This window comes from Bacillus sp. Medicinal_06, assembly GCF_056711665.1.
Genome location: NZ_JBWYHD010000013.1, coordinates 1 through 57,671 on the forward strand (window position 1 = coordinate 1; position 57,671 = coordinate 57,671).

General features: G+C 36.1%; 56 protein-coding genes, 5 tRNA genes and 1 pseudogene. 14 read left to right on the plus strand and 48 right to left on the minus strand.

Features of this window, described 5'->3' with window-relative positions; translation table 11 throughout:
- Positions 1-45: 45 nt before the first annotated feature.
- The 6 genes from AC1M36_RS23120 to AC1M36_RS23145 form a co-directional block, all read right to left on the minus strand.
- Positions 46-122: transfer RNA gene (locus AC1M36_RS23120), tRNA-Met, on the minus strand.
- Positions 123-144: 22 nt separating this feature from the next.
- A tRNA-Val gene (locus tag AC1M36_RS23125) sits at positions 145-220 on the minus strand.
- A gap of 5 nt (positions 221-225) precedes the next feature.
- Positions 226-300, minus strand: a tRNA-Glu gene (locus tag AC1M36_RS23130).
- Positions 301-308: 8 nt separating this feature from the next.
- Positions 309-399, minus strand: a tRNA-Ser gene (locus AC1M36_RS23135).
- Positions 400-402: 3 nt separating this feature from the next.
- Positions 403-477 (minus strand) — tRNA-Asn (locus AC1M36_RS23140).
- A gap of 105 nt (positions 478-582) precedes the next feature.
- Positions 583-1,047, minus strand: coding sequence for a SprT family protein (locus tag AC1M36_RS23145; protein ID WP_336453722.1), 465 nt, complete (start codon positions 1,045-1,047; stop codon positions 583-585).
- 256 nt (positions 1,048-1,303) lie between these two features.
- Between AC1M36_RS23145 and cmpA the strand changes: the two genes are divergently transcribed.
- Positions 1,304-1,420 carry a cortex morphogenetic protein CmpA gene (gene cmpA / locus AC1M36_RS23150; protein WP_174103523.1) on the plus strand — a complete coding sequence of 39 codons (117 nt, stop codon included), beginning with the start codon at positions 1,304-1,306 and terminating at the stop codon, positions 1,418-1,420.
- 109 nt (positions 1,421-1,529) lie between these two features.
- Here cmpA and AC1M36_RS23155 read toward each other — a convergent pair whose 3' ends face one another.
- The 6 genes from AC1M36_RS23155 to acpS form a co-directional block, all read right to left on the minus strand.
- Positions 1,530-3,698: a Tex family protein gene (locus tag AC1M36_RS23155; RefSeq protein WP_336453723.1), complete on the minus strand. Its 2,169-nt coding sequence runs from the start codon at positions 3,696-3,698 to the stop codon at positions 1,530-1,532.
- A gap of 64 nt (positions 3,699-3,762) precedes the next feature.
- Positions 3,763-4,113: a type II toxin-antitoxin system endoribonuclease NdoA gene (gene ndoA / locus AC1M36_RS23160; protein ID WP_000635965.1), complete on the minus strand. Its 351-nt coding sequence runs from the start codon at positions 4,111-4,113 to the stop codon at positions 3,763-3,765.
- A 4-nt stretch (positions 4,114-4,117) separates the two neighbouring features.
- Positions 4,118-4,405, minus strand: coding sequence for an antitoxin EndoAI (locus AC1M36_RS23165; RefSeq protein ID WP_000004571.1), 288 nt, complete (start codon positions 4,403-4,405; stop codon positions 4,118-4,120).
- Positions 4,406-4,656: 251 nt separating this feature from the next.
- Positions 4,657-5,826 carry an alanine racemase gene (gene alr / locus AC1M36_RS23170; RefSeq protein WP_336453724.1) on the minus strand — a complete coding sequence of 390 codons (1,170 nt, stop codon included), beginning with the start codon at positions 5,824-5,826 and terminating at the stop codon, positions 4,657-4,659.
- A 119-nt stretch (positions 5,827-5,945) separates the two neighbouring features.
- Positions 5,946-6,896 (minus strand): LolA family protein, encoded by a 951-nt coding sequence (locus AC1M36_RS23175; RefSeq protein WP_174103525.1) that lies wholly within the window; start codon positions 6,894-6,896, stop codon positions 5,946-5,948.
- A gap of 156 nt (positions 6,897-7,052) precedes the next feature.
- The gene (acpS, locus tag AC1M36_RS23180; protein WP_336453725.1) at positions 7,053-7,412 is read right to left on the minus strand and encodes a holo-ACP synthase; all 360 of its coding nucleotides are present in this window, start codon (positions 7,410-7,412) and stop codon (positions 7,053-7,055) included.
- Between the two features lie 92 nt (positions 7,413-7,504).
- Here acpS and AC1M36_RS23185 point away from each other — a divergent pair, with 92 nt between their 5' ends.
- A complete protein-coding gene (locus AC1M36_RS23185) occupies positions 7,505-8,065 on the plus strand; it encodes a rhomboid family intramembrane serine protease (protein WP_479846230.1) in 561 nt (186 codons plus the stop codon).
- A 3-nt stretch (positions 8,066-8,068) separates the two neighbouring features.
- On the opposite strand, the gene uvsE is transcribed toward AC1M36_RS23185, so the two are convergent.
- The 13 genes from uvsE to AC1M36_RS23250 form a co-directional block, all read right to left on the minus strand.
- A complete protein-coding gene (gene uvsE / locus AC1M36_RS23190) occupies positions 8,069-9,031 on the minus strand; it encodes a UV DNA damage repair endonuclease UvsE (RefSeq protein WP_479846231.1) in 963 nt (320 codons plus the stop codon).
- A gap of 93 nt (positions 9,032-9,124) precedes the next feature.
- Positions 9,125-10,675 (minus strand): degradosome RNA helicase CshA, encoded by a 1,551-nt coding sequence (cshA, locus tag AC1M36_RS23195; protein ID WP_336453728.1) that lies wholly within the window; start codon positions 10,673-10,675, stop codon positions 9,125-9,127.
- A 305-nt stretch (positions 10,676-10,980) separates the two neighbouring features.
- The gene (locus tag AC1M36_RS23200) at positions 10,981-12,357 is read right to left on the minus strand and encodes a UDP-N-acetylmuramoyl-tripeptide--D-alanyl-D-alanine ligase (protein WP_336453729.1); all 1,377 of its coding nucleotides are present in this window, start codon (positions 12,355-12,357) and stop codon (positions 10,981-10,983) included.
- Positions 12,358-12,418: 61 nt separating this feature from the next.
- On the minus strand, positions 12,419-13,507 hold the full coding sequence (locus tag AC1M36_RS23205; RefSeq protein WP_336453730.1) for a D-alanine--D-alanine ligase: 1,089 nt from the start codon (positions 13,505-13,507) through the stop codon (positions 12,419-12,421).
- A gap of 486 nt (positions 13,508-13,993) precedes the next feature.
- Positions 13,994-15,268, minus strand: coding sequence for an MDR family MFS transporter (locus AC1M36_RS23210; RefSeq protein WP_336453731.1), 1,275 nt, complete (start codon positions 15,266-15,268; stop codon positions 13,994-13,996).
- A 109-nt stretch (positions 15,269-15,377) separates the two neighbouring features.
- Positions 15,378-16,793, minus strand: a complete 1,416-nt coding sequence (bcaP, locus tag AC1M36_RS23215) for a branched-chain amino acid transporter BcaP (RefSeq protein ID WP_336453732.1) — start codon at positions 16,791-16,793, stop codon at positions 15,378-15,380.
- A gap of 335 nt (positions 16,794-17,128) precedes the next feature.
- Positions 17,129-18,301, minus strand: coding sequence for a homogentisate 1,2-dioxygenase (locus AC1M36_RS23220; RefSeq protein ID WP_336453733.1), 1,173 nt, complete (start codon positions 18,299-18,301; stop codon positions 17,129-17,131).
- A complete protein-coding gene (locus AC1M36_RS23225) occupies positions 18,267-19,223 on the minus strand; it encodes a fumarylacetoacetate hydrolase family protein (RefSeq protein WP_336453734.1) in 957 nt (318 codons plus the stop codon). Before AC1M36_RS23225 ends, AC1M36_RS23220 begins: the two co-directional genes overlap by 35 nt.
- Positions 19,224-19,305: 82 nt before the next feature.
- Positions 19,306-20,424, minus strand: coding sequence for a 4-hydroxyphenylpyruvate dioxygenase (gene hppD / locus AC1M36_RS23230; protein ID WP_017154241.1), 1,119 nt, complete (start codon positions 20,422-20,424; stop codon positions 19,306-19,308).
- A gap of 366 nt (positions 20,425-20,790) precedes the next feature.
- Entirely contained in the window at positions 20,791-20,904 is a 114-nt protein-coding gene (locus tag AC1M36_RS23235) for a DUF3948 family protein (RefSeq protein ID WP_336453735.1), read from the minus strand.
- A 58-nt stretch (positions 20,905-20,962) separates the two neighbouring features.
- Positions 20,963-21,076 (minus strand): DUF3948 family protein, encoded by a 114-nt coding sequence (locus AC1M36_RS23240; protein ID WP_336453736.1) that lies wholly within the window; start codon positions 21,074-21,076, stop codon positions 20,963-20,965.
- 60 nt (positions 21,077-21,136) lie between these two features.
- Positions 21,137-21,247 (minus strand): DUF3948 family protein, encoded by a 111-nt coding sequence (locus AC1M36_RS23245; protein ID WP_336453737.1) that lies wholly within the window; start codon positions 21,245-21,247, stop codon positions 21,137-21,139.
- 77 nt (positions 21,248-21,324) lie between these two features.
- Positions 21,325-21,435 (minus strand): DUF3948 family protein, encoded by a 111-nt coding sequence (locus tag AC1M36_RS23250; protein ID WP_018782013.1) that lies wholly within the window; start codon positions 21,433-21,435, stop codon positions 21,325-21,327.
- A gap of 768 nt (positions 21,436-22,203) precedes the next feature.
- Here AC1M36_RS23250 and AC1M36_RS23255 point away from each other — a divergent pair.
- Positions 22,204-23,073 carry a Cof-type HAD-IIB family hydrolase gene (locus AC1M36_RS23255; RefSeq protein ID WP_420792374.1) on the plus strand — a complete coding sequence of 290 codons (870 nt, stop codon included), beginning with the start codon at positions 22,204-22,206 and terminating at the stop codon, positions 23,071-23,073.
- 235 nt (positions 23,074-23,308) lie between these two features.
- On the opposite strand, the gene AC1M36_RS23260 is transcribed toward AC1M36_RS23255, so the two are convergent.
- From AC1M36_RS23260 to AC1M36_RS23285, 6 genes are all read right to left on the minus strand, one after another.
- Positions 23,309-24,274 (minus strand): ABC transporter ATP-binding protein, encoded by a 966-nt coding sequence (locus AC1M36_RS23260; RefSeq protein ID WP_336453739.1) that lies wholly within the window; start codon positions 24,272-24,274, stop codon positions 23,309-23,311.
- Positions 24,271-25,251, minus strand: coding sequence for an ABC transporter ATP-binding protein (locus tag AC1M36_RS23265; protein WP_336453740.1), 981 nt, complete (start codon positions 25,249-25,251; stop codon positions 24,271-24,273). The genes AC1M36_RS23260 and AC1M36_RS23265 overlap by 4 nt, the downstream gene beginning before the upstream one ends.
- Positions 25,252-25,261: 10 nt before the next feature.
- Complete coding sequence (gene opp4C, locus AC1M36_RS23270) at positions 25,262-26,179, minus strand: oligopeptide ABC transporter permease (RefSeq protein WP_336453741.1); 918 nt, start codon at positions 26,177-26,179, stop codon at positions 25,262-25,264.
- Positions 26,180-26,191: 12 nt separating this feature from the next.
- On the minus strand, positions 26,192-27,148 hold the full coding sequence (locus AC1M36_RS23275; RefSeq protein ID WP_336453742.1) for an ABC transporter permease: 957 nt from the start codon (positions 27,146-27,148) through the stop codon (positions 26,192-26,194).
- A 109-nt stretch (positions 27,149-27,257) separates the two neighbouring features.
- Complete coding sequence (locus AC1M36_RS23280; RefSeq protein ID WP_336453743.1) at positions 27,258-28,985, minus strand: ABC transporter substrate-binding protein; 1,728 nt, start codon at positions 28,983-28,985, stop codon at positions 27,258-27,260.
- 243 nt (positions 28,986-29,228) lie between these two features.
- On the minus strand, positions 29,229-30,932 hold the full coding sequence (locus AC1M36_RS23285; RefSeq protein WP_336453744.1) for an ABC transporter substrate-binding protein: 1,704 nt from the start codon (positions 30,930-30,932) through the stop codon (positions 29,229-29,231).
- A 228-nt stretch (positions 30,933-31,160) separates the two neighbouring features.
- On the opposite strand from AC1M36_RS23285, the gene AC1M36_RS23290 reads away from it, so the two are divergent.
- Positions 31,161-31,358 (plus strand): hypothetical protein, encoded by a 198-nt coding sequence (locus AC1M36_RS23290; protein WP_174102624.1) that lies wholly within the window; start codon positions 31,161-31,163, stop codon positions 31,356-31,358.
- Positions 31,359-31,375: 17 nt separating this feature from the next.
- Here AC1M36_RS23290 and AC1M36_RS23295 read toward each other — a convergent pair whose 3' ends face one another.
- The 7 genes and pseudogenes from AC1M36_RS23295 to AC1M36_RS23325 all read right to left on the minus strand — a co-directional run bounded on the left by AC1M36_RS23295 (position 31,376) and on the right by AC1M36_RS23325 (position 39,216).
- The gene (locus AC1M36_RS23295; protein ID WP_336453746.1) at positions 31,376-32,521 is read right to left on the minus strand and encodes an ABC transporter permease; all 1,146 of its coding nucleotides are present in this window, start codon (positions 32,519-32,521) and stop codon (positions 31,376-31,378) included.
- 11 nt (positions 32,522-32,532) lie between these two features.
- Entirely contained in the window at positions 32,533-33,729 is a 1,197-nt protein-coding gene (locus AC1M36_RS23300) for an ABC transporter permease (RefSeq protein ID WP_479846232.1), read from the minus strand.
- Positions 33,730-33,744: 15 nt separating this feature from the next.
- A complete protein-coding gene (locus AC1M36_RS23305; protein ID WP_336453748.1) occupies positions 33,745-34,677 on the minus strand; it encodes an ABC transporter ATP-binding protein in 933 nt (310 codons plus the stop codon).
- A 139-nt stretch (positions 34,678-34,816) separates the two neighbouring features.
- On the minus strand, positions 34,817-35,479 hold the full coding sequence (locus tag AC1M36_RS23310) for a response regulator (protein WP_479846233.1): 663 nt from the start codon (positions 35,477-35,479) through the stop codon (positions 34,817-34,819).
- Positions 35,476-36,668: pseudogene (locus tag AC1M36_RS23315) on the minus strand (sensor histidine kinase). Before AC1M36_RS23315 ends, AC1M36_RS23310 begins: the two are co-directional and overlap by 4 nt.
- Positions 36,669-37,074: 406 nt before the next feature.
- Entirely contained in the window at positions 37,075-39,009 is a 1,935-nt protein-coding gene (abc-f, locus tag AC1M36_RS23320; RefSeq protein ID WP_336453794.1) for a ribosomal protection-like ABC-F family protein, read from the minus strand.
- Positions 39,010-39,081: 72 nt separating this feature from the next.
- Positions 39,082-39,216: an RAxF-45 family protein gene (locus AC1M36_RS23325; RefSeq protein ID WP_309232263.1), complete on the minus strand. Its 135-nt coding sequence runs from the start codon at positions 39,214-39,216 to the stop codon at positions 39,082-39,084.
- A 422-nt stretch (positions 39,217-39,638) separates the two neighbouring features.
- On the opposite strand from AC1M36_RS23325, the gene AC1M36_RS23330 reads away from it, so the two are divergent.
- Together AC1M36_RS23330 and AC1M36_RS23335 are read left to right on the plus strand one after the other, a co-directional pair.
- A complete protein-coding gene (locus AC1M36_RS23330; protein WP_336453751.1) occupies positions 39,639-39,761 on the plus strand; it encodes a spore coat protein B in 123 nt (40 codons plus the stop codon).
- A gap of 149 nt (positions 39,762-39,910) precedes the next feature.
- On the plus strand, positions 39,911-40,714 hold the full coding sequence (locus tag AC1M36_RS23335) for a DUF4931 domain-containing protein (RefSeq protein WP_336453752.1): 804 nt from the start codon (positions 39,911-39,913) through the stop codon (positions 40,712-40,714).
- 11 nt (positions 40,715-40,725) lie between these two features.
- Here the strand turns inward: AC1M36_RS23335 and AC1M36_RS23340 are convergent, their stop codons facing one another.
- Positions 40,726-41,259 carry a transglycosylase SLT domain-containing protein gene (locus AC1M36_RS23340; protein WP_336453753.1) on the minus strand — a complete coding sequence of 178 codons (534 nt, stop codon included), beginning with the start codon at positions 41,257-41,259 and terminating at the stop codon, positions 40,726-40,728.
- 270 nt (positions 41,260-41,529) lie between these two features.
- On the opposite strand from AC1M36_RS23340, the gene AC1M36_RS23345 reads away from it, so the two are divergent.
- On the plus strand, positions 41,530-43,182 hold the full coding sequence (locus tag AC1M36_RS23345) for a polysaccharide deacetylase family protein (RefSeq protein ID WP_336453754.1): 1,653 nt from the start codon (positions 41,530-41,532) through the stop codon (positions 43,180-43,182).
- 113 nt (positions 43,183-43,295) lie between these two features.
- On the opposite strand, the gene AC1M36_RS23350 is transcribed toward AC1M36_RS23345, so the two are convergent.
- From AC1M36_RS23350 to AC1M36_RS23360, 3 genes are all read right to left on the minus strand, one after another.
- Entirely contained in the window at positions 43,296-44,810 is a 1,515-nt protein-coding gene (locus AC1M36_RS23350; RefSeq protein ID WP_336453755.1) for a DL-endopeptidase inhibitor IseA family protein, read from the minus strand.
- A gap of 112 nt (positions 44,811-44,922) precedes the next feature.
- Positions 44,923-45,687: a TatD family hydrolase gene (locus AC1M36_RS23355; RefSeq protein ID WP_336453756.1), complete on the minus strand. Its 765-nt coding sequence runs from the start codon at positions 45,685-45,687 to the stop codon at positions 44,923-44,925.
- A gap of 808 nt (positions 45,688-46,495) precedes the next feature.
- A complete protein-coding gene (locus AC1M36_RS23360; protein WP_336453795.1) occupies positions 46,496-46,852 on the minus strand; it encodes a YxeA family protein in 357 nt (118 codons plus the stop codon).
- A gap of 271 nt (positions 46,853-47,123) precedes the next feature.
- Between AC1M36_RS23360 and nirB the strand changes: the two genes are divergently transcribed.
- Genes nirB through AC1M36_RS23385 form a run of 5 tightly spaced genes read left to right on the plus strand, consistent with a single transcriptional unit; the run spans position 47,124 to position 52,492 of the window.
- A complete protein-coding gene (gene nirB / locus AC1M36_RS23365) occupies positions 47,124-49,529 on the plus strand; it encodes a nitrite reductase large subunit NirB (RefSeq protein ID WP_336453757.1) in 2,406 nt (801 codons plus the stop codon).
- A 12-nt stretch (positions 49,530-49,541) separates the two neighbouring features.
- The gene (gene nirD / locus AC1M36_RS23370) at positions 49,542-49,859 is read left to right on the plus strand and encodes a nitrite reductase small subunit NirD (RefSeq protein ID WP_336453758.1); all 318 of its coding nucleotides are present in this window, start codon (positions 49,542-49,544) and stop codon (positions 49,857-49,859) included.
- A gap of 59 nt (positions 49,860-49,918) precedes the next feature.
- Positions 49,919-51,343, plus strand: a complete 1,425-nt coding sequence (locus tag AC1M36_RS23375) for a uroporphyrin-III C-methyltransferase (protein ID WP_336453759.1) — start codon at positions 49,919-49,921, stop codon at positions 51,341-51,343.
- Positions 51,340-52,050, plus strand: a complete 711-nt coding sequence (locus AC1M36_RS23380) for a sirohydrochlorin chelatase (RefSeq protein ID WP_479846234.1) — start codon at positions 51,340-51,342, stop codon at positions 52,048-52,050. Before AC1M36_RS23375 ends, AC1M36_RS23380 begins: the two co-directional genes overlap by 4 nt.
- On the plus strand, positions 52,043-52,492 hold the full coding sequence (locus tag AC1M36_RS23385) for a precorrin-2 dehydrogenase (protein WP_336453761.1): 450 nt from the start codon (positions 52,043-52,045) through the stop codon (positions 52,490-52,492). The genes AC1M36_RS23380 and AC1M36_RS23385 overlap by 8 nt, the downstream gene beginning before the upstream one ends.
- Positions 52,493-52,523: 31 nt before the next feature.
- Here the strand turns inward: AC1M36_RS23385 and AC1M36_RS23390 are convergent, their stop codons facing one another.
- From AC1M36_RS23390 to AC1M36_RS23400, 3 genes are all read right to left on the minus strand, one after another.
- Entirely contained in the window at positions 52,524-53,360 is an 837-nt protein-coding gene (locus AC1M36_RS23390; protein ID WP_336453762.1) for a YitT family protein, read from the minus strand.
- Between the two features lie 118 nt (positions 53,361-53,478).
- Positions 53,479-53,808 carry a PH domain-containing protein gene (locus tag AC1M36_RS23395; protein WP_336453763.1) on the minus strand — a complete coding sequence of 110 codons (330 nt, stop codon included), beginning with the start codon at positions 53,806-53,808 and terminating at the stop codon, positions 53,479-53,481.
- 160 nt (positions 53,809-53,968) lie between these two features.
- A complete protein-coding gene (locus tag AC1M36_RS23400) occupies positions 53,969-54,946 on the minus strand; it encodes a LacI family DNA-binding transcriptional regulator (RefSeq protein WP_479846235.1) in 978 nt (325 codons plus the stop codon).
- A gap of 305 nt (positions 54,947-55,251) precedes the next feature.
- On the opposite strand from AC1M36_RS23400, the gene AC1M36_RS23405 reads away from it, so the two are divergent.
- The gene (locus AC1M36_RS23405; protein ID WP_336453765.1) at positions 55,252-55,347 is read left to right on the plus strand and encodes a DUF3948 family protein; all 96 of its coding nucleotides are present in this window, start codon (positions 55,252-55,254) and stop codon (positions 55,345-55,347) included.
- A 71-nt stretch (positions 55,348-55,418) separates the two neighbouring features.
- Here the strand turns inward: AC1M36_RS23405 and AC1M36_RS23410 are convergent, their stop codons facing one another.
- On the minus strand, positions 55,419-56,024 hold the full coding sequence (locus AC1M36_RS23410) for a lysophospholipid acyltransferase family protein (protein WP_336453766.1): 606 nt from the start codon (positions 56,022-56,024) through the stop codon (positions 55,419-55,421).
- A gap of 337 nt (positions 56,025-56,361) precedes the next feature.
- On the opposite strand from AC1M36_RS23410, the gene AC1M36_RS23415 reads away from it, so the two are divergent.
- A complete protein-coding gene (locus tag AC1M36_RS23415) occupies positions 56,362-56,457 on the plus strand; it encodes a DUF3948 family protein (RefSeq protein ID WP_336453767.1) in 96 nt (31 codons plus the stop codon).
- A 69-nt stretch (positions 56,458-56,526) separates the two neighbouring features.
- Here the strand turns inward: AC1M36_RS23415 and AC1M36_RS23420 are convergent, their stop codons facing one another.
- Both AC1M36_RS23420 and AC1M36_RS23425 read right to left on the minus strand, forming a co-directional pair.
- Positions 56,527-56,670 carry a YrzO family protein gene (locus tag AC1M36_RS23420; RefSeq protein ID WP_241817479.1) on the minus strand — a complete coding sequence of 48 codons (144 nt, stop codon included), beginning with the start codon at positions 56,668-56,670 and terminating at the stop codon, positions 56,527-56,529.
- A gap of 28 nt (positions 56,671-56,698) precedes the next feature.
- On the minus strand, positions 56,699-57,667 hold the full coding sequence (locus AC1M36_RS23425; RefSeq protein ID WP_336453768.1) for a DMT family transporter: 969 nt from the start codon (positions 57,665-57,667) through the stop codon (positions 56,699-56,701).
- Positions 57,668-57,671 lie beyond the last annotated feature (4 nt).

Consider the following 57,671-nt stretch of genomic DNA (forward strand, 5'->3'; position numbering starts at 1 on the left):
CCTGCGTGACAGGCAGGCATGTTAACCACTACACCACGGGACCATTGGTTGCGGGGACAGGATTTGAACCTGCGACCTTCGGGTTATGAGCCCGACGAGCTACCGGACTGCTCCACCCCGCGACGATACTACTTATATATTATATGGTGGAGGATGACGGGATCGAACCGCCGACCCCCTGCTTGTAAGGCAGGTGCTCTCCCAGCTGAGCTAATCCTCCAAAAGTGGTGACCCGTACGGGATTCGAACCCGTGTTACCGCCGTGAAAGGGCGGTGTCTTAACCACTTGACCAACGGGCCAATATGAATGGCAGAGAAGAAGGGATTCGAACCCTCGCACCGCGTTAGCGATCTACTCCCTTAGCAGGGGAGCCCCTTGAGCCACTTGGGTACTTCTCTGTATGGCTCCGCAGGTAGGACTCGAACCTACGACCGATCGGTTAACAGCCGATAGCTCTACCACTGAGCTACTGCGGAATAAGAAAGACAATTTAAATTTTATATAAATACATATGATAAGTCAAGTCGTTTATACAATATCTTGTACAAACGTGACATGTTTATAATATACTGGATTGCTTTTTAACTGTCAAGGTGTTTTTTTATCTCTTTTAATCTACCTTTACACTTTCCGCAAACATATTTTTTTGTATTCATTTGACGTCTTCTTACATATTGAAGAGTACACTCTATACATTCATACACATGTGTTTTAGACTCTTTTTTCACTCCTGGTATTCTCTTGCAAAACCTAGGGGCTCCAACTTCCTTCAACAACTGCCGAAAATCTCGATCACGATGTTGATACCCCTTCCCCATAATATGCAAATGATAATGACACAACTCATGCTTAATAACGCCAATTAATTCTTCTTTTCCATACACTTCATAATAATGATAGTTTAATTCTATATTATGACTTCGTAACAAATACCTTCCACCAGTTATGCGTAATCGTTTATTGAACATTGCTTCATGTAAAAAATCCCTCCCGAAATATTGTAACGATATTTCTTCTACAAGTTTTTGAATTTCTTCTTCATTCATTTTATTCCTCCCAAAAACTAAAAATAAACTTACACTTTTCTTCTTTCTTATACATATATTAAATAGTACATATACCCATCCTCATTCAAAAAGTGTAGCTTCTATGAAACACCTTCTTCCTCGTTTATTCATAGAACTTCACTAACCAAACTCTTATAAGCAGTTCCCAAGACGGAGCTTTTCACTCACTTCAAATCTTTATCTCAGTCCATAGGGGACTATTTGTTAGAGCCGGATTAAACAAGGAGGGATTCTCATGCCTACATGGCTCCGAAAACAAATGCAACGCGCATATTTCGAAAAAAACCGGTATCAAATTAAGTTACTAAATGAATGCTGGTTTTATTATAGCAAAATACATCAAAATTCCTGATAAAGTGAATGTTTAATCGGCGGGGGTTGAATCCTCCCCCACCGATTAAATTCTCAATAACATCCGTTCATGAAAAAAGAGCAGTGCTATACCTGCCCTCTTCCCATTATTATTCAATAGGTAACATCGATAAGGCAACGCGCCCTTTTTTCATATCAACATCATCTACCCATACCTTTACAATCTGTCCGACAGATACCACATCTAACGGATGCTTTACAAACTGTTTGCTCAGTTTAGAAATATGCACTAAACCATCCTGCTTCACACCAATATCAACAAACGCGCCGAAATCAACAACATTTCGAACTGTTCCTTCCAACTCCATGCCACGCTTTAAATCTTCTAATTTGAGAATTCCCTTTTTTAAAAGTGGTTTTGGTAATTCATCACGCATATCTCGTTCTGGACTAATTAAAGCGTCTATAATATCGATTAATGTTGGCTCCCCAATATTCGTGTCTTGAGATAATTTAGAAAGTTCCACTCCCTCTAAACACTTTTGTAAATGTGGTTGTCCTACATCATCAAGCGATAACCCTAGGCTTTTTAATAACAATTCAACATTTTTATACTGCTCTGGATGAATACTTGTTCTATCAAGTGGATTTTTACCTTCTAGTATGCGTAAGAAACCAATACACTGCTCATACGTTTTGGCACCTAAACGTGGTATTTTCTTTAACTCTGTGCGCTTTGTAAATTTCCCTTCTTCTTCACGTTTGTTTACAATATTTTTCGCAACTGTTTTTGATAATCCTGAAACGTATTGCAATAGTGCCACAGAAGCTGTATTCACATTCACTCCTACTTGGTTAACAGCTGTTTCCACGACAAATGTTAAAGATTCATTCAATTTCTTTTGTGATACATCATGTTGATATTGTCCTACCCCAACTGATTTCGGATCAATTTTCACAAGTTCAGCAAGCGGATCTTGCAAACGCCGTCCAATCGAAACAGCACTTCTTTCCTCAACTTGAAGATCTGGAAATTCTTCACGAGCCAAATCAGAAGCGGAATATACACTAGCACCGGCTTCATTGACAATAATATAAAATACATCTTGTTGTACAAATTGTAAAACATCTACTATAAACTCTTCTGTTTCTCTAGAAGCTGTACCATTTCCAATCGCAATCATCTGAACTTGATATTTGTCTATAATAGAAATAACTTTCGTTTTTGCATCTTCATATTTCCGAACAGGCGGATGTGGATAAATAACATCAATATGCAGAACTTTGCCTGTATCATCTACTACTGCTAACTTACACCCTGTTCGATACGCAGGATCTACGGCCAATACTACTTTCCCCTTCATTGGTGGCTGTAATAATAAATTACGTAAATTCTCAGAGAAAATGTGAATCGCTTGCTCTTCTGCAGTTTCAGTTAATTCTTTACGAATCTCCCTTTCGATTGACGGTTGAATTAATCGCTTATATCCATCTTCAATTGCTAGCTGTACATATAATGCACTTTTAGAAGAATCATCAAGAATCACTTTTTTATGTAAAAATCGAATAATTTCTTCTGTCGGTGGTGCAACAGAAACTTTTAAAACCTCTTCTTTTTCACCACGGTTCATAGCCAACACACGATGTGGCACAACCTTTTGCAAAGGCTCTTCATAGCCGTAATACATTTCATATATATTTTTTTCATCTTTTTCTTCATCTTTTACAGAGGACACAACCATTCCTTTTCTAAAGGTGATATTTCGAATCCAGCTGCGGTACGTCGCATCATCCGATACAATTTCTGCAATAATATCTTGCGAAAATTGCAATGCTTCTTGAGCAGATTGCACTTCTTTCTCAGCATCAATAAATTCCTTCGCCTTTTCTTCCGGATCTTCTTTTGTAAACAGAAGTAACCACTCTGCTAAAGGTTCAAGTCCCTTATCCTTTGCAATTGTCGCTTTTGTTCTTCTTTTTTCTTTATAAGGACGATACAAATCTTCTACTTCTTGTAGCTTTGTTGCAGATACAATATGGTGACGCAGATCTTCTGTTAATTTTCCCTTTTCATGAATCAGACGAAGAACTTCTTCTTTCCGATCTTCGAGTTGCATCATATATTGCCATCTTTCTAAGATTGTACGAATTTGTACTTCATCTAAAGAACCTGTCCACTCTTTTCGGTAACGAGCAATAAATGGAACTGTGTTACCTTCTTCTGTTAATTGAATAACATGACGAACTTGCTTTTCTGTAAAGCCTAATTCTTTCACTAACATTTTCATTAACGCTTGTCGATTATCTACCATTTCCATATACAACCGAAACCTCCTCTAATAAAAAAAGTTGCCCCTATAAAGAGCAACTTAAACTGCCGATTTAAAAATCTATTAGTCCTAAACTAATTTGCAGAGCTTCGTCTACACGACTCATCATCACTTCATCTAAATGAGTGATTTTGTCCGTTAAGCGCTGTTTATCGATTGTTCGGATCTGCTCGAGCAAGATAACTGAATCCCTCTCAAACCCATACTTTTTCGCATCAATTTCCACATGTGTGGGCAATTTCGCTTTCTGAATCTGTGCAGTAATAGCCGCCACAATCACAGTCGGACTAAAACGATTTCCGATGTCATTTTGAATGACAAGAACCGGACGAACGCCTCCTTGCTCAGAACCAACAACTGGGGAAAGGTCTGCAAAATACACGTCGCCGCGTTTTACAATCAAAATATTACCCCCCGCTAACTAAGCGTTCTACTGTATGCGCTGCTTCATACTCTGCTAAGAAAGCTTCAGATGCAATACCAAGATTAATTTTTCCCATTTCAATATACCCACGTCGCATAGATTCATGTTGGTAGCGTTTCTTCGTCTTATGTTGACGCAATAACAGTTGTGTTGCCTGGCAAATTAGTTCATGGCGATTCTTATTCTCTTGTTTTCCAATTCCGTCCAATTCCGTTACCACTTGCTTCGGCAACCGAACCACGATTTCAGTAGTTACACTTGATTCGGACACAAAAATACACCTCCACCGTCAACTACACACCCAAATATATATATGACACCTATTGTAATAATACCATTGTATGGGGCCTGTTGCAAAGACTTCCTTATTCCTTGTTTATGTTTTCCAATTCACAAACAAAACATTCACTCTCTTTTACTTTTTATCTCTTTCTAATAAGAAATGAAGCCAAATCCCCATATGTGGGAGCTTCCATCACTATTGATAACTAACAAGGTAATAGCTACCGCAAAGCCTCTTTCTTATATGTCATTCAAATAATTGATGACTTCGACAACTTTACCATGTCGAATAAATATACGAGGAACTCGAAAGCTTATTGTTGTAATAATTTCATAGTTAATGGTCCCCGAATACTCTGCAACCTCAGTGGCACTAATATATTGGTCATCCTGCCTTCCAATAAGCGTTACCTTTGTTCCAAGAGGAACCTTACAAGGAAGATGGATCATAAATTGATCCATTGTAATCCGGCCTACAATCGGAACTCTTTTCCCATCCACAAGTACTTTAAATCCTTGCAATCTTCTAAGCCAACCATCTGCATATCCAATTGGCACCGTTGCTATCCACTCTTCTGTCTTCGTTCGATAAGTGACACCATAACTAATTCCATCACCTTTAATAACTTGTTTAATATGAGCAACAGTCGTATGAAGTGAAAGAGCAGGCTCTAATTTAATCGGTAAGAAGGGACGTATTTCTACAGAAGGAGTTAACCCGTACATTACAATCCCCAGTCTAACAGCATTAAATGTAATACCATGGAATCTCATAGTAGCTGCACTATTAGCTGCATGAATAAACTCTGGGTCTACTCCAAATTCCTCAAGCCAACTTAACTGTTCCAAAAAAGTATTATATTGCTTATCAAAATAAGAGGTTTCCACTTCATCTGCTGTTGAAAAATGCGTATACACTCCTTCTAATTCGAAAAACGGAGCATCTTCTAAGCTATGCAAAAAACCTTTTAATTCTTTGCGTTCTCGAATTCCGATTCTTCCCATACCGCTATCGAAATTAATATGAAAATGTAATGGTACCGAGCTATCCCAGATCTCTACCGCTTCCTTGACCCACTCTTTTTGGAAAACAGTTAGTGCCACATTATTTTCAGCAGCTACATTCACAACACGCGGTGATGATGGACCTAATACTAAAATTGGTGCAGTAATACCTGCCCGGCGAAGCACTAATGCTTCATCTAAAAAGGCAACTGCTAACCTTGTTGCTCCAGCCTCTAACGCAGTTTGAGCCACCGGAACATAGTCATGTCCATATGCATTCCCTTTTACTACAGCAAAAACCTCAACACTTTCCGGGATAATTTCTTTAATGTGCATTACATTGTTATAAATAGCGTCCAAATTCACTTCTACCCACGTATCACGGTAAAATGATGATTCTTCCATAAAAACACTTCCTTATATACGATATGCGAAGCTTATTCTTTTATATTCGTCTTTTTAGGAAATCCGTTCTTCAAAACAAGAAAAAACGCGGTGCATATACATCACCACGTCTAAGAAGTTTATTTCACCTGTTTTGCCGCAACAGAACGTGCTATCATTAATAATTCATCCGGTTTTAAACCTTTAGACACGAGCATATATTCCACTCCGTTATGTGACCATGTTAACGAGTCTTTTGCCAGAGCACCGATTGTAAAACCAAGATCAACTAACTCTCCACTTACACTTATCGACGCTGAGGCTTCAGCAACCTTCGCCTTTTCTTGTATTAATGTAAAGGATTTCTTATTCCCAGTGTATGTGAGTATTGCGCGTTTGCCACTGTCTGTCTTTAGCTCTTTCTCTTCATTTAAAACCATCCCTTGCGGAGTATCACGCGGATATAGAACAGCAAATGGTTTGTCTTCTTTCACTGTTGTTTGTACATCCACTTGCGCCCTAGACATATTTTGCTTCGTATCAAATGCACCCTTATCAAATTTTGTGTCAAACTTTACTTTTGAAAAATCTACTTTCACAAGAACATTTTGATCATTATCCATCAATTTGACTGAAACAGGCGCTAAATCACTTTTATTAAATTTAATTTCTTGCTTCGGTAGCATATTTTGATGATGGTAATTCGTTTTTGTCTTAAACACGTAATATTTATCTGTCTTCTCAAATGAAAGATTTTTCTTATCCTTTAAAATGTCTCTTACAAGTGATTCATATAAGTAAGCTTGACTGCTATTTTGCGGCCAGTCACTTTGAAATCGAAAACTTTTATTAAGAGCTGGTGTTAATACAAATACACCTTCATTATTTCTTAAAATGATTTGACTCTGATCTTTCTTTGTATTTTTTAAGTTCACACGATAATAAGAAGGTTCTTTATGCCAAACTTCTACATTATACTCTTGTGGTTCATTCCCCGTTTTAATAGATAATTTCGCTTCAGCTTGATAGCTCTTCATGCCCTTAACTTTCGCTTCTAAATCTCGCACGACATCTTCTTGTTTCTTTTCCATACAACCCGCTAACACGAAAACGGTCAATAAACCGACAATCACTAAAAATAGCCGCCTTTTCATCCTTTCAGCCCCTTTGCCCCTATAAATGAATGGAAGATATTCCTTCCTTATCGCTAACTCAAATATATGAGACAAAGATATAAAATATGCAGACTAGCGTGACGAGCTTTCTAAAACAACCTGGGCCACTGCAAATTCTCTACTATGACTAATTGATAAATGAACGATATGTTCCGTATTTGCAGTGAGAATTGGCTTACCTCTATCATCATTCTTTATTTCAATATCTAAAAAGCTCACTTCTTTTCCGATACCAGTTCCAACAGCTTTAGAATATGCTTCTTTCGCCGCGAACCTTCCCGCTACAAATTCTACAAGACGTTTCCCTTTTAATTCAGAAGCAACACTACGTTCCTCATCTGTTAAAATGCGATCCATAAATTTAAGCTTTCCATCTAACATTTTTTCAATTCGATCCAGTTCGATAATATCAATTCCAATCCCTATAATCATTTCAAAAGTCCCCTTCTTCTATTTGTCTTCCTTCATTCATATTGTAAGAATAACAGAGAATCTTTCTAATGCAAAAGGAGTGAAAATATAAAATGCCAACATCACATATGCGAACCACCTTACAACCCGTCGTTCTCTCTTTACTTTGCTTGCAACTCATCATGATGATACTAGGGGATTTTTTCTTTTCTGATTTAGCTGCTTACAATGAATATATTTCTGTGGGTGAATGGTGGCGACTTATAACTTCTCTATTTATACATGTAGACTTTCAGCACTTTCTTTCCAACAGCATTTGCCTATTTCTCCTCGGTCAATCAATCGAAAAGCAGCTAGGTAGCATTCGCTTCCCTATTTTATTTTTCACCGCCGGCATTAGCGGCAATATTTTTTCTTATATGATTATGCCTGTCGGGTATATTCATGCCGGTGCATCAGGTGGAATTTTTGGTTTACTTGGTACACAACTTTTTCTTTTATATAGTCGCTATCGTTCTTTTCAACCCAAAGAGTTAATTTTCTTTTCTTCAATTATATTTCTATTACTTCTTTTCACCTTCTTTAATCCTTCTGCTAATCCTATCAGCCATTTAACAGGACTACTAATTGGGGGGATTTGCACTCCATTTTTAACAAAAAAAACGATGGTGTAGAGCTTATTTCACATAAAAGCTCCCACCATCGATTATTTCCACCTCTGATTTTGTACCAAGACCTCGTATTAATTGAAATAAAGCCTCATCCTTTTTCTTCGCTTCTATCATACAATCAATTTGCGGAACACTACCTTTGATTTTCTGTAAAAAGGATAAAAATGTACCTGTATCAATAAAATCCGCATGAGCTCTAGGATCATTTCCTTCTCGCGGACTAGAAATATGCATTTTAATTGGCAATAAAGAAGCTTTCCATGTATCCACTACACGATCCCAATGTTCATACCAATCTTCTTCATCGTTATTCATCATATGGTGATGCAAGTCAAATACGACGGGAACCGCCAACTTTTCACCTAGATATAACGTTTCTTTTAAGGAAAAAGTCGTATCATCATTTTCTAACATAATCATTTCTTGAATACTTGCAGGAACATTTGACCAATTTTCAATAAAACGTTCTAACGCAAGTTCTTTATCATCATATCCACCGCCAACATGTAACACGCAGCGATGCCTCTGCTTTATCCCCATTCCTTTTAGTAACTTCCGATGCATTTGAAGCGTCTTTATCGACTGTTTAAAAATATGTTCTTGCGGCGAATTTAATACAACAAAATGATCCGGATGAAAATCGAGCCGCATCTTCATCTGACGTGCAACTTCCCCTAACTCTTTTAACTTCTCTTTTATAGGACGAATATAGTTCCAATCCAGTAATTCTTCATGGTTTGCTAAAGGAATTAATTTTGAGCTCAGCCGAAAAAAAGACACATCATGTCCCTTATTATGCTTTAATAATCGCAAACAGTTATCCAAATTAGAATTCGCAATTCTTTCTAGTTTATGAATCGCTGCCTCTCGATCTTTAATACGTTGAAACTGCGCGTATGTCATCGTTTGAGATGGAGATGCATTTTTCAAATGTACACTCATCGCTACATAACCAAGTCTTACAAGCATAAAATCCCTCTTTTCTATACAACCCACTATATAGTATGTACAATTACACAAATAAAAAAAGAGGATATCCTTTTTGGGACATCCTCACTTTTATTAAGCTTGTGGCTTACGGCTATGATGTTTTCTTTCGCCACGACCATTTGAAGATCCTGGGCGACCTTGACCTTCACCTTTACGACCACGGTTACGGTTACCATCGCGATTGCGACCATCACGGTTGCGATCACGATTACGACCATCGCCGCTACGTCCGTCACGATTACGGTTACGGTTACCATCACGGTATCCATTTCCGTTACCACCACGTTTTTTAGGACCTCTTGAAACAACTGGTGGTTCTGATGTTAAAGAAATTGGTGTTGTATCCGGCTCTTTTGTCATCATTTTTAAAGCAGCTGCTACTACAGTTACAGAGTCATTTTCTTCTAACATTTCTTCTGCAATACGTTTGTAGTATGATAAGTTATCATTTTCAATTGTGCTTTGAAGTTTTTCCGCGATTAAACGTTGTTGACCTTCTAATGCCTCATCAAGTGTAGGAGCATTCATGCGGTCCATTTTGCGTTTTGTTGTACGCTCGATATTTTTTAATTGTCCTGATTCACGTGGTGTTACAAATAACATTGCAATACCTTTTTTACCAGCACGACCAGTACGGCCAATACGGTGAACATATGATTCTGGATCTTGTGGAATATCGAAGTTGTATACGTGTGTTACACCTGAAATATCAAGACCACGCGCCGCAACGTCCGTTGCAACAAGAACTTCGATAGAACCTTCTTTAAATTTACGTAATACAGACATACGTTTCGCTTGAGTTAAATCACCATGAATACCCTCTGCTGCATAACCACGTAAGTTCAATGCTTCTGATAATTCATCAACACGACGCTTTGTGCGACCGAATACGATTGCAAGCTCTGGAGATTGAATATCTAACAAGCGTGTTAATACGTCAAACTTTTTCTTTTCTTGCACTTCTAAATAGAACTGCTGAATGTTTGGCATTGTTACTTCTTTTGCTTTTACTTTAATGTGTTGAGGCTCAGTCATAAAACGCTCAGCAATACGACGGATTGGATCTGGCATTGTTGCTGAGAATAATAATGTTTGATGTGTTTCTGGCACATCTGTTAAAATCGCTTCAATATCTTCAATGAAGCCCATGTTTAACATTTCATCCGCTTCGTCAAGAACAACAGTTTCTACGTTTTGTAGACGAAGTGTTTTACGGTTAATATGATCTAAAATACGACCCGGCGTACCAACAATAATGTGTGGGTGTTTTTTTAGAGCACGAATTTGGCGGTTAATATCTTGGCCACCATAGATTGGTAAAATACGAACACGTTTATGCTTACCGATTTTGTAAAGCTCTTCTCCAACTTGAATTGCTAATTCACGCGTTGGCGCGATAACAATACCTTGAACCGATTCTTTATGTGTATCCACTTTGTCTAATAGTGGTAATCCGAATGCCGCTGTTTTCCCTGTACCTGTTTGTGCCTGTCCAATAATGTCTTTACCTTGCAATGCATGTGGAATTGTTTCAGCCTGAATTGGCGTAGCCTCTTCAAAGCCCATGCTTTCAACAGATTGCAGTAAAGAATCACTTAATCCTAATTCTCGAAATGTTGTCAATGTTACTTCTCCTTTTCTATCCTATACTTATCATTTAAAAAAAGGCATTTTCCGTGTTTGCGGAAAAGCCCTTTTCCTGAATGCTCACGTATATAAACGGGCGTATATTCTTCACGAAAATACTTCTAAACGTTATTACACTTTATCAATTATAAGTTTTGTATGTGTAAAAAGCAAACCCAACTGTTACCTTATTTCATAATAAAGGGCTTTTTCTTTACTTTTATTTTTCAATTATTTACTGTAAGCGCTTATTAGAAGTTTTCGCTATTTTTTCATCTGTCATTCCTATTTATATCCACCAATTATTTCAACATCGTAATAACTTCTTCTAACTTCATCCCGCGAGATGCTTTTACTAATACAACATCTTTCACATCAACAACTGCTTGTAAATCTTTCACAAGCTCTTCTTTATTGTCATATGCTTTTACACGCTCATTAGAAAAGTTAATTTTTGCCCCTTCAGCAATTTGCGCTCCTAATTTACCGTACGTAAATACATAGGAAATTCGAGCTGGATCAATTAACTTACCCACTTCATAATGAAATTGTACTTCTTGATCACCAAGTTCTAACATATCACCAAGAACAACAACTTTTTTCGAAAATCCATTCAAACCATTCATTAAATGGAACGCTGCTTCCATTGCCGTTGGACTTGCATTATATGCGTCATTAATAATCGTTAATCCACTATCTGTTTTTACAATTTCCATACGCATACCCGTCATTTGAAGTGTTACTAAACCTTGTTTCATTTCTTCCCATGTTACACCAAAGTATTTCGCAATCGCCATTGATGCAAGTGTATTATATACATTATGTTTCCCAAGAACCGGTAGATAAAATACAGCATTCTCATCCTGATTCATCTTAAAGTACGTTCCTGTTGCCTGCAATGTTACAGAAGTTGGATAATAATCATTCGCCATTGCATCACCAAATGTAATCTTCTCAACAGCTAGGTCCATGTTCGGAACACGATTTGTTAAAAGCGGCTCATCACCATTGTATACAAATACTCCACCATCTTGTAATCCTGTAACAATTTCAAGTTTCGCTTCAGCAATCGCATCGCGAGATCCTAAATCCATTAAATGCGCTTCTCCGATATTCGTAATGATTGCAGCATTTGGACGAGCTAACTTAGATAAAAATTCAATTTCACCGCGGCTAGACATTCCCATCTCTAATACAGCCATTTCTGTATTTTCTTCTAGATTTAAAATAGTAAGCGGCAAACCGATATGGTTATTAAAGTTCCCCTCTGTTTTTTGAACCTTGAATTTGGTTGCAAGGAGACTTGTCACAATATCCTTCGTAGACGTTTTACCGTTACTTCCTGTTACCCCTATAACTTTCACATCTAACTGATCACGATAGCTTTTCGCTAATGTTTGTAACGCCTCAAGTGTATCTTCTACAAAGATCACCGGTATATTCGTAGGAGGGTTTTGTACATCCTTTTTCCAAAGCGTAGCTACAGCACCATTTTCAATTGCTTTTTCTACAAAAGAATGACCGTCAAAACGATCCCCTTGAATCGGAACATATAAATTACCTTTTTCAATTTTTCGTGTATCGATTGATACACCTTGTATAGTAATTTCAGCATATTCCTCTACTAAATCCGTTCCATTCGTCATTTGCTCTACTTGTTTTAACGTTCGCTTTATCATAAAAACACTCCTTACATAGAGGAAGCACTATTCTCTTGAATAGTGCTTCCTCCTTTTTTTGTTAGATTGTATATTTAATTTTTTGCTTTTCTTCGTGACGCTCAATCGCCAAACGAATTAATTCTTCAATTAATTCTGGATACGGCAAGTCAGTATGTTGCCATAATAATGGGAACATACTAAATGGTGTAAATCCTGGCATTGTATTTACTTCATTAATATATACTTCTCCATCTTTCGTTAAGAAGAAATCAGCTCTTGTTAAGCCCGCACCATCTAAAGACTGGAATGCACGAATTGCATCTCTTTGAATCGTAGCTGATTCTTCTTCTGTAATTTCAGCTGGAATGATTAATGCCGTATCACCATCGATGTATTTTGATTTATAATCATAGAACTCTTTCTTCGGTACAATCTCGCCTACAACCGAACATTTTGGCTCATCATTACCTAAAACGCCAACTTCCACTTCACGACCTACAATGTTTTCTTCTACGATAATTTTGCGGTCAAATTGGAATGCTTCCTCAAACGCTTTTTCTAATTCTTCACGATCTTTACATTTATTAATCCCAACACTTGAACCAAGATTTGCTGGTTTTACAAAGCATGGGTATCCTAATTTTTCTTCTACATTCTCATAAGCTAATTGAGGATTTTTCTCCCATACACTACGAATGAAAGATGCATACTTCGCTTGCTTCAATCCTGCTTCAGCAAAAATGTTTTTCATAACAACTTTATCCATACCAGCTGCAGATGCTAATACACCGTTACCAACGTATGGAATATTCATTAATTCTAGTAATCCTTGTACTGTTCCATCTTCACCATTCGGTCCATGTAACAGTGGAAAAATAACATCAATTGCATCTCCTTGATTAGAAGAAGCAGCCGGGATAATTTCTGTACTTAATGCTAATGGAGAGATTGCATTTTCCTCACCATTCATTTGCAATGCTTGCACATTCGTTACTTCACCTTCAATGCGTTCACCGCGCATCCATTGGCCTTGCTCTGTAATATAAATTGGATGAATCTCGAATTTTTCTTGATTTAATGCTTTAATAGCAGCAAGAGCTGTTTGTAATGACACTTGATGCTCCGCTGATTTCCCACCATATAATAAACCTAATTTAATTTTCGTCAATGAAATCACCCTAACCAATTGTTTTCATTTTTCTATTTTAGCACTTTTTATAGAAATAGGTAGTTCCTATTTGAAATAAAGTGAAACTTTTCTCACCACTGGTCTTACTACCTGTGGGCAATGAACCAAAACGAAATTCCCATAAATTACATTATGATTTCATCAATCGTATTTTTATGAACAGTTATTCTAAATTCATAGATTTTCCTTATAACAAAGCTGTGTTATGACCTATTCTATATAAATCCATTTTGATTTTTCAACATATAAGTCGCGGTTATGAAGAACAAAAGGTGATCTCACTCATTTTTCTCTTTTTGTTTTAACTTGGTATGGGACAGGAAGAGAATCTGATCGCTTCTATGCATGGACGGATACTCTCTCTCGCACCAAAAGGATTGTATATCGATTTTCCATTTGTATTTATATCGTTATGTACCTAATATATATGAAGAAATACCACTTTTTGTGTATGTCACCTATTGATTAAGAAGAGTGTTTTACCGCTGTTCCTTTTTGTCCCCGTTCTACAAGGCGATCTAAAGAAATATATACAAGCCCCGCTACAATACAGCCCACCCCTAATATCGTAAACAATAAATGCCCTAACAATCGATCAAGTAAAAACCCGCCAAGAAGCGGTCCAAATGCATTTCCTGTAATCCACTGTAAACTTGCTGCCCCCATATATGTCCCACGTAAATGTTCTGGTGCTAAATTGGCCACAAATGTCATTTGCACAGGTGACATAATCATTTCACCTAGCGTATATACCGCATAAACGACTAATAATGTTATTAAAATAATCGTAGCACTTGTACCAAACCCACCAAACCACTTTGGAAGCCAACCGATGAAAAATAATCCAATTCCAAATAACCACGCCCCATATAACATCGTCCTTCCAACAGGTTTATCTGTTGCCCATTTTGAAATTTGGAATTGGAATAAGACAACTAGTAAGCCATTTAAAGCCATTAAATATGGATAAGGGTTATTTTTACCAAATATCTCTTTCATTTCATTATCAAAATGAAGGGGAAGCATACCTTCTGTTTGGGAAAAACCCATGGAAATAATAATACCTGCCAACAAATAAATCATTAGTACCTTATCTCGCAGGACAATTTTCCAGACGGCTTCCGATTCCTTTTCCTTATCCTTTTGTTCTTTCAATACAGTTTTCGGCATCGTTTCTTGAATAAGTATTAACACAAGAAGCGCATAAAGTAGCATTGTGGATGAAGCAATAATAAAAACTAGATTTTTTGAAAGTACAACTACCGAAGCCCCCATAATGGGCCCGATTGCTGCCCCAATATTATGCCCCATTCGTAATAAACCGTACGCCTCCGTCCTCTTTTCAGGTACCGTCACATCCGCTACCATTGCCGATGCCGCTGGATGAAATAGCGAATTACTTAATCCTAAAAGAATAGACAAAATAGCATAAGGAATAAATCCTTCTATAAATAAAAAGCCGAGCATCAACACTGCATTACTTGCCATAGAAACAATCATAATCGGCTTTCTACCATATATATCAGCAATCCTGCCTCCTATCAAAGAACCAAAACTTGCTGCAATCGGAGAAAGTGCCATAATAATCCCCACTTGTAATAAGGAATCTACTTTATCTTTTAAATACAACGCAAAAAATGGCATTAACATCATCATTGCAATTCCATTCAATGTTTCTCCGATAAAACGGATCCATACGTTGCGATCCATCGCTTGTAACTCACGCCATGTCTGTTTCATTTACAACACTCCTTTAATCGACCACTCCTTATCTTATATTAATTTTAGAAAAATGTAAATTTTCAAAAACAAAAGATCCGTTCTATTCTATTTAGAACGGATCTTTTCTCTATAAATTCGCTACATCTTCTTCATCTTTTTTATTATTTAAAACACTATGCTTTCGACTATATAGGAAGTAAACAGCTACACCAATCACCATCCATATGCCGAAGCTCATCCATGCAGTTCCTGATAATTGAAGCATTAAATATAAACAAAAGATAACTGTTAACGCAGGTAAAACTGGTACAAGTGGTGCTTTAAAAGCACGTGGTAGATCTGGATGTGTTTTTCTCATTACGATAACTGCAACTGCTACAAGTGCAAAAGCAGATAATGTTCCCATGTTTACAAGATGTGCTAATACATTTAAGTCGATAAGCCCCGAAATAAGCGCTGCAATAATCCCTGTTGTCCATGTATTTAAAAATGGTGTTTTAAATTTCGGATGAACTTTTGCAAGACGCTTCGGCAATAGTCCATCACGACTCATTGCATATGAAACACGAACTTGCCCATACATCATAACTAACATTACAGTTGTAATCCCTGTAATTGCTCCTACCGAGATAACACCCGCTAAACCATCTTGTCCAATAAACTGAAGTGCGAAAGCTACCGGATCAGAAATATTCAGCTGACCATAAGGTACAATCCCTGTCAAAATAAGTGAAACAATGATATAAAGAATTGTACAAGTAAGTAATGATGCTATAATGCCAATTGGTAAATCACGTTGCGGACGTTTTACCTCCTCAGCTGCCGTTGATACAGCATCAAATCCAATGAATGCAAAGAATACTGTTGCAGCCCCAGCCATTACACCATCAAGACCAAACGGCATGAACGGTGTCCAGTTTTCCGGCTTTACATAATTAAAGCCAGCAAAGATAAAGAGTAATACAACTGCTATCTTAATAAAAACCATAATATTGTTTACACGGGCACTTTCACGTACACCTCTAGATAAAAGAGCAGTCATAATTAAAATGATAATGACAGCTGGTAAATCGATAAGGCCACCCTTTCCTGTTCCAGGTGCAGAAGATAAAATGGTCGGAATATGAATTCCAAAGCCTTTTAATAAGGATTGGAAATAAGCAGACCATCCATTGGCTACCGCAGATGTCGCTAATAAATATTCCAACATTAAATCCCATCCAATTAAAAATGCAAACACCTCTCCCATCGTCGCGTACGTATACGTGTAAACGCTTCCCGAAACTGGGACAGAAGATGCAAATTCTGCGTAGCAAAATGCAGCAAAGGCACATGCTAATGCAGCTATAGCAAATGATAAAATGATAGCTGGTCCAGAATGTTTCGCTGCCACAACACCAGTAAGAACAAAAATCCCTGTTCCGACAATAGCTCCAATCCCAAGCATTGTTAAATCCAGTGCTCCCAATGTTCTCGCTAATGTTTTTTGTTTACTTTCTTGCATTAGTTTCGCAATCGGCTTTTTTTGAAAAATTTGCTTCATAGCATGCACCTCTAGTTTTTAATTTTCAGAAAATTTTTAATTCTTGTTTTCATTTTACTCATAACATGTTTTTTAGTCAACACTTTTGTCGAAATAAACAGAAAAATATCTAACCAACAAAAAGAATGTAATATAATCAATGTATAGCATCCTTCGTTATCCTATTTGTTCACCAAATTAAACAAATTTATCATTCGACATAAAAAGATAAATAATATACAAATAATGTATATAGTTATATCCCTATATCTTTTTATAATTATTTTTGATATTCTATACATTGTCGATTCCAACTAAAAAAGAGGAATGCTCAGAAAATGAGCATTCCTCTTTTTTTATTTCGTAGTATATGAACCTTCCTCAATCCAACTATACATATATTTCTCATCTTCCGTCTCATGCGCTTGTTTCACAATGCGAAGCGGACGGAATGTATCGATCATCACTGCTAATTCAATTGTTTCTTTTTTCCCTAAGCTCGCTTCTGTTTTTCCAGGATGTGGCCCATGCGGGATACCACTTGGATGAAGGGTAATTGAACCTTCTTCTACACCTTTTCTACTCATGAAGTTACCTTCTACATAATAAAGAACTTCATCACTATTTACGTTACTATGATAATACGGCGCTGGAATTGCGTCTGGATGATAATCATATAAACGCGGCACAAAAGAACAAATCACAAAGTTATGCCCTTCAAAAGTTTGATGGACTGGCGGTGGCTGATGAATACGACCTGTAATTGGTTCAAAATCCTCCACATTAAAGACCCAAGGATATAAATATCCATCCCATCCGACAACATCTAACGGGTGATGCTGCATAATATGTTTATGCATGTAACCTCTCGACTTTGTCATGACGACAAACTCGCCTTTTTCGTCATATGTCTCTAACTTCTCTGGTCCTCTAATATCCCTTTCACAGAAAGGACTATGTTCTAACAATTGACCATACTCATTACGATAACGACGTGGCGTTGTAATTTGGCTATTCGCTTCTACAACAAGAAACTTAGACTCTCCCTCATCTGGAATAACACGATAAATTGTTCCGATCGGAATCGTTACATAATCACCTTTACGGTAATGAATCGTTCCAAACATTGTCTCAATTTTCCCAGTTCCATAATGAACAAATAACATTTCATCTCCATCACCATTGCGATAGAAATAATCCATTTTTTCTGTCGGATTCACAACACCGATTAATAAATCCTCATTCCCTAATATAAAGTTCCTTCCACTTACTGCATCACCAGTTTTTCTATTTTCCTTCGTACGAAAATGACGATGAGCAAGCGCTACATCTTCTTCATACTGCAACTGACAGGAATGCGCTAGCGCGGCGTGTCCTACTTCAGTTGGCATATAATGATGATACAAAATAGATTGTGTACCAGAGAAACCTTTCGTTCCCATCACCTGTTCACGATAAAGTGATCCATCTTCTTTACGAAATTGCACATGTCGTTTATGAGGAAGCTCCCCCATGTGACGATAATACATGCCCATCACCCGCTTTCATTTCTTTTTTCACTGTATTACGTAATGTGCCAAGTCCAGTGATTGTAAGTTCTACAACGTCACCATCTTGTAACCACTTTTCTGTACCAAGTTCTAAAATACAGCCAGTACCAACCGTTCCCGAACCAATTACATCTCCTGGATATAACGTAACATCCGCTGAGGCACGTTCTATCATTTCTGCAAACGTATAGTAAATATCCTGAAGATTCCCTTTAGACAAAAGTTCTCCGTTGACGTGAGTAGTCATTTCTAAGTTATACTGTTCACCTATGCGATAAGCTTCTAACTCCTCTTTCGTAACAAGATATGCTCCTAATGAAGTCGCAAAGTCTTTTCCTTTTGCAGGACCAAGCCCCACTTTCATTTCCTTAGCTTGCAAATCCCTTGCACTCCAATCATTCATAATACAGTAACCAAAAATATATTCTTCGGCTTGTTCACGCGAAATATTTCTTCCCTCTTTCCCAATGACACAAGCAATTTCTAATTCATAGTCAAGCTTTTGCGATTGTTTCGGGCAAGAAACTGTAACGTCTGGTCCAATAACAGCACGGTGATTTGTAAAATAAAAAACCGGAATATCATACCACTCAGGAACAACATCTAAACCACGTCGCCCGCGAGCCGTTTTGACATGTTGCTCAAACGCATAAAAATCACGAATACTACCTGGATTAGGAATGGCTGCACAAAGCTGCACATCTTCCAAAGCGTACACGCCACTTGTTGGTTTTCGAATACCACGTACGATTTCTATATATTCATCCGCTTTCTCTAAAAAAGCGAGCATAGATGAAGGAAGAGTTCCATTACTTGCTAGATTCATATCGATGACTTTGTCACCTTCCAGCCAACCTGCACGCATTTCTCCTGAAGGAAGACGAAATGTAATAAATTTCATCACTATTCCTCCTCACCGTTTATATAAAGTGAAACTTTAATCAGTGAGGGTTTTCTCTATCCCCCACTGACCGATAACAATTTTATAGATTTCCGCGGCGCTCTTGTTCTCTTTCAATGGATTCAAATAAAGCCTTAAAGTTTCCTTCCCCGAATCCACGAGAACCTTTACGCTGAATAATTTCAATAAATAATGTTGGACGATCCACGATTGGCTTCGTAAAGATTTGTAGCAAGTAACCTTCTTCATCACGATCCACAAGAATCTTAAGTTCTTTTAACTTATCAACTTCTTCATCGATTTCACCGACGCGCGCTGTTAACTCATCATAATACGTGTCTGGTGTATCTAAAAACTCAACTCCATTGGCACGAAGCGCTTTAACTGTTTTCACAATATCATTTGTCAATAATGCTAAATGTTGTACACCTGCACCATTATAAAACTCTAAGTATTCTTGGATTTGTGATTTACGCTTTCCATCTGCCGGTTCATTAATTGGAAACTTAATACGACTTCCATTTGTCATAACTTTTGACATTAAAGCGGAATATTCCGTACTAATATCATCATCATCAAAATGAATCATTTGTTTAAAGCCCATAACATTTTCATAATAGCTAACCCATTCTTCCATTTTTTCAACGTTACCAACAACATGATCCACAGCGATTAATCCTGATTCTTCACTCGGAATATTGAATTCAACTTCTTCATAACCAGGCATAAATTTACCTTTATAATTTTTACGCTCCACAAGAGTATGGATTGTATCGCCATACGTACCGATAACCGCCTTTTTTAATGTCCCATGCTCATCCGTTAATTCTTCCGGCGGAGCAATCGCAACAGCACCTCGTTTTACAGCTTCTGAATAGGCCTTTTCAACATCGTCAACAAGTAAAGCTACGTCTTTTACTCCATCACCATGAGTTTTTACAAATTCCGCAATACGACTTTCACTATTTAAAGTTCCAGACACAACAAAACGCATGTTTTTTTGCACAAGAACATACGATACCTTTTCGCGATTTCCTGTTTCCAATCCAGAATAGGCAACAATTTTAAACCCAAACGCTCTCGCAAGGTAATAACTCGATTGCTTTGCATTTCCTACATAAAATTCTAAATGATCGACATCACGTACCGGAAAGAAATCCTCCATTTGTGCAGCTAACGTATCCATAGATTTTTGTTTCATAAATTCCTCATCCCCCTGTAAATAAATTAAATATTACATACTTTAAACCAATCGAAAGCGCTTCCAGCTATCACTAAAAAAATTAGTTAGCAAGCTAACAAATTTCTGACTCTTAAAATTTTCTATCTTTTCTGTCAAATTCCTCTTTTTTTCTCTCATATAAAATTCGACTTTTTTCTCTTTCAAGTAATAGGGAATTCCTACATATAAGGATATGATTGAATGCTGTGGATATAGAACAAATAAAAAACTAGTAGAATACAAAAAAGACTCTAACATATTAACAATCTATAATATGTTAGAGCCTTTATTTTTTTTGAATAATGGTACGAATAGCATATGAGAAATTCCTCTTATCTATACTCATCATACTAATACATTTGCAAGGAATACAATAAGTGATGTTAATACTACTGCTCCACCTGCTGCCCCTAAGAAATCCATCTTTGTTACTTGTAATACTTGTTCCATACTCCTCATTCTCCTTTCAACTTTACTTTAAACTCTGCATACTCTTTATCACTTATGCAAACTTCTATTATACTAAAACGTTAGAAAGAAATACGATTAATGCTGTTAATACTGCTGCTCCACCTGCTGCCCCTAAAAGATCCATTTTTGTTACTTGTAATACTTGTTCCATATTCCTCATTCTCCTTTCAACTTTATTTTAAACTCCTTATACTACTTTATTACCTGTACAAAACTTCTATTATACTAATGCACTTGAAAGAAATACGATTAATGCTGTTAATACTGTTGCTACTCCTGCTGATCCTAATAAGTCCATTTTTGTTAGTTGTAATACTTCTTTGTTTTTCATATTTCCCATTCTCCCTTCAATTCATAACTTTCTTTTTATGTAATACGATCCGTTCTACTGCTTGTACAAAGTTTCTATTATACTAAAACGTTAGAAAGAAGTACGATTAATGCTGTTAATACTGCTGCTCCACCTGCTGATCCTAAGAAATCCATTTTTGTTACTTGTAATACTTGTTCGATTTTCATATTTACTCTCTCCTTATTAATAGATATTTATATGTAATTCCGAAGAAATGATTAATTCATAGTTTTTATCTTAACGTTACATTGAATTAACTTGTGTAACGTTTGTAACATTAATGTAACATAAGTTTTTTCACACTGCAATATAAATACGTAAAATTTATTACATTTTTTTTACGAAATTATTCAAATGTATCCATAAACCCCTTTATATAGCATTTTTCAACACGTATAGACTTGTAATACTAATGTAACATTACAGTTACACAATAAAAAAAGTAGTAAAAAGAGTCATAAACAGCTCTTCTACTACTTTTTGTTAACATTAATTTAAAACTCCCTTAACATTATCCGCTTACAATGAAACTATAGCGTCTTATTGTAAAGGAAGGATATCCATTGAACACACAATCTTTCTTCAAAAAGCAACGTCTCATCGCCGCGTGCACATGCGAAAATATTAACAAAGCCCTTACCTCTGATGCTGATGCAATACTATTGATAAATGGATCATTATCATTTTTCATCAAATATAGAAAGGTATTAAAAAATGTCCAAAACCGCTCTTTATTCATCTTGATTTAATAAAAGGGTTATCTAATGATATAGAAGCAATTACTGAACAAGGTCATACAAGCACATACCTCTCTCTAAAGTAGACTGTACGCAGTCTTTTTTTATTCCTTACACTAACATTTCCATAAAGTCCAAGATAAGTTTATATGTTTCCTAAAGATAACTATGTATAATAAAAACAAAGAGGTGGTCATTTTGAAATTAATCGCACTAGATATGGATGGTACATTACTATCATCTAATCTCGAAATTTCCAAAGAAAACTTACAAGCTATCCGCACTGCTCAAGCAGCTGGTCATATTGTAATGATTTGTTCTGGTCGTGCAAAAGAAGATGCTTTAAAGCTATTGGAAGAGTATCAATTATCACTTCCAGTTGGAGCAAGCAATGGGGCAATTGTTTATGTTGATGGAAAAGTAATTAACGCACGTTGTTTACAAAACGATAAAGTATACAAACTAGCTAAATTACTAGAATCTCAAGGATTCCCATATAAACTGTACACAAACAAAGGAGTTTATTCTCCTTATAATTGGAATGAAAAGGTAATGCATACATTCGAAGAAAATAAGCATGCACTTGATGTTACAATTGAAGAACTAGAACGAATTACAGAGAAGCAAAAAAAATCGAACTTAATTACTGATTTCCAAAAAATCGAAGATGTTGTAAATAATCCAGATTTAGAAATCTCGAAATTCTTCATTTTAACATTTAATGCAGAACATCGTTCACAACTACTGCATTCTTTACAAGAAGATAAAGAAATTATGGTCACAGCATCGGCTCCAACAAATTTAGAAATTATGGACAAGCATGGCCATAAAGGAAATGGGTTGCAAGAAATGGCATCTTATTTCAACATTCCAATTCAGGATACAATTGCAATCGGTGATAACTTTAATGATGTACCAATGTTAGAAGTAGCTGGCTTATCTGTTGCAATGGGAAATGCTGAGGAAGATGTAAAGAAATTATGTGATGTTGTTACATTAACAAATGATGAGCATGGTGTTGCGCATGCAATTGAGCTGTATGTATTGCAACCATCATCAAGTAAATAAAATAAGGACTCTTCCGTATTTGGAAGGGTCCTTTTCTTAAAGCGTTGGGAAACTAAAGACAACAGATTCTTTTTCTGTATCGCTATTTGCCGAATGGTCGATACCCTCGCCGATATATGATGAGAAACGATCGATATATTCAAAAAATCGCCAATAAAATTTCATTTACCATTTTGCGCGCTCATCCTCATCTACGATATTTTTATAAAGTTTCCTTATAGTAAGTCCTTTTCTTTTATACATGATGGCAAGCAACAAGATGTCCTTCTCTAATATCACGAAATTCCGGTATAGTCTGCTTACAAATATCTGTTGCAAACGGGCAACGTGTATGAAAGCGGCAGCCTGAGGGTGGATTCGCTGGACTCGGAATATCACCTTGCAAAATAATTCGTTCGCGCTTAACAGTGGGATCTGGAATTGGTACAGCTGATAACAATGCCTTCGTATACGGATGAAGTGGATTTGCAAACAATTCATCACGAGGTGCAGTTTCCACGATTGTCCCTAAATACATAATTCCAATTTTGGTACATAAATGTTCGACGACACTTAAATCATGTGAAATGAATAAATAGGATAAACCTTTTTTCTCTTGCAATTCACTAAACAAGTTTATAATTTGCGCTTGAATCGATACATCTAATGCTGCAACGGGTTCATCAGCAACAATAAACTCTGGATTTAATACCATCGCCCTTGCAATAACAATGCGCTGACGTTGTCCTCCAGAAAATTCATGCGGATAACGATCAATATGATATGGTGCTAACCCACATAACTCTAGCACTTCTAATACTTTTTCACGAACGTTTTCTTTCGTCGCTAGCCCATGCGCCAACATTGGTTCACCAAGTGCTTCACCAATTCGCATCCGTGGATTCAATGAACTAAATGGATCTTGGAATACAAGTTGCATATTCGGACGATGTTTTCGCAGTTCTTCTTTCGATAACGTATGAACATCTTTTCCTTTAAATTTCACTTCACCTTCTGTTTTCTGAACAAGGCGAAGAATCGTTTTTCCGATTGTTGTTTTTCCGCTTCCGGATTCACCGACAAGGCCAAATACTTCGCCTTTATTAATTGTAAAACTTACTCCATCTACCGCCTTTACATGTCCAATCGTTCTACCAAATACGCCGCCTTTAATTGGAAAATGTGTTTTTAAATTCTTTACTTCTAATAACGGTTCACTCATTGCTCAGCACGCTCCTCATATAACCAGCAAGCTACTTTATGATTCTCTTCATGCACCTTAAGCTCTGGTGCTTCATTCTTGCATATGTCCATGCAATGTTCACAGCGACCACTAAAGTAGCAAAACTCTCCTAAGCCAACTAAGTTTGGAACTTGCCCCGGAATGGAATACAATTTATCTGTTCGTTTTCCCATTATCGGTTTTGACTTTAGCAACCCTTTTGTATATGGGTGTTTCGGATTTTGGAATAGCTCTAGTACAGGTGCTTCTTCAATGACTTTACCGCCATACATTACAACAACATAATCTGCCATTTCTGCGACAACACCTAAATCATGTGTAATTAATAAAATAGATGTTTTAAATTCTTCTTTTACTTGTCTTAATAAATCTAATATTTGTGCTTGAATCGTAACATCAAGAGCTGTTGTTGGTTCGTCAGCAATTAACAACTTCGGATTACAACTAAGTGCGACAGCAATCATAATTCGTTGTAACATCCCACCACTTAACTCATGTGGATAGGAATGTACAATTTCATCCGCACGCGCAATACCCACCTTACGAATGAGTTCAATCGCTTTTTTATATGCCTCATTTTTACTAAGGAGTTCATGTTCTCTTAACGTTTCCACAATTTGTTCTCCAACAGTAAATACTGGGTTAAGGGATGTCATTGGCTCTTGGAAAATCATCGCAATGTCATTTCCTCTTAAACTACGAAGTTCCTTCTCTTTCATTCCTAAAAGACTTTGCCCTTCATAAAGAATATCACCGCCAACAATGCCTCCAGATTCAGCAATAAGTCCCATAATAGATAAAGCTGTTACACTTTTCCCACAACCTGATTCTCCTACTACACAAACTGTTTCACCTTCTCGTACGGAAAAGCTAACATGATTGACGGCCTTTACCGTACCTTCTTCTGTCTGAAAGTGTGTTTGTAAATCCTTTAGCTCTACTACCGCTTTACTCATGCTTCCTCACCTACCGCTTCATCTTTGGATCTAATGCATCACGAAGTGCATCACCAAGTAAGTTAATTGATACAACTGTTATAAAAATTGCAAAACCAGGCGGAATCCATAACCATGGACGCTTTTGGAAATCAATTAATGAGTTCGCTGCACTAATCATATTCCCCCATGATGGCGTAGGAGGTACAACTCCAAGGCCTAGATAACTTAATGCTGATTCACTTAAAATAGCTCCTGCTACACCTAATGTTGCTACAACAATTAATAAAGGGAATACATTCGGAATTAAATGATGTACGATCTTTCGGTAATCCTTTAATCCTAATACATCAGCAGCTTGCATAAATGATTGTTCTCGAAGCGACAAGATCTGTCCTCGTACCAGACGTGCAAGTCCCGGCCATCCAATCAAACTTAACATGATCATAACAACATACAGTCGATATTCAGATGGAAGTTTCCATTCTGATAAAATAGCACCCATAATAATAAGTAATGGTAATCCTGGAATAGACATTAACACGTCTGCAATACGCATAATAATATGGTCTACAATACCGCGATAAAAGCCAGAGATAGCTCCTAATAATGCACCGAGTATGACAGATAATATCATCGAAGCTAAACCAATTGTTAATGAAATTCGTCCCGCTTGCATTAATCGTGTTAAAATATCTCTTCCAAGTTGATCTGTACCAAGCCAATGAGAAAAACTCGGTGGCTTATTAATTTGTGTTACTTGAATTGTTCCAGAAGCATATGGTGAAAAAAATGGTCCAATAAAACAAAATACAAACATAAAAATTAGGATATAAAAACCAAACAATGCTAATTTATTTTTCTTAATTCTAGTAAATGCTTGACCCCATGGTGAAGTCACATTTCGTTTTTCTCTTTTTTTCTTCTTTACTGTTACAATAGACTCCATCTTTCTCCCTCCTTACTTTAATCGAATACGTGGATCGACAATCGCATAAACGATATCTGCCAAAAAGTTTGCGATAATTGTTAGGCAAGAGAGAAACATTGTAAATGCCATTAACACTGTATAATCACGAAAACTCAACGCTTCTAATTGAATACTCCCAATACCTGGCCAATTAAAGATTTGCTCAATAATAATTGCACCGGAGAACAACCCTGGTAATTCAAATGCAAGTAACGTAATCGCTGGTAAAATTGCATTTTTCAATGCATGTTTATAAATGACAACTCTTTCCTTCAACCCTTTAGCACGAGCTGTTCGAATATAATCTTGTCTTACAACCTCAAGCATGCTTGTTCTAAAATAACGAGTTAATGATCCAACACCAAGAAGTGTTAAAATAAATACCGGTAAAATCATGTGCCTTAGCACTTCTAGTATGTACGTAAGACCTGTCGAATTACTTCCTATATCAATCATGCCACCAATCGGTAATAAATGAAAATCAACAGCAAATACCTTAATTAAAAACAAACCAATAAAAAATGATGGAAATGACATCGCTGCAAAGACACCAATTGTAACAAGTCCATCGAACCATGAATGCTGCCTTGTCGCCGAAACAACACCGATAATAAGAGCAATTAACCAAGTAAAAAATAAAGCGGCAACCGCAACAATAAAAGTATTCCAAATAAATTTATTAAGCAATGATGTTACAGGCTCTTGATATTGCAACGAGAAACCAAAATCTCCATGTAACGCATTACCTAACCAATGAAAGTACCTTTCAATAATAGGCTTATTTAATCCATACAGTTCTCTTAACTCTTGCGCTCTTTCTGGCGTCAACTTTGGATTTGAATCCACATAATCCCCCGGCAAGAGAGCGAATAAGAAAAAGATAATAATAGATGTACCAAAAAGTGTAGGAATCATTTGCAGAAACCTACGAATGATATATGTTTTCACCTTTTTGTCTCCCCAATCATATTGACTTAAAAATAGAAGAACACTTTTTCAAGACAGCACACTCTTATAGCTGTATGAAAAAATGTCTTCTATTTTTCCTTACTTATCCTTATTGTTCAATAGATAAAACAGGTAGGTTTGAACTAATGCTATCGTATTTTTCTGGATCAATTCCTTTTACACGTGCATTGTGCGCTGAAATACCTTTACGATAATTTAATAAAATTACTGGTGGATCATCGCTTAGTTCTTTATATAACTCTTTATAAATTGGTTTTCTTTTTTCAATATCAACTGTCTCGATACCTTTTTGAATTAATTCATCTACTTTTGGATTACTATAACCTGCTGAATTATCTGGATGTGTAGATGTAAATTCAGCTACTGCGTCATTTGGATCAGAAAGAATTGGCGTTGCAACAGCAGCTAAATCATAATCAAACTTTCCAAGCTTCGACACAAGAGTATTAAAGTCCATAATTTCCGGATTGAACTCCACACCTAATGCTTTATAGTTCTCTTTTGCAATTGGGATAAATACTTCCTCTTGCTTTCTTCCACTTGCTGCATAATAGCTTAACTTTAATTTCTGGCCATCTTTTTCACGAATACCATCAGATCCAACTTTCCAACCAGCTTCGTCTAACAATTTTTTCGCTTTCTCTAAATTGTATTCATACTGATTTATCCCCTTATCATCATATGCCCATGAAGTCGGTGAAATCGGTATATTTGCAACAGAAGCATTTCCTTGGAAGTTTGTATCTACATATTTTTTACGATCTAATCCATAAATAAGTGCTTGACGTACTTTTTTATCTTTTAAATATGGCTTTTTATTATTCATGTAAACAAATGAGTATGAACTCACTGTTTCAATATTGAAGTTAGCAAAGCCTAGACTTTTTAACTGTTCAATATTGTCATTGTTAGCAGCAAATCCATCATAATCTGTTTCTCCCGTTTGGAATAACTGGAAGCTTGTGTCCGGTGATGTAATTTTATAAATAAAGTTTTTCACTTTAGGCTTGCCAGCATAGTAGTGCTCATTTGCTACAAATCGTACCTCTTGACCTGGAACATATTTTTCAAATTTATAAGGTCCTGCCGCAATTGGCTTACCATATAAATCTTTTAAATAATCTAAACTTGTATTTTGTTTATAATCTTTCCCATAATAAGCTTTAGATAATACTGGTCCACCTAGAGCAGTTAACGCCTGAGAATTTACCTTCTCCGTCGTAATTTCAATTGTTTGTGGGTCAACAACCTTAATTCCTTCAATCGATGTTGCTTTTCCCTCTTTATAATCTTTTCCACCCTTAATTGCATATTGTGAAATATCTGAGCTCCCCTCATAAGCCTTATCGTGTAGCAATGTTAATGTGAATGCTACGTCATCTGCTGTTAACGGTGAACCATCGCTAAATTTTAAATCTTTACGTAAGTGGAACTTGTACTTCAATTGGTCAGAAGATACATCCCATTTCTCTGCAAGCTCTGGAACTGGTTTCCCTTGCTTATCTGTTGATACAAGAGAAGCAAATATAACAGATGTTACGTTACCATCCCATCCATTTTCTTGGAAATATGGTAAGAACACGCCACCAGGTTTTGAAATCCCGACAATAAGCGTATCTTTTCGTTGTTTCGCTTTCTCAGGATTTTTTGACTTGTCTGTCGCTGTAACCTTCTCTATTTTTAAATCTTTTACATCCTGCTGTTTAGCCGGCTCAGTTGAAGCCTTATCCTCCTGTCCCCCACAAGCGGATAACACAAGCGAACTACTCAGTAAGACCGAAAATACCCCAGCCCATTTTTTTGACTTTTTCTTCATTGTCCCCACCCTAACTTTTTTAATAATTACACTTTATGAACTGCTTGCCTAATGTATGCCTTCCAAGCAACATGTTTTATAATCCATCGGAAAAGTCGGTTTTAAATATAAAAAAATAGATGTTTTATGAGGGGTAACAATCTTATTCCGACTTTTCCGGTAGACTTTATGGTTATTAGCTTATATCGTTCATTATATTTTGTCAATTCTTTCTATATAAATATTTCAAGAATTTTTACAAAATTATTGTTGAATCTGTAATTTAGGTAAGCTTAATAATATTCCGTTATAATTATCTTCCTGTAATCCTTGTATTCTCGCATTATGTGCAGATACAATTTTACTATTATTTAAGAATATAACTGGCGGATCTTCACTAAGTTCTTGATACAGTTTCTTATAAATCTCTTTTCTTTTTTCAATGTCTAATGTTTGCAACGCCTCTGTTGCCAATTCATCTACTTTCGGATTATGATATCCATCATAATTTCGCTTACTTATTGAAACGAATTCTTCAATTGTTCCACTCGGATCATCAATCATTGGCGTAGATACCATCGCTAAGTCGTAATCTCCCTTAATTACTTTTGAAATCATCGTATTAAAGTCCATATATTCAGGGTTAAAGTCTACACCAAGCTTTTTATAATCTTCTTCCATAACCGGGATCATGACATCATGGATTTTACTTGCTGATGAAGCAAAGTAACTTACTTTCAATTTTTGACCATCTTTTTCACGGATTCCATCCGTGCCTTCTTTCCACCCAGCCTCATCAAGTAATTTTTTCGCCTTATTTAAATTATACTCATACTTATTAATACCTTCTTCTGTATACGCCCAAGAAACAGGAGTAATCGGTACATTAACGAGTGAAGCATATCCTTGGAAGTATGTATCAATCACTTTTTGGCGCTCTAATCCGTAAATGAATGCTTGGCGGACACGCTTATCTTTAAAGTACGGTTTCTTATAATTCATTTTAATATAGCCGTAAGAACTTCCCGTATACACATTAATATTTGCGAACCCCAATCCTTTTAACTGTTCAACCGTTTCCTCATTTGTTTGAAAACCATCATAATCTACTTCACCTGTTTGAAATTGCTGAAGCTTCGTATCACCTTTTGTAATTTTATAAATAAAATGTTCAATCTTTGGTTTTCCTTCAAAATAATTTTCATTTGCAACAAAACGAACTTCCTGCCCCGGAATATATTTATCTAATTTGTACGCCCCTGCCCCCATTGGCTTTCCGTATAACTCTTTTAAATACTCTAAATGCCCTTGCTTATATTCCTTACCATAATAAGCTTTTGATATAACTTCTCCACCTATCAGAGACAATGTTTGTGCATTTACCTTTTCTGTCGTAATTTGAATCGTTTTCGGATCAACAACTTGAATACCTTCAATTGTATTTGCTTTTCCTTCTTTATAAGCTTGACCACCTTTAATCGCAGTCTGGCTTATATCTGTTGCTCCGCTATAAGTTGGGTCATGTAATAGCGTTAATGTAAACGCCACATCATCTGCTGTTAATGGCGAACCATCACTAAATTTCAAATCGTCTTTTAAATGAAACGTATATGTAAGTTGATCAGTAGAAATATCCCATTTCTTCGCAAGAATCGGGATTGGTTTCCCTTCCTTACCTAATCCTACTAGCGGTGCAAAAATGGCTTGCGTTATATTACCATCCCAGCCATTTTCCATAAAGTGCGGCAGGAAGATTCCTCCTGGACTTGGCATTCCAATTACAAAGGTATCTTTTCGTTCTTTTGCTTTTGCCGGACTTTTTGATTTGTCACTTGCTTCAATAAATTCATCTTTTACTTTTGGTACGCTTGCCTTTTCATTTGTACTCGCTTCTTCTTGACCACATCCTGCAAGTAGTACAGAAGTACTCAAGAAAGTGGCAAGCAAGCCTGTAAATACCTTTTTCACATTCCTCACCCTTACTTTATAATTTTTGCCGATGCAACGAAGTTAGCCCCCTTCCTGTAACTATCTTTATTTTACCCATAAAAATACTATGGATTGATTTCAAGATTATTCCTTTCTTTCTATTGTGTCAATCATTCCTTTTTACAATAAAGAAATAATAAAAAGGAATTCTATTATTTGCTAGACAGGCATAGGATAATAACAACTTATCAAAAAGGGGGCGAAAATATGGACAAACTATTCCAATATGTCTTGCACTATGTTGCATTGACACTCATGATAGTTGGGGCATTGCTACTATTCCCGTTCTTCCCAAAGTTCGTCCTCTTTTTAGCATTTTTCTTTATGCTCGGAATTGCAATCACTATTTCTATAGGGGAAGACGATACACAAAAAGAAAGCAGGGTTCAGCGGGCGAAGCTGTAGACTCTGCTTTCTTTTTTTCAATCATAACGGATTCTTTTTAAACCAATTACAAAGAATACACCAGCAAATAAAATGAGTACACCAACATACCCTGCTATATCTAGCAATGTGCCTCCCCTTGCAATTAATTCTGTAAATCCACGCATTGCCCAAGTTTGTGGAACAAAATTTGCTACCTGTTGCATCCATTCCGGTTCTATTTCAATTGGCCAATACAGCCCACTAATCATGCACGTTGAAATCACAACGATATTACCTAAAGCTGATTGTTGCTCAGTTGTTTTCACAATACTTGCTAATAATAATGCTAAACCAATTACCGCTAACAACAACGCTGAAACAAGTATGATAATTCCTAATAAACTTCCCCACTGAACACCGAACAAAACATTCGTTAACAACATTAAAATCCCAAACTGAATCCACCCAATTAAAAAGAAAGAAAGTATATATCCCCCAAGTATTTGAGCCTTTGAAACGGGAGCCCCTAATAACCGATACCAAACGCCAAGCTGTCTTGATTTTAAAATCGTGCCCGTTGCACTTAGCATCACAATCATTACAAACAGAATAGAAAATCCTGCAGATCGCCCTGATACGTTATTCAACTTTATCTCCCCAGAGACAATTGATTCCTTTTGAAGCGAAACTGGTTCTGCCTTTGTATGGATCGTTTCATACAGCTTCTCCCAAGACGTTCCTCCTCTTTTCTCCACATCCCTTGCTGCTGCTACTTCTATTTTCATCTTTTTCATTGCGCTTTGTAACACTTGTTCTACAGATGCTCCTCCTGTAAAATCAGCGCTTGATTGGAATTTAACCTTCTCTATCTTCCCGTCTGCCATACTCTTTTGAAATTCTTTTGGGATTATCACAATACCCGAGGACTTTTTATTTTCGATTTTCTGTTTTGCTTCTTCGTATGTTACCTTTTCTATAGAAACTAAATCACTTTTCTCTATTTCTTTATAGTAGGAGTTAGATAATATAGACCCATCTTGGTCAACTAAACTAATATTTACTTTTTCGTTTCCACTTCCACCTAAAAGCCCACCAAAAATAAGTGTAAAAATAATCGGCATTCCAAACATTACTATATAGCTCTGTGGCTTAATTAAAATTTGTTTTAATTCGAGCCAGCAAAGCGCCCAAACTTTCTTCATTGATTCTCCTCCTATCTTGCTTGCAAACGAAATGTTCCGATAATAACAGAAACAACACCTGCAATAGATAAACTTAAGATAACTGGAAGTAACGCATACCAAGATGTACCTAACATAATGTTTAAGAAACTTGTAAGTGCCCATTTATTCGGAGCGATGCCAGCAATTGTTTGAAGAGTATCCGGAAATACATAGATTGGTAACATTGATCCTCCTAATATGGCTAACAACTGAATTCCAATGCCACCCATTAAATCCGCTGTTTTTTCTTCATGAATAAATGCCGCGATAAGCATAGATAAACCAGAAACACAAATCGCATACGCAATTCCTAATACCGCAATTTGTGAAACATCTTCACCCCAATTCACATGAAATGCGTAATGGGTAGCAACTACAAATACCCCAAATTGTATACAAGCAAATAGTAATGTGCCAAAAAATTTACCTAATAAAATAGCAAAAGAGCTTGTCGGTGTGCTTAATAGTCTCGCTAATGTTTCTGTTCGTTGCTCTGTTATAATCGATTTTGCTCCTACTGTTATGTTAAATAATAAAAACATGACTAACATCGCAGCAGCATAATATTGCATCGCAGTCACTGTTTTTTTACCGATTGTTCCTTTTTCAACTCCATCGGTATTGGACGTCGCCACTGTTTGCAAATTCGTACTTATCTCTTTTGCAACCTGTTCTATACTCCCGGGCTGTAATTTTGCAACATCTGTTACGACAGTCTTAGTAGAAATAGCAATTGTTTGTGCACGATCTGTAAAAGAACGAATGAATGATTCAGCAATTTTTGTTTGTATATCTTTTGATGGATCAGTAATCAATTTCACTTCTTTTAATCTTCCATCCTTTATATGCTCGCTCCAACCGCTTGGAATTATAATCCCTACATCAACCTTCTGTTTCTTTAGCAGATTCTCTAACTCTTTTTGCGAGGCTACAATTTCTATTTTCACATCGTCTTTTATTTCTTTTGAATGTAATATATCCTTTTGAAATATATCAGCAAAATCATCTGTATCTTCTTGATAGTAACCAATTACCGTTTTCGGTAACCCTCCGTTATCAAATATGTTACTTAGTGCTGATCCTAAAATAGCTGTTAATAGAAGTGGCATAAGTAACATCATCATAAATCCACGCCGATCTATGAAACGAATTTTTAAATCTTTCCATGCAATAATAAAACTTTTCATAAGCTTATAACCTCCTCAATCACGAAGTGAACGTCCTGTTAACTGTAAAAAAAGAGCTTCTAAATTTGGTTCTTGTACTTCAAGCTTTAAAATTTGTGCCTGATTTTCTACAACTACCGAAACAACAGTACCAACAGCTTCCCCGTTCTTCAGTCCAATATCAAGAGTATTTGTTTTCTCATCAACGACAACTCGTTCTACAGTGGGAATTGTCTTTACACTCTTCAATAGCTCCTGGGTAAAGCAATTTAATTGCACCTTCACCATAAAACCATCTGCTAGACGGTTGCATAATTCCCTTTTCGTTCCTAATGCAATTACTTTTCCATGATCTACAATCGCAATCCGTTCACATAAATACTCCACTTCTTCCATGTAATGACTTGTATAAATGACGGTCATACCTTTTTCATTTAATCCCTTTACCGTTTCTAAAATATGATTTCGCGATTGCGGGTCAATCCCAACTGTCGGCTCATCCATAATTAATAGCTCTGGTTCATGCATTAATGCTGCACCAATATTAATGCGGCGTTTCATGCCCCCTGAAAATGTTTCAATTTTATCTTTTGCACGATCTTGTAACCCTACATATACTAATACTTCATCGGCTCTTTTCCTTGCAACAGCCCCGCTTAACCCATACATTTTCCCCCAAAAGATTAAATTTTCTTTCGCTGAAAGTGTAGGATATAAAGCAATATCTTGAGGAACGATTCCGATTTTCCTTTTTGCATCTAATGGATATTCTTTTACAGATCTCCCTCCAACTTTAATATCACCACCATCATATGGAATCAGCCCACAAATCATTGATATCGTCGTCGACTTTCCTGCACCATTTGGACCAAGCAAGCCAAATGTTTCTCCCTTCTTCACTTCAAAAAATACATTCTTTACAACTTCTTTCTTCCCAAACGATTTTGTAATATGATCTACGACTAACATGTCGATTCAGCCCCTTTGCATTCGTCTTCACTCTCATTTTAAAAAAATATCCTCTTTCTTCCATCACCCTTAAGATAGAAATATAAAATAAAAAAAGCAGCATCATTTGCTACTTTTTCGTTCTTCTCTATGCTAAAAGTCATGTGTATGTTGTAATACCGTATCTCACCGCGTATATAGCTGCTTGTGTCCGATCTCTTAGCTCAAGCTTACTAATTACATTAGACACATGATTTTTTACAGTTCCCTCTGTAATAAACAACTTTTCTGCAATTTCTTTATTGTTTAATCCAAATCCAAGCTCCCTTAATACATCTATTTCACGCTCTGTTAATTGTTCCATTTGCTTTGGCTGATTCTGCTCTGATATATCCATTACTTTTGTTCTTTTTAATTCCTTCACAATTTGAGCAGTTATATCTTGTGGAAGAACAGCTCCGCCTCCATGGACTGTTAATATTGCCTGAACAATTACATCTGTCTCCATATCCTTTAATAAATAACCACTTGCTCCTTGTTCCAAAGCTTCAAAAATAAGTTCACTATCATTAAATGTCGTCAGCATAAGAACTTTCATATTGGGAAACCTTTCCCTTATAAGACGAGTTCCTTCAACTCCATTGGTACGAGGCATACGAATATCCATTAAAATAATTTCAGGTTGTAATTGTTCTGCTCTTTGAACTACTTCATCCCCATCATTCGCAGTTCCTACCACTTCAAGTTCTGGGCGTAGATTTAATAACATTGCTAAACCATCCCGAATCAGTGACTGATCATCAACGATCATAATACGAATCATATCGTTCCTCCTATTACCCACAATTTCTCCTTAAGTGGGAATTCAACCTTTAATCGAAATCCCTTTTCACTTTCACTCTCAAATCGAATCATTCCACCATGTTCCTCTACGCGCTCTTTCATATTCATTAATCCAAAACCAGGACTCACTTCATTTACACCGATGCCATTATCAGAGATCGATAATATCACTTTTTCATCTAGACAAGATAACTTTACTTCACATAAACTAGCTTTCCCATGGCGTTTCGCGTTCGTTAATGACTCTTGCATAGTACGTAACAATGTAGGTTGCAATGACAACGGAATGATAATTGGGTCACCTTGTAAATGAAAAGTTACTTGTACTTTTGTTACTTTTGAAAAGTCTTGGATCATTTCTTTCATACTTTCTATTATATTTCCTACATTTTTTTCTTCCTTCAATGCACGGACTGAAGCTCTTACCTCTTGAAGGGACTTTCTAGCTAATTCATGACATGTATGTAACACTTCTTCCGTAATATCTGACTTTTGCTTCCATAAAGCCTCCGCTAGCTGTAACTGAACAAGCAATGCCGTCATATTATGACCGACTGTATCATGAATTTCTCGGGCAATATCGTTCCTCTCTCGAACTGTAGTTAATTCCTCTACTTCTTTTGCATAAAGCTGCAACTGTTCATGCGCTTCTTTTAGAGCTGTATGTGATAATGCCAATTTTTCATATTGATCATCAACAGTTTGGCGAGCTACTGTAAGTTTTTTAATTAAGTTTCCCGCTAAAGCACTGAAGACAATGAACATAAAATTAATAGCATTTTCCCAACCCCTTATCTCTCCAACATCCCAATATGTATATAGTAAAATAGCAAACCAACATACAAAGAAAAACTCACAAAAAAATATACAACTATTTTCCGCTGTACATTTATAAATAATCCTACTGCATCAATTCCAAATATAATTAAATATAAAGATGTTTCTGGAAATAAAAACCCTAACAGAGCTGTAATTACTCCATTTGAAAGTAATATATATATATCACGCCGCTTTCCTTGATGTGGTTGCATAAGTAAAATATGATTTACAATGTAAACAAATAATGAAAAACCAACAAAGATTTTCAAATCTACTGTTTCACGTGAAACATAAATCATATATACAATGCAAATAATAACAATCGTAATGATACGCGCATACCCTAACATACAATTCTCCTCACATTTTGAAATATTATTTTCAATCACACTAACTTTTTTATAAAGTGAAACTTTAATCAGCCCTCACCAATTGGGCTGTTACGGGCAGTTTATAGTTTATCTCCCACCTACCTTCTTTAGAAAAGCGGAAGCAGCTCGCTCAGAATCGTAGGACGCCCGCGCCCCTGGCAGAGAGGCGCTTTTTGCCTCGTCCGAGGGGGCGGAACGACCGGAGATTCTAGCTGCTAGAGTTGGACAATGCTTTCGCCGAATTTTGAGGTGGGAGTATTACTGCTCGTTAATGCGGGGTAAACTGTTCTCATAATATAACAACAAGAAAATTATACCATTTACACCTCAATTTAATAAAACAAGTCACCCCCACATATGTTGAGAGGATGACTCGTTTTTTCATCTATTCCATCATACTATCTAATCGATTATATAATTCCGCCCGTAATCGTTCTTTTTCTGTCTTCTCTTTGTATAACTGTTCCAATACTTCAACCTCACTTGTTTCTTCCATTATACACTCCAGTCCATATATCTCTTCTTCTATATGCACAAGCTTATTTTCAAGTTCGGCTATACCACTAAATTCTTTCTCTTTTACTCTTACATTCATTCCTTTAATTTTTGGAGTCCTTTGTTGTTTCACTTCTTCTTTCTCTATTCTTTCTGCCCATTTCTGACGTGCCCAAGCATAATTCCCCGCAAATTCAAATAATCTATGTTCATCAATCCAATACGTTTTCTCAAATAACTTATTTAAAAAATAACGGTCATGTGAAACAGCAAGGATTGTTCCATTATATTGTTCGATTGCTTCTTCTAGCACTTCCCTTGATTCGATATCAAGGTGATTTGTAGGTTCGTCTAACACAAGGAAATTTATATCTTGATACATAAGTTGTGCCAAACGCAATCTCATCCGTTCACCACCACTAAGCTGATTGACCTTTTTAAAAACGGCTGGACCATAAAATAAAAAGCGAGCTAATATATGGCGAGCTTCTCCTTCACTTACAGCTACATATTCTCTAAATTCTTCTAACACATTACATTTCACATTCCCATATGCATGCTGCGATAAATAACCAACTTTCACACCACTACCAATTCGAATCTCGCCAGTATCCGGTTTCATTTCCTCTAACAATAGCTTTAATAATGTTGTTTTTCCTGTACCGTTACGTCCAACAATAGCAGCGCGCTCTTGAAAACGAACATGTAAATTTACTTTTTGGAATAAAGTACGATTAGCAAAACCTTTGCTAACTTCCTTCATTACAACAACATCTTTCCCACTTCTCTCTTGTCCTTCAAATTGGAGCCCCATCTGTTTTCTTTCTAAAATCGGCTTTTTTAACTTTTCCATTCTTTCTAATGCACGTTCCATATTTCTTGCTCTCTTATGCAACCCTTCATTCGGAGGATTCGCTTGATTCGCCCATTCTCTTAAACGCTTAATTGCTTCCTTCATTTTCTTTATTTTCTTTTGCTGTTCTTGATAAGATTGAAACTCTTGCAGCAGTCTTTCTTCCTTCTCTTTCACAAACTGCGAGTAATTCGTATGATAGACATGAAGTTCTCCGTCTTCTAAATCAAAAATTTTCGTAACAACTTCATCAAGAAAATAACGATCATGCGAAATGACAACAACTGTTCCTATATACTCTTTTAAAAATTGTTCAAGCCACTCCACTGCAAATAAATCTAAATGATTCGTTGGTTCATCTAACAGCAATAAATCTGGTTTCTGCAATAACATATAGGCCAAACTCACCTTTGTTTGTTCTCCACCACTTAACTGCGTAAAAATTCGTGGAAATAGCTCCTTCACTTGTAAACCATTTGCTACCTTCATGATATTCGCTTCTATTTCATAGCCGCCCAAGAACGCGAATTGTTCCTGTACCGCTCCATATTTCTCCATCAATTTTTGTAAATCAGCTGGTTCTTGTTCCTTCGTCATACGTTTCTCTAAACGACGCATTTCTATTTCTAATTCTTTCTCTTTTACAAAAGCAGCGCTTAATACATCATATACAGTCATTTCATCAGCGAACTTCGGAATTTGTGCTACGTGACCAATACGGGTTCCTTTCTTCATATGAATAGCACCCGCATCTACGTTCTCAGTTCCTGTTAACAATTGAAAAATCGTCGTCTTTCCGCTACCATTTCGGCCAACTAATCCAATTCGTTCACCAGTCTTAATTTCAAGTGATATATTTTCAAATATGATGTTTCCACCAAAAGATTTCGTTATATTGTTTACACTACAAATTGTCATTTTCCGTACTCCTTTCAACGTAAAAAAAACCATGAGGAAAGAAACTTTCCCCATGGTTTTTGGCATAGAAAAAGGAAGCAAAATAGCCTCCCTTTTCACACGTTTATAAAATGGGTGAAGAGATTTCTATCGTTCAATAGCTACTATGCAATTGCTAAAAAAGGGCATACGTATCCCGTTAGCAACCACATCATGAAAAATCGCACGACAAAAATAAATAAAATCTAAAAATTTTGCGCGCGCAGCTAAAGAACGTTTCATCTCATTCACTCCTTTCGTACGAAATTTAATACTTACTTCTATATTATACTGCCCCATTCCATGTTTGAATAGTCATTTTTCTGAAAATAATGAAGATAGACTAAACATTTCAACAAATGACATCCAATCTTACAAAACTGTTATGTTCACGTAATGGAAAGCGATAGTACGAAACGGTGCCTCCCTTTACAATAAAGATGTAAACAAGAGATAAACAAAAGGAGGAACCAATCATGATGAAAGAAATCGTAAAAGCAATCTTCGAAACGTTAGTGAACGGACAAGCAGTGGTAAAAGAACTAAACCAACTATAAAAGGAGGAATAAAAATGATGAACATGGTAAAAATGCTTCTCCACGCTTTAATTGATGCAAAAGCAGTTAGCCAAGAATTAAATGAAAAGTAAAAAGGGGTAAAGGAATATGAAGAAAGCTATTATTACAATCGCAAGCACAATTGTCACTCTGTACACACTAAAAAATAGAAAAAAGAAACAGAATGAAAATAATCTATATTATCCATACACATTATTACAGAAAAAATAAAAGACAAGATACCCTCATGCAACTAGGATATCTTGTCTTTTGTTTTTTTGTTGTTCCTTCTCCTCTTCTCACGATACAGGATTTCTCTTCTCCTTTCACGAATATAGTAAACGGGAATTTTACATACATTTTCAAAGGGGCATATACGAATGGATACACAACAACTTTATTTTTTAAATGATATTAGCAAACAAAAACCAGAAAGCATTCACAACAAAAATACCGCTTGTCCTTTTTGCGATAGAGATAGTCTTACTGATATTTTAGAAACAGAAGGTTCTATTATTTGGTTAAAAAATAAATTTCCAACACTGAAAGATACATTCCAAACCGTTCTTATTGAAACAGATAATTGTGATGATCATATTGCAACCTATACACAAGAGCATATGCAGAAATTAATTCATTTCTCAATTAAACATTGGCTCGCATTAGAGAATAGTAATGAATTTACTTCTGTTATTTTATATAAAAATCACGGTCCATTTTCAGGCGGGAGCTTGCATCATGCACATATGCAAATTATCGGAATGAAATATGTAGACTACTTGGAAAATATCGCACCTGAAAACTTTCAAGGTGTAATTGTTGAAAGAGATGAACAGATTGAACTCAATATTTCTACACGACCAATTATCGGATTTACGGAATTTAACATCGTCATTAAAAACATCAAAGCCATCGACATAATGGCACATTATATTCAGCAAACTGTGCGTTATGTACTCACAGACTTTCACAAAGGGTGCAGCAGCTATAATTTATTCTTCTATCACCTTGATGAAAAAATTATTTGTAAGGTGGTTCCACGCTTTGTCGTTTCACCATTATATGTCGGATATAAAATCCCTCAAGTTTCTACAAAGCTAGAAGATGTAAAGCAACAACTCGAACAATACTTTATAAATAAAGGTGAGGAAAATAGAACTTTTTCTAATAAAAAAATAGAGTAGGTGCGAGGCCCCTACTCTTTCATTATCCCTTTATTTCGATAGTACACGTCCTCTAGCCCAACGTTATACTTCATATTTTTATCTGTCCACTCAGGTCCTAAATTACCTGGCCATCCAGATGTATTTGCTATATATTTTAGTAATTGGAAATCAGTCAAACCTTTTTCCATACCTCTTTTATACCCTTTCATTAAATGAGGCATGGCAATTTGAGCATTTGTCCGTGGATCTTTCAATTGATCGTCCGTTAAGTGATCAGGAGCAAGCCCCCCACCTCGATGTAACTGAAACAATCCAAAAGAAGTACCATTGTCCCCAATACTTCGTGGATTCAAACGACTTTCATGCTCGGCAATTGTAAGAGGTATCCATTCTGGAAGATTTACTTTTTTTGCTTCTTCAATAATAATTTGTTTCATTTGTTTAGCTTCCTCTGAATCAACATAACTTACTTGATTCTTCGATCTTTCCATTCCTTCAGACTCTCCTTGGAAATACAAATACATCCCAAGAACAACTAAAAATCCTACAAAGAATTTTTTCACTACTTCTACCTCTTTCTCTGCTGAAATTTTTCCCCTTTCAGCCTTTCCTTACAATCACCTGCATTCTATTACTCTTCAATCATACCAGACAATTATCTACCTTCACATCATTCTTGAGACTGATTTTCTAAGAAATAAACCGTGAAACATAATAAGGAATGTAACATTCTTTCATGTGTAATTTCTTCCAATCTCTATTTCAAATGGATTCCCTCTGCCCCTTTATATATAATTAATTGAATTCTATTTACAGAATAGGAGACTGACCATATGAAAAGAAAGTTATTAATCTTTCTCACTATTTTACTACTCGTTCCTATCCATACTTCTGCTCAAATAACAAAAGTACCAAAAGTACTAGTTTTATATAGCACAGAAAACGGACAAGTTACAAATAATATTCAAATTTTAAATACGCTACTCGGACACTTTACAGGTGATGTGACACTGAAAAATGCAAATCAATCAATGGAACACATCGCACAATCCTCTTATACACATGTCATTTACATAGGAGAGAAAAGGGAACACTTGCCCGATGGAGCAAAACAATTTTTAGAAAGCTTTTCTGGTCCCTTATTATTTCTTGGACAGAATATAGAACAGTTCTCAAGCCGCTTTTCTTTTATTACACTTAAGGAAGAGCAAGTACAAATCCGGAACTTGCAATACCCTACACGTCATTTCAAAAACAGCTTGCATGAAGAGCGTTTGATTCAACAATTTGATACAACGGGAGAACCTCCAATTGCATATGCAATTGGTTCAAACGGTACATATCCCTTTATCGTCAAACAAAATCAATCATACTACGTAGCAACATCCCAACTTTTTGATTGGACATCTCATTATGTTGGCGAAATGCTTTTTTCTTACTTTGGCCAACAGCCAGAAACTAGTAAACATCGTGCTTATTTACGCTTAGAAGATGTACACCCAGCAGCTGATCCGAAACAATTACAAACAATCGCTGAATTATTGAAGGAAAAGAATATACCTTATATGATTGCTGTCATCCCAGTATATAAAGATCCAAACACAGGGAAAACAATACATTTCCAAGATAAACCTGAGTTATTAGATGTGTTACGTTTTATGCAGAATAATGGTGGTTCTATTATTATGCATGGTTATACACACCAATTTTATGATAGTGAAACCGGAGAAGGATTTGAATTTTGGGATATAAAAACGGATCAACCTATCCGTTATCCGAATCATGAAATGCCAAAAACAATACGGGATTTCAAGTCAAAGGAAGCTTATGACAAATACATGAAAAATGCTAAAAATTTCGAAGAAGCTTATATAACAGAACGAATCGAAAAAGGAATTGAAGAGCTCACATTAGCTAAATTATACCCGCTCGCTTTTGAAGCACCGCACTATGCGATATCACAAAAGGGATATGAAATCTTATCGCGTTACTTTTCAACTTATGTAGGCCAATTACAGTTAGAGGATACAACATGGAAAGCTATGCACGCTCCAGCCTTTCCCAGTAAGCCATCCTTTTTACATGGAATGAATCTACTTCCTGAAACTGTCGGATTCATAGAACCTAATCAGCCCCATGCAGCTTCTAAGATGAAGGAACATGCCTTATCGGTCACAAAACTATCAGATGGTATCATTGGTGCCTTTTATCATCCATACTTAGGTGTCAAACCTTTCAAGGAACTATTAAATGAGCTAGAAACGATTCCAAATATAGAATGGATCGATTTACAAAGAGAATCAAATGAAGTGAAGATGAAAGATATCCATATTACCTCTAATAAAGATGGTATCCATATTGATAAACCTTTTTCCTTAAGTGACACGATTGAACCTCTGAAAAAGTATGGTTTTTTCCTCATACTTGGCATCATCATGATTGTATTTCTTTTATTAGTACGACGGGCAAAGCGACTCGAATCATAAAGTGAAACTTTAATCAGTAGGGGGTTCTTCATCCTCCGTTGATTATTAGCCCTCACCAATCGGACTTTTACGGGATAAAAAATACCAAGCACAAATTTGTGCTTGGTATTTTTTTATTCTAAATCAAAACGAGGAATGTTATCTACTACCCATTGCTTATTTTCATAGATAAACTCTATTTCTACTTCTTTTTTCGCATCTTCATAATCATTATATGTTTCTGCCGTTGTCAAGATTTTTCCTTCTTTTAGCTTAGCAGAAATAATTTTTGTATATTTCGTACCCGCTCCCGATCCTAGATCTCCAACCACATAATGCATTTTTCCACCTATTTCTTTCACATATTCACTTTTCATATACTTCGTAATAAAATCTGTTGAGAAATAAGTAGCTAATGATGTCTCTAATGCTGCCTTCGTATTATATGCAGGAGGTGTTAATTCTCCATATGAAAAACGGTCTATTGGTTTCGTATTCTCTGGTGATGCTGAAACTGAAATTTTAATAATTTCTTGCTGAGCGTTAACTACCTTTTGTAGTAGTACATTATTAGATGGCTTTTTCTCTTGCTTTTCATTTGATTTTTTTGTATCAAGATTTAGAATTAGACCATTATCTGTATACAAATACATATCACCGTCTATAAAGTATAAATAAGATTTAGATGGTTCAACAACTCCATCATAAATTTGCTTTTCATTGCCACCAGTAATTTTCCGCTTATAGACACCGTCTTTTTTTAAGTAATAGAAGAAATCTCCTTTTATATTCATCTTTAAAGCATCTTTTATTTCTAATGTCTCTTTATTTTGTTGAATATCTAACTCATATATACCATTATCTCTTTTTTGATTATCTAAACTTAGCGAAAAATCTACAATTGCATACAATTTGTCTTTATTGTATGTACCACTGGATATTTCTGCAAAACTTTCCTTTGACCAAGTTTTGTCACCTTTACTTACTTGTGTGCCACGAAATTTATTCCAGTACACAATACTATCATCGATTGTTTCAGCCCAACCAGATGTTTTAATCGGTGACTCTTCTGCTTGTCCTGTTTTCAAATCCTTTTTTACAATTCCTACAATATCAAATCCACCATGTTCAGAATACTTTTTCTGATAGAACAACGATTGATCCTTTACGTAAACATAATTTGTATTTGTTTTCAGTGTATCTAGTTTTTTTGTAGAAATATCATACTTCATTAAAGAAGGCATTACATTTGTATTTGTATTTTTGTCCTGATCCCAATGGATAAAATATAAAATCTTATCTTTTATATTTATATAAGAAGCATTTACCCCTTTTACAATATGCTCTGATGTTTGAAACTTATCTTTCGTACGATAAATGCCCCCCGTGTTTTTATTACCATTTACCGCATAATACACCCAGCCATCACTATCTGCCATTTTTCCCTCATTAGAGATATTGCCAACTACATTTCCCCTTTTCTCATTTTCTTTCATTTGTTCTTTTACTACTGAATCAATTTGTTCTTCTTTTGTTTCTTGCCCCATACTTGTAGTCGAAGTTTTCTTCTCTGTTCCACATCCTAATACAGAAATTGACATGGCTGCCGTCATAATAGTAGCCGCTATTTTTTTATATACTCTCCCCACTCTTTTTCCCCTTTCCTTTTATTAAAACATCGATGTATATAATAAATTATAGAAAACCAAGAAATTTATATCCATATATTTCAAACAAAAAGGTAGAGGCTTTTCTTTACCTCTACCTTTTCCCATAAAATTGAACTGTATTTTGATATATTTGCTCTGCAACCTTAGCTATAGAAATATTTTTTATCAAGCTAATTTCTTTTAACACATCTTCAATCATATACGGATGTGTCATAATACCTGATTGAAATTCCCAAGGTCCATCAGTTTCTACCATCATATATTCTAGTGGATAGAACGATACGATTTTTCTAATTTTCTCCTTCTGTAAAACATCCGGTGTAATTGAAATGTAGTATCCGTTTTGAATCATGCGCTCCATCGTTTCTTTACTTCCCTTAAACCAATGAAAATGTGCACGTGCAATCTTATACTGCTCAAGTAGATCACATACAATGTCAGCATCTTCATAAACTGCATGTAGCACAATTGGTAAGTCGTACCTTTTTGCTAAATCCACAAATTTCTCTAATATTTCCATATAAGGCTCTATTACAATACCTTTCTTTTCTTGATGTAAATAATACGGTAAGCCCACCTCACCTATCGCAACAAGCCGTTCTACATTTGCTTCAATTAACTTATAAATTTCTTCGCATTCTTTTTTGTTAATTTCCTGCTCTGGATGAAATCCAAGTGCCGGATATACAAATGTATGTTGCCCCGCTAAAGACAGTGTTTGTTGACAAGAACGATAGTTCATGGACACCGAAATCAATCCAGCAATCTCAGTACTTCTTTTCACATCATCAATGAGTTTCATTTGCTCTTTATGCTTATATTGATCCAAATGGATATGACTATCAATCCACTTCATTTCTGTCACCTCTCTTATCTATATAAATCCAATTTGATTTTTCAACATATAAATTACGGCTATGAAAAATAAAAAGAGACTTCCACTCATTTCCTCCTTCTGTTTTCACATGGCATGGGACTAAAAAAGGAACTGACCACTTCTATCCACTGGCGGATCCTCTCTACCATCTAAAAAGAATGGTTTTATGTCGTTTTTCCAATCCTTATTTATATATTTTAATGCACTGCTCCAAATTAAGGACAATAAAAAAACAAGAAGGAATCACCTTCTTGTTTCATCATCTATATTATTTAACAATTAAATTTGTAATGATATCAAAAAGTCCAATACATATGGCAGCAACAGTAAAGTAGCTACAGAAATCTTTTACTTGAAACTTAACTACTTCTTCTTTTCGCATCCCATTCTTCTCCCTTCGCAGTATCTCCCTAATTTCTTATCTTTTTTTATTATGCAAAAAATATGACAAACAAGCCATCGAATTAACTTACGTAAATCTTACAATGTTGTAAGGTTTAAAAAAATAGCCTCATCTCATAAAGAGAAGAGACCTATTCAATCATTAGTTGGTTTTCAAACATTCATCATCATTTCAGACAGAAAGTTGTATGTTCAAACTTTCTACTTGTATTGTAATAGAATTCGTAAATGCAAACTATCGAATTACCTTACATGTACCTTACAATATTGTCATGAACAATATCACTTTTAACAAATTAACTATAATCGTAAATTTCTATTTTTAAATTTATATATAATAAAAAACACTGTAACATACTCAATGTGACAGTGCTTTACAATAACTTTACCTCATCAACAAAAGCTTACTTCTTGCCTGCACAGGAATACTTTGAGCATCTATCTCTACGAACGATTCACCATAACGTCCTTTTGCGAAAATCTTCAAAGGTTCATCTCTCTTTAACATATGTTTTACAGTTTTCTTTATCTTTTGTTTTCTTCCTTTTTCATCGTAAGCGACAAATTCATATTCATACCAATCATTACCAACATGCTGACCAATACCATTTACAATCGTATAATATTCTTTCGTTTTATAAAATGGATTATATTTATCAATTACTGGTCCAAGCTTTGTTGGTAATAGTAGTATAATTACTACTACCGCCGCAATTACAGTAGCTATTACTCTCTTTTTTATTCTTCCCCGCCTCAAGGTAGCTTCCTCCTCCACACAATTATGTGTAGTTTTCTATAAACTTATTTTAAAGAGAATCCTTTCATTCTGCTATTGATTCCTATTACATTTCCCTTACATTTTTGTAAGAATCCAAGTGGAATTTTATATGATTTTTAACAATTTGTGAACCCTCCAAAACTGTGATAAACATCACACTCTCTATTTTCTAAAGGTTTTATAATACAAATATAAAAATTTGTTAAACATTTCACATTTAAGAGGGGAAATGAATATGAAAAAACGTTTAGTCATGGTCGGGAATGGTATGGCTGGTATACGCTGCATCGAAGAAATTTTAAAGCAAGATCCAGAGCTTTATAATATTACTATTTTTGGTGATGAACCTCATCCAAACTACAACCGCATTATGTTATCTCACGTCTTACAAGGAAAAACAAACATCCAAGATATCATTATGAACGAATACAGTTGGTACGAAGAAAATGACATTACGCTGTATACAAATGAAAAAGTAATAAATATTGATCGGGAAGAACAAGTCATTGTTACAGAAAAGAACCGTATTGTTATGTACGACAAGCTTATTATCGCAACAGGTTCTAGCGCATTTATCTTACCTGTTGAAGGTTCACAGCTTCCAGGTGTAACAGGCTTTCGTACAATTGAAGATACACAATTTATGATAGATACTGCTAAGCAATATAAAAAAGCTGTTGTCATCGGCGGAGGATTGCTTGGTTTAGAGGCCGCACGAGGGCTTATTGATTTAGGAATGGACGTACATGTTGTCCACTTAATGCCTTATTTAATGGAGCAACAACTCGACGCCAAAGCTGCTTCATTACTACGTGAAGATTTAGAAGCACAAGGCATGAAGTTTCTTATGGAAAAGAAAACAGTGAAAATTCTTGGTACTGACCATGTTGAAGGTATTCAATTTGAAGATGGCAGTGTTGCAGAATGCGACTTAATTGTAATGGCTGTTGGGATACGTCCAAATACACAGGTAGCTAAAGATGCTGGTTTACTTGTGAACCGCGGCATCGTTACAAATGACTATATGCAAACAGATGATGAATCCATCTATGCAGTTGGCGAATGTGCCGAGCATGACGGTATTGCCTATGGTCTTGTCGCTCCTTTATACGAACAAGGTGCCATACTGGCAAAACATATAACGAACTCACAAACAGATGGGTATACAGGTAGTATTGTCGGCACACAACTTAAAGTTGCAGGATGCGATTTATTCTCTGCCGGACAAATTTATGAAGATGATAAAACAAAAGCAATCTCAATTTTTAATGAGTGTACACGTTCCTATAAAAAAGTATTCATTCGTGATAATAAAGTCGTTGGTATTGTTTTATATGGAGACACTGCTGAAGGTACACGTCTCTTTAGCATGTTAAAAAAGGAAGAAGATATACAAGAATACAAACCAGTCTCTCTACTTCATAAAGATGGTGAAGAAAACGGCATTGATGTTGCAAGTATGAGTGCTGATGATACCATTTGCGGGTGTAACGGTGTGACAAAAGGTGCAATTGTCCATGCCATCTTAGAACAAGATTTAACAACTTTTGAAGAAGTAAAAGGATGCACAAAAGCTGCTGGATCATGTGGGAAATGTCGTCCACTTGTTGAACAAATTTTATCTCATACACTCGGGGATAGCTTCGATGCATCTGCGCAATCTGTTGGTATGTGCGTATGTACAACTTTATCGCGCGACGAAGTTATAACAGCAATTCACGAGAAAGGTTTAAAATCGCCAAAAGAAGTACGAAATGTCCTTGGTTTCGCACATGAAGACGGCTGTTCAAAATGCCGCCCTGCATTAAACTACTATTTACGTATGACGCGCCCAGAAGAATATGCAGATGATAAATCATCTCGCTTCGTAAACGAAAGAATGAACGGTAATATTCAGCATGATGGTACATTTTCTGTTATTCCTCGCATGTACGGCGGCGTTACTACTGCAGATGACTTAATGAAAATTGCCGAAGTTGCGAAAAAATACGATGTACCGCTCGTAAAAATAACAGGTGCAAGTCGAATCGGCTTATATGGCGTTAAAAAAGAAGATTTACCAAAAGTTTGGGCTGACCTTGATATGACTTCAGGTTATGCTTATTCGAAATCCCTTCGCAATGTAAAATCATGCGTCGGCTCTCGCTTCTGCCGCTTTGGTACAAAAGATTCATTAGGCCTTGGTATGTTACTGGAACAATCGCTAGAAATGGTAGATACACCTCACAAAATGAAAATGGGTGTAACGGGTTGCCCACGTAACTGTGCGGAAGCATTAACGAAAGACTTCGGCGTCGTTTGTGTTGAAAATGGATTCCAACTTTATATTGGTGGTAACGGTGGTACAGAAGTTCGTGAAGCTGATTTTGTCATGATTGTCCCTACGGAAGAAGATGTACTGCGCATTGCCACAGCTTATGTACAACATTACCGTGAAACTGGTATTTATGGTGAACGAACAGCTCCTTGGGTGGAACGAATGGGCTTGGATTGCATAAAAGAAATACTGCAAGATAAGCAAATGGTCACTATGCTAAATGAACGTTTCCAAAAAGCACGTAACACATATGAAGAAGCTTGGGGACAAGCGCTAGAAACTCAGTCACTAAAAGCCATGTATGAAGTAGAAACTGTAAAGTAAGGAGAGATCTACATGTTACAAACGAAAGAAAAAATAAAAATAATGCGTGCCGAAGATCTTCCCGTGCAAATCGGTAAGGAAGTGCGAATAAGGGATTTGTCCATCGCCTTATTTCACCTTTCAAATGGTGACATTCATGCTGTAGAAAATCGTTGTCCTCATAAAAATGGGCCTTTGGCTGAAGGAATTGTTTCTGGAGAATTTGTCTTCTGTCCGTTACATGATTGGAAAATTTCCTTAATAACAGGTGAAGTTCAAAAACCTGATGATGGTTGTATTCAAACATATGAAGTAGAAGTTATTGATGGGGATATTTATATATATATGTAACTTGTACAGGAAATCCCTTTTGGGGTTTCCTTTCAAGTAAAAATAGATGAGGTGTAGAGATGAACGGATACGTATATTTAGTTGGTGCAGGGCCTGGTGATGAAGAACTTATTACAAAAAAAGCAATAAATTGCCTAAAAAAAGCAGATGTTGTTTTATATGACCGCTTATTGAATCAAAATTTACTTCGCTATACAAAGCCAACATGCGAACTCGTTTACTGCGGGAAAATGCCAACAAATCATATTATGCGACAAGAAATGATTAACGCGCATTTAATTCAGTCTGCCAAAGAAGGTAAAATTGTCGTCCGCTTAAAAGGCGGAGATCCATCGATTTTTGGCCGCGTTGGTGAAGAAGCTGCAGCTTTAGCAACGGAAAATATTCTATATGAAATTGTTCCAGGGATTACATCTAGTATTGCCGCTAGTGCGTATGCCGGCATCCCTCTTACCCATCGCAACTATAGTAATAGTGTAACGTTGCTAACTGGTCATACAAAGGGAGCAATTAGCGACCAAGTCAACTACAGTGCCCTCTTAAACAGCGATACAATCGCCTTTTACATGGGTGTTAAAAACTTACCGATCATTTGCGAGAACTTATTGCAAACAGGAAGAAAAAAAGATACACCCGTAGCAGTCATTGAATGGGGTACAACGGGAAAACAACGAGTTGTTACAGGTACATTGTCTACAATCGTTGATTCCGTAAAGAAAGAACATATTTTAAACCCTTCGATGACAATCGTTGGTGAGGTTGTATCTTTACGTAAACAAATTGCTTGGCAAGAACACAAATCACTACACGGAAAAAAAGTTTTATTTGCCTCTGCAACAAACAAAATAAGTATACTAGCGCAAAAGTTACAAACAAATGGAGCAGAAATATATCAAATACCAACTTTCAAAAAGCAGGAATATCAGTTAACATTCGGGCAACTCTGTGAAATATTTAAAGCCGAGCGCCTTGTTTTCTGTTCACCTGAAAGTGTAGCAATCTTATTACAATCATGTGCGCAATATCAAAAAGATATTCGCTCCTTACAAGCAACACTACAACATATGAATAGCACTACTCAAAAAGCACTTATGCAGTATGGATTACTAAGCGAATCAGCAAGATTCTCTACCGAAACAACTATTTACTTAGGACGAAATATTAATCGCATTGCCATCATTCAAGAAAAAATAGGTGCGGGTTCTCATATTATGACGCATGAATATCAAATTGATCATCGTTTTGATGAAATTCATACACGTACACTAACTGAATTCAAATGGGATAGTATTGTATTCGAAGGACGCGCTGCAATTGATACGTTTATAACAGAAGTAAATCGCCTCGGGTTCATGGATGTTCTTCATTTACCATTCTCATATGCCGACGAACCAACTCTGCAATATGCAAATAAAGTCGGCTTCCATAATACCGATACTCAGCTGCAAGCTATCATCGATGAGAAAGAAGTGGTGGCAGAGTGAAAGGTATCGTTTATATGGGACATGGTAGCCGATTACACGAAGGCAACGAACAGTTCATTCACTTTGTTAAGTCCGTTATAAAAGAACGAAGCGAAAGCATCCAAAAAATTGGATTTCTTGAACTAACCACACCGACTGTACAAGATGCAATTGTAGCAGCCATCCAAGACGGTGCGACTGAGGTTTTACTTGTCCCTGTTTTATTATTTGCAGCAGCCCATTATAAACGTGATGTCCCTTTTGAAATTGAAAAAATAAAAAAGCTCTATCCACACATTACATTTTCAGTTGTACCACCCTTTAGTACGCATCCGCTTATGATTGAACTTGTCGTAAAACGAATACGTGAAGCTATGCCAATGCAAAATAGTGAAATCTTACTTGTCGGTCGTGGTAGCAGCGATTCTCAACCTATACATGAATTAAAACAAATTGGAGCAGCTGTCGAGCAAAGGCTTTCCTTGCCAGTTTCCTGCTCCTTCTTAACAAAAGGAACACCTTCTTTTCCTGATGAACTCAATGAAAAAGCAGCACACGCAAGGCATGTATATGTCATGCCTTACCTGCTCTTCACCGGGTTATTACTTCAAAAAATAAATCGGTATGCAGAAAAATACGCAAACGCTACAACTTGTAACTGTCTTCAATTTGATTCCTATATGAAGTCCGCTTTATTAGAGCGAATGGAGGAACATGTACATGCATAACATCTATCCTATTATGTGTAATCTTGAGGGCAAAACGGTTGTAATTATAGGTGGTGGAAAAATTGCATACCGAAAGGCAGCTGGATTAAAAAATACAGGAGCTTTTGTCACTGTGGTGAGCCCAAATATTTGTGAAGAAATGGAGTCTCTTTCCTACATTATGTGGAAACAAAAAACATTTTCAGAAGAAGATATTAAAGGTGCACACCTCATCTATGCGGCAACAAATCATCACGATACAAATATGATGGTCAAACAAGCTGCACACGATTTCCAATGGGTGAATGTTGTAAGTGATGGAAAAAAATCATCCTTTCATACCCCCGCAGTTATTCGCAGTGATGAATATGTTATAAGCATATCCACTTCGGGTAAAAGCCCATCCTTTGCAAAACGAATAAAAGAAAAACTAATGCAGATTCTTCCTCAAATTATAAAATAAAAAAGATGAACGAAATCCCTCGTTCATCTTTTTAGCTTGCTTTAAAACCACCGCCAAGTACATCTCGTACGTCATGAATAACAACAAACGCATCTTCATCCACGTTACTGATTACTTGTTTTAATTTCACAAGCTCTTGCTTATTAATTACGACATATAGTACTTCTTTATTTTTCCCAGTATAGCCACCGCGTCCTTCTAAGACAGTCACACCGCGTGTCATATGTTTCGTAATCGTTTCACGAATTAAATCTGGTTGACTTGATATAATTGTAACTGCTGTTTTCGTATTAATTCCTTCCACAATGAAGTCGATTACTTTTGCTCCGACAAATACTGCAACGAGCGTATACATTGCTTTTTCTTGTCCAATGATAAATACCGATCCTACAATTACAACAATATCAATAATAAGAACACCTTTCCCAACGCTCCATCCTAAATATTGATTTGCTAATTGCGCTAAAATTGCTGATCCTCCAGACGTACCTCCCGCTCGGAACATACAGCCTAATCCAATACCAACAAACACCCCAGCAAATAAAGCTGCTAATAACGTATCGCTATTTACCCTGTGTCCAATGTGTTCTGTAGCATATAAAAACAAAGAGGTTTCTACAATACCAAGGATTGTGTAAACCATCGTTTTTTTATCAAAAAATTTATAACCAATAGCTAATAGAACCGCATTGAATACAAAGTTCATAATCCCTGGTGACCATCCAAATAAATAGTAGGTGACGACTGTTAAACCGATGATTCCACCTTCCGATAAACGGTTTGGAATCGCAAAATAGTTAATACCAATCGCAAATAATAATGAACCAATTGTAATTAATGCAATTTCTTTCATTCGTTGATTAAACATAAGTTGTAACCTCCTCCATTTGACATTGTATCACTATCTTACAGAGGCATAGAAATAGTTTTTACCACACTCTTTTTTCTTATAACAGCTATATAATTATGTTTACATAAACATTTGTTTAGTTATGCAAATTCGCCCTAACAGCATCAACAAACTTCTTCACGTTTCCCGCCTGAATATACTTAGCCACCACAACTTCACTATTATGAATAAATGCTAAACGCGGAAACATTTCTATTTCATCTATACAAAAATACGAATATTCTTCAAGAATTATAGGATAATACAGGCGTTTCCCATAAAAAAGAATTCGCTTATTAGTAGCAACAAATATACCTTGTTGATATGAAAAGGTGAAGTTATCTCTCTCAAATATTCCTACCACAAAAGATAAAATTTGTTCATCAGATTCTACATACTTTTTTACATTCAATAATAGTTCTTTCATGAATATTCCCCCAAATTCAATTCATTGTCGTAACATTTGAAAAGAATCCATGGATTACTACATAACCGGTGTAAATTAGTTATAAAGTATGAAACGCGTTTCCAGTCAAATACATTCTCAAAAAAATCCGTTATGTGTCATTACACATAACGGATTTCAACTAAACAGTAGAGCGTTCTACCAATTTATAAGGAATCTCCACTTTTTCTTGTTTCCGATCATCATTACTTATTTGTTTGTAAAATAGTCCAAAAGCACTTTTACCAATCTCTTTCACATGTTGATCAATTGTGGTGATTTGTAACACTTGGGAAATTGGCTGATTATCAAAACCAATAATCGCTAAATCCTGTGGAACACTTATGCCTAATTTTTTAGCTTCTGTCATAATTCCAATAGCAACTTCATCCCCAGCTACTAGCAACGCTTCAGGAGAATTCTCCATCTCTTTTAACTTATGGGCGACCTTCACACCATCCTCTAACGTAAAGCATTCCGTAAAGATTCGATTTTCGATAATTTCTTCATCTATCAGTTGTAAGGCTTGCTTATAGGCCTCAAATCGCTTTTTACTACTAGCTCCTTGCTTCCTCCCTGTACAATATCCAATTTTTTTGTAGCCTTTCTTGATTAAATAATTCATCCCTAATTGAAAAGCCCCAAAATGATTTATATATACGCTGGATATGCCCAAAACATCAGTCTCTTCACAAGCAATAATCGTCCCATATGAAGCATAGTGCTTAATTACATCCCAATCATTCGCACGTGAACAAATTATAATACCGTCTAGTTGTTTTGTTTTCAACATATGTAAACTTTCTCTTTCTTCTCGCTTGTTATAATTTGTCTGACACAGAAGAACTCGGTAATTATGAGCTAATGCCCCTTCCATAACTCCTCCAACAATCCTATCGAAGTGCGGGTGGTCAATGTAGGGCAAGATCACACCAACAATATTCGTTCTTCCTTTTGATAAATGAACCGCATTTGCATTTTGTGAGTAATTCAATTTTTCAACTACTTCTAAAACTGCTTTCCGTTTTTCCTCACTTACGTATGGATGATCATTCAACACCCGTGAAACAGTCGTAACCGAAACACCTGCTAACTTCGCAATATCTTTAATATTAGCCATATGCTCACCTCTTTTCTTAACGTAATCAAATTCATAAGTATGTGTCAAATGTTCTCATCCTTACATCTCCATGCAATTCTCTTACAAAAGTGTAATCTTTCTGTAAGCTAATTCGATAGTGACTTCTCTCTACATTTCGTACAATTAAGTCAGAAAGTAACTCAGAACATTCGAAAAGGAGCGGATACACATGATGAACAAAATGAAATCAAACAAATTCGTAAATACAATGAGCATGGTGCTATCCACTCTTGTCGATGCAAAAGCAGTTGCTCATTCATTAAACAAGTAAGGAGAGATTAACTATGAACAAAATTACTTTTAACAAATTTGACTTTATTGGACTAGCTAGCGGCTCTGCTCTTCTTACAGCTTTCATTTATGCTGCTACGCTTATTTAACTTTGTGTCCCCTTTCCCCTTTATATAGATAGTAATAGAAAAGACGACCGTCTATGCCCGGTCGTCTTTTCCTATTTGCTATTTTTTTTTAATGTTTCTGTTAGTTCTTCAAATGTTTCGTTCAATTGATCCGTCATCATTTTCATCGCTGTTTTTCGATCCACTGTCTCTCCCACTTCTACTTGAATTGGATCACCGAAAATCAATTGTGCCCTTTTTCCTTTCATTAATTCTTTTACACTTGATGGACCAACATAAGCTGCCGGTACTAAAGGAACATTAGAGCGCATTGCGATTGTAACAGCTCCTGCTTTCAATGAAACATCCTCAGTTGATCTCGTTCCACTTGGAAAAATCCCTACTACTTTACCGTCTTTTAATAAACGGGATGGAATCTTTAGCGTACTTGGCCCTGGATTTGCACGATCTACCGGAAAAGCATTTACATTATTAAAAAACCAATTTGTAAACTTACCTTCAAACAATTCTTTTTTCGCCATATAATGAATTTCTGTTGGATACATGCCTGTTGCTAACATTAATACATCCATAAAGCTTGTGTGTGTGCACGCAACAACATATGGTCCACCTTCAGGTAATTTTTCTCTTCCTTGAACCTCCACTTTCCCAAGCGTTTTAAATATATATTTCAACAAAAATGTAATTAATTTATACATTCGTTTCGTCCCTTTCTAAACATTCAAAGTTTAATCATATCTTTAAAACAATTATAACACTAACCCCTAGTAGTTGGTAATAAAATTAAGTATTAATTTTCAAAATTTAATTCTTACAAAATTGTAATCTTACTGTAAGCTAATTCAATAGTGACTTTCCTCTATATTTCGTACAATTAAGTCAGAAAGTAACAAGCAATCATTCGAAAAGGAGCGGATACACATGTTAAACAAAATGAAAACAAATAAATTTGTAAATACAATGGGCATGGTATTAACCGTTCTTGTCGATGCTAAAGCTGTTGCTACTTCATTAAACAAGTAAGGAGAGATTATGATGAACAACATTACTTTTAACAAATTAGATTTTATCGGACTAGCTAGTGGCTCTGCTCTTCTTACAGCTTTCATTTATGCTGCTACGCTTATTTAACTTTGTGTCCCCTTTCCCCTTTATATAGATAGTAATAGAAAGACGACCGTCTATGCCCGGTCGTCTTTCTTATGATGCTTTTCTTTCATGTAATTCTTTTAAAAGCTGTATCATTTCAGCTTGTTGTTTTATCTTCTTACGACCATTTCGATTAATCGCTGCCAGCTCACAGGCAATTCCTATCGCAAAGAAAAACAATAGACTCTCTAACATATAAAAAATCCTCCAACTACATTATCTATTAGACAGCTCGGCGCAACGGCTCCTCTTGTAAAATGTTCTTATTCTTGGTTTCTTCTTTACGCTGACATACGTTATTTCGAATAAGAGCTGTAATAACAAGTAATGTTCCTACTATATCAAAAGTTGTTATTTCATACCCTTGCATCATCACAATGACCAATGTAGTAATGGGTACAAAGTTAATAAATAAAATCCCATTAATAGATGATAAAATTTTCACACCGTAGTTCCAAGCAAGTAGCGCTACAATACCTGGTAATGTCATCATAAATAATAAATCATACTTGACGATAGAAATCGTTTCCACGCTCGGTACCGGCACATATCCTAACAGTGTAATGATCATCGTTATAACACCTGTTACAGCGGTACCAAATACACATGTCAATGTAGAATAACGAAGTGTCGACCAGCCACTAAATGATTGGCCACCCATTGTGTAGATTACCCATCCCACAACACCAATAAAAATAAATACTAACGAAAATAGATTATCTTTCAATGTAAGGAAGAAACTCATATCACCTTTTGTAATCACAAAAACAGCTCCAATAAAAGCAATAACCATACTTGTCATCATGTACTTCTTCGGCTTTATCTGCTTATATCCCCATAGAATACCAATTGAAATCATCGGCATAAGCGCCTCCATAATAGAAGCTACCATAACGCCAGGTTTCCCCATCAACATTTGTCCTAAAAAAACAAGTACATTATATACAGTAAACGCCATTGTTCCAAAGAAAACGAGTAACTTTCCTTTTCCTTCTAAACGAAATGCTTTCTTTCCTTCTTTCATTAACAATAATGCAATTAATACAATTGCTACCGCTCCATAACGAATGAACGAAAAATAAAATGGATCTATATATTCTAGCGCATGATCTGCAACTGGAAACATTGCTCCCCATGACATGCTTGCAATTAAACATGCCAGTGCACCTATTATCATTTGACCTTTTCTCACCGTA

Bases quoted from the DNA above. Each gene is read 5' to 3' on its own strand.
- AC1M36_RS23200 (WP_336453729.1), bottom strand. From the start codon at position 12,357: ATGATAAAGCGAACGTTAAAACAAGTAGAGCAAATGACGAATGGAACG.
- abc-f (WP_336453794.1), bottom strand. From the start codon at position 39,009: ATGGGGAAAGTTTCTTTCCTCATGGTTTTTTTTACGTTGAAAGGAGTA.
- AC1M36_RS23280 (WP_336453743.1), bottom strand. From the start codon at position 28,985: ATGAAGAAAAAGTCAAAAAAATGGGCTGGGGTATTTTCGGTCTTACTG.
- AC1M36_RS23155 (WP_336453723.1), bottom strand. From the start codon at position 3,698: ATGGAAATGGTAGATAATCGACAAGCGTTAATGAAAATGTTAGTGAAA.
- AC1M36_RS23345 (WP_336453754.1), top strand. From the start codon at position 41,530: ATGAAAAGAAAGTTATTAATCTTTCTCACTATTTTACTACTCGTTCCT.
- AC1M36_RS23245 (WP_336453737.1), bottom strand. From the start codon at position 21,247: ATGAAAAACAAAGAAGTATTACAACTAACAAAAATGGACTTATTAGGA.
- AC1M36_RS23385 (WP_336453761.1), top strand. From the start codon at position 52,043: ATGCATAACATCTATCCTATTATGTGTAATCTTGAGGGCAAAACGGTT.
- AC1M36_RS23260 (WP_336453739.1), bottom strand. From the start codon at position 24,274: ATGAGTGAACCGTTATTAGAAGTAAAGAATTTAAAAACACATTTTCCA.
- AC1M36_RS23210 (WP_336453731.1), bottom strand. From the start codon at position 15,268: ATGAAACAGACATGGCGTGAGTTACAAGCGATGGATCGCAACGTATGG.
- bcaP (WP_336453732.1), bottom strand. From the start codon at position 16,793: ATGAAGCAAATTTTTCAAAAAAAGCCGATTGCGAAACTAATGCAAGAA.
- AC1M36_RS23220 (WP_336453733.1), bottom strand. From the start codon at position 18,301: ATGTATTATCGTCACATGGGGGAGCTTCCTCATAAACGACATGTGCAA.
- acpS (WP_336453725.1), bottom strand. From the start codon at position 7,412: ATGATTATAGGGATTGGAATTGATATTATCGAACTGGATCGAATTGAA.
- AC1M36_RS23405 (WP_336453765.1), top strand. From the start codon at position 55,252: ATGAACAAAATTACTTTTAACAAATTTGACTTTATTGGACTAGCTAGC.
- hppD (WP_017154241.1), bottom strand. From the start codon at position 20,424: ATGAAACAAAAATCTATGGATACGTTAGCTGCACAAATGGAGGATTTC.
- AC1M36_RS23375 (WP_336453759.1), top strand. From the start codon at position 49,919: ATGAACGGATACGTATATTTAGTTGGTGCAGGGCCTGGTGATGAAGAA.
- AC1M36_RS23305 (WP_336453748.1), bottom strand. From the start codon at position 34,677: ATGTTAGTCGTAGATCATATTACAAAATCGTTTGGGAAGAAAGAAGTT.
- AC1M36_RS23265 (WP_336453740.1), bottom strand. From the start codon at position 25,251: ATGAGTAAAGCGGTAGTAGAGCTAAAGGATTTACAAACACACTTTCAG.
- AC1M36_RS23415 (WP_336453767.1), top strand. From the start codon at position 56,362: ATGAACAACATTACTTTTAACAAATTAGATTTTATCGGACTAGCTAGT.
- uvsE (WP_479846231.1), bottom strand. From the start codon at position 9,031: ATGCTTGTAAGACTTGGTTATGTAGCGATGAGTGTACATTTGAAAAAT.
- opp4C (WP_336453741.1), bottom strand. From the start codon at position 26,179: ATGGAGTCTATTGTAACAGTAAAGAAGAAAAAAAGAGAAAAACGAAAT.
- AC1M36_RS23330 (WP_336453751.1), top strand. From the start codon at position 39,639: ATGAAGAAAGCTATTATTACAATCGCAAGCACAATTGTCACTCTGTAC.
- AC1M36_RS23410 (WP_336453766.1), bottom strand. From the start codon at position 56,024: ATGTATAAATTAATTACATTTTTGTTGAAATATATATTTAAAACGCTT.
- AC1M36_RS23290 (WP_174102624.1), top strand. From the start codon at position 31,161: ATGGACAAACTATTCCAATATGTCTTGCACTATGTTGCATTGACACTC.
- AC1M36_RS23390 (WP_336453762.1), bottom strand. From the start codon at position 53,360: ATGTTTAATCAACGAATGAAAGAAATTGCATTAATTACAATTGGTTCA.
- AC1M36_RS23335 (WP_336453752.1), top strand. From the start codon at position 39,911: ATGGATACACAACAACTTTATTTTTTAAATGATATTAGCAAACAAAAA.
- nirD (WP_336453758.1), top strand. From the start codon at position 49,542: ATGTTACAAACGAAAGAAAAAATAAAAATAATGCGTGCCGAAGATCTT.
- AC1M36_RS23300 (WP_479846232.1), bottom strand. From the start codon at position 33,729: ATGAAAAGTTTTATTATTGCATGGAAAGATTTAAAAATTCGTTTCATA.
- nirB (WP_336453757.1), top strand. From the start codon at position 47,124: ATGAAAAAACGTTTAGTCATGGTCGGGAATGGTATGGCTGGTATACGC.
- AC1M36_RS23185 (WP_479846230.1), top strand. From the start codon at position 7,505: ATGCCAACATCACATATGCGAACCACCTTACAACCCGTCGTTCTCTCT.
- AC1M36_RS23225 (WP_336453734.1), bottom strand. From the start codon at position 19,223: ATGAAATTTATTACATTTCGTCTTCCTTCAGGAGAAATGCGTGCAGGT.
- AC1M36_RS23145 (WP_336453722.1), bottom strand. From the start codon at position 1,047: ATGAATGAAGAAGAAATTCAAAAACTTGTAGAAGAAATATCGTTACAA.
- AC1M36_RS23355 (WP_336453756.1), bottom strand. From the start codon at position 45,687: ATGAAGTGGATTGATAGTCATATCCATTTGGATCAATATAAGCATAAA.
- AC1M36_RS23235 (WP_336453735.1), bottom strand. From the start codon at position 20,904: ATGAGGAGTATGGAACAAGTATTACAAGTAACAAAGATGGATTTCTTA.
- AC1M36_RS23250 (WP_018782013.1), bottom strand. From the start codon at position 21,435: ATGAAAATCGAACAAGTATTACAAGTAACAAAAATGGATTTCTTAGGA.
- alr (WP_336453724.1), bottom strand. From the start codon at position 5,826: ATGGAAGAATCATCATTTTACCGTGATACGTGGGTAGAAGTGAATTTG.
- cmpA (WP_174103523.1), top strand. From the start codon at position 1,304: ATGCCTACATGGCTCCGAAAACAAATGCAACGCGCATATTTCGAAAAA.
- AC1M36_RS23295 (WP_336453746.1), bottom strand. From the start codon at position 32,521: ATGAAGAAAGTTTGGGCGCTTTGCTGGCTCGAATTAAAACAAATTTTA.
- AC1M36_RS23400 (WP_479846235.1), bottom strand. From the start codon at position 54,946: ATGGCTAATATTAAAGATATTGCGAAGTTAGCAGGTGTTTCGGTTACG.
- AC1M36_RS23395 (WP_336453763.1), bottom strand. From the start codon at position 53,808: ATGAAAGAACTATTATTGAATGTAAAAAAGTATGTAGAATCTGATGAA.
- AC1M36_RS23325 (WP_309232263.1), bottom strand. From the start codon at position 39,216: ATGAAACGTTCTTTAGCTGCGCGCGCAAAATTTTTAGATTTTATTTAT.
- AC1M36_RS23175 (WP_174103525.1), bottom strand. From the start codon at position 6,896: ATGGAAAAGAAACAAGAAGATGTCGTGCGAGATTTAGAAGCGAAAGTT.
- AC1M36_RS23420 (WP_241817479.1), bottom strand. From the start codon at position 56,670: ATGTTAGAGAGTCTATTGTTTTTCTTTGCGATAGGAATTGCCTGTGAG.
- AC1M36_RS23310 (WP_479846233.1), bottom strand. From the start codon at position 35,479: ATGATTCGTATTATGATCGTTGATGATCAGTCACTGATTCGGGATGGT.
- AC1M36_RS23240 (WP_336453736.1), bottom strand. From the start codon at position 21,076: ATGAGGAATATGGAACAAGTATTACAAGTAACAAAAATGGATCTTTTA.